This window comes from Luteolibacter arcticus, from assembly GCF_025950235.1.
Classification (GTDB): domain Bacteria; phylum Verrucomicrobiota; class Verrucomicrobiia; order Verrucomicrobiales; family Akkermansiaceae; genus Haloferula; species Haloferula arctica.
On the sequence record NZ_JAPDDT010000020.1, the window covers coordinates 1 to 57671 of the forward strand.

The window sequence follows — 57671 nt, forward strand, 5'->3', positions numbered from 1 at the left end:
GAGCTTCTCCAATACCTGACCTAACTAGTACAGATTAAAATCCGCGGGGAGATGATTTTTCAGACAGCCTCTTAGGACGCCGGCCGTTTTCTTGCGCCGGGCCTGGGGCTGCCTCGCTGCGGCCATGGTTTCCCTGAGTTCGGTCCATGCCCAGTGCGGTGGCACCTGCGGCACTCCGGGGACCCAGACGCTGAAGTTTTCCGGCTCCGCTCAGGTGAAGAGCGGCTCCATCACGGTTAGCATGTACAACCCGGAGACGGGTAATAACGTCACCGTGACCGATTCGGAGTCCGGCGAGGCACTCGCCCAGACGCCCGAGGGATCGATCCCGATCAAACCCGGGGACCCTTACACCGGCACCGTGGAGGTCGTGTCGCAGCCCTTGTCGGGATCTGGATGCGGCACCGTGGCAACCGTGGTGCTAGACCCGGGCTCCACCTGTGGCTATCTCGTCGAATGCTGCACGGTCACCGGCGGGGTTGACGGAGCCTGGTCTGAGAACCTGACCCTCACGTTTCCCGTGATCGCGCTCGGTGGAGCAATCACCGGGACCTATAAAGTCCGCATCACCAAGGAGGCGGACGAGAACAAGGAAGAGGAAGATGACGAGGATGACAGCGAGACCGAGGAGGATAGCTCGTACACCCGAACCTCGCCGCCGTCGATTCCCGAGAATGAACAGGATGTTCCTCCTTTGGTGGATGGTGGACCTCCGACCGCCCAGCCCAGCATGGCGGCCTTTTCCCACACCGTGGACTTGGGGGCCACCCCGCAAACGGCGGGAAGGAATGCCGGATCGCTGATCCTCGCGGCTTCGATCACCGAGGGCGCGGCGAATCCGGATCTGCTGAAGGTGACGAATTCATTCGGCCTCGCTGCGCCGGAGTTCGAGGTGATACCGAATCCCGATACCCCCGAAATCATAGGACAGGTGAAGACTGATGCCTGTCTGGCGAAGGTTCTGTCGATCGAGGATGGCTTCCAGATACTCATTTACCAAGCCGGGGACTTCGTGGTGCCGCGCCAGCCAAACCAGTTGTATGCCACCATCGACGGACGCCTGCCCGTCCGCGAATACACCTACAGCAAGGTGTACCCGGCAAGCGGTCACCAAGGTGGCATCAGCATCACCACGCAGACCGCCGGAGGAAGCCCGCGGACAAGAGTGTATCTTTCCACTTCAGGGACGGGGGACGCGTGGAGAATCGTCGGCCCCGGCGGACTTCAGGTGACGGACTACGTGTCGAACTTCCATTACGACGAGGACTACGACGGCACCAAGGACCGTTGGATCCGCACCGACGAAGAAACCGTTTCTCGCAGTGGGATCGCCTACTCCGAGACCGAGCGCGACTACCAGTATCAGGTCCTGCGCCAAGGAACGGCTGTGGTGCAATCCCATCAGTTCCTTTTGGAAGAGCGGAGGTCTGTGTCACCGACCGAGCCGGACCTCATTACCACCTACGAACCGCATCCGGATTTCCTCGGCCAAGCGAAGTCGGTCACTCGGTCGGATGGCTCTTGGGAAGTTTATGACTATTACGATGCCTCGTCCGGTTGGCGGGGCAGGACGAAGACCGTCCTTCGCCCGTGGAACGGACTGCCGGTGTTGCCATCCGACGCTACCGCTTCGACTCCGACCCAGAACTGCGAAGTCACGACCTTCACCTACACCAGTGGCAGCAATGGCGGTCTGGTGGTGGACGAGGAAGTCACCACCTTGCCTGTTGTCGGCACGGTGAAGAAAGAAACGACCGCACCTGCGTGGGTTCCCGTCACCGGTACCGGTGGTAACCCCGGGGTCGCGGATTTGCTGCTGCTCGCCGGCATCCATTCGGAATGGGCTCCTGCGGCGGTCAATATCCAGGAAACTTCGCGCCATCGCTGGGCCTCGGCGAGCGAGTCGTTGCGGAGCACCCGCCTCAGCTACGTGCGGGGCACAGGCCCGGTCCGCCCGTGGCAGGGGCGTTCCGCAGGTTCAATCGATTCCGACCTCCGCGGCTCGCTGACCGGCTACGAACTCGGCACTTACGCCGCGGGAGTCTTCACCCCGAATACCACGGCCAATGGCGGCACCGGAACCCATGTGAGGGCAATCACCGTTGAGGTTCAGGGAGAAGTCGATGGCACGCCAAGTTTTGCCTTCCTGGAGCTCGGGGAGAGCACCAAGACCGAGGTGATCGAGGACGAGGATGGACGCGTCCTGAGCGAGCAATTGTTCGTCCGGACCGGCACAGGCAGTTGGAGCCCGGCGACAGATACCACCTACGAGTATGGCTTCTGGCCCAATGGATCCGTGAAGGAAGTGACCCGCAAGCACGACGGACGAATCGTGGAGAGGACCTTGGAAGTCTCGAGATATGAGACCCATTCGTGGGATGAGCAGGGAATCGAAACCCGCGAGGTCCGCGACGCGCTCGGCCGCACCCTCAGTGTTACCAAGGTGGGCATCGTCGGTTCGCAGCCCGATGTGGTGACCAGCTATACTTACTCCGGCCGGACCGTGACCCGAACGTCACTGGCGGCGCGCTTTCCCTGACCACTTCCACGACCGCCGACTGGGCCGGGCGGAGAATCTCGGCGACTGACCAGACCGGGGCGGTGACACAGACGACCTACCTCAACTCTGGCCGCAGCGTTCAAGACATCTTGCCTGGAGGTGCCAGCCGGTCGACGAACCAGAATCTGGACGGCCGGACCATTTCCGTCACTGGTGGGGCCGTGGTGTCCCGAAGATGGGGGTTTGAGGCCTTGAGCGGGGGCAATCTTCAGACCAGAGCCGGGATCGGCATCCTGGGGAATTCACCCCGTTACGTGAAAACCGTGACCGATTGGGCGGGACGCACCGTGTCCCAAATCACCCCCGATCCAGCGGGCGGGGCTGAGATCGTCACCACCACCACCTATGCGCCGGGAACCAACCGCGTGGTCTCGATCTCTTCCAGCGCGCCGAATGTGGCTACCCTCCACACCCAACGGTACTACTCGACCTCAGACGTGACTTACCAAGGCTACGACTTGAATTCCGATGGCTATCTCACTTACTACATCGACCGCCTGACCGAGACCAAGCGCACCTACGAGGCCGAGGCCGGCCTGTGGTGGGAAGTGTCATCGCAGAAGACCTACGACTATTCTGAATCGGCGATCACCACCGTTTCGAAGCGCCGCCTGCATGGAAGCGCCGGCGGGATGGCCTCCGTTGCGATTCAGGTCTCATCGGGCTGCGAGGTGCTCACTACCTCGGTGGTCTTCGACCGCACCGCCACGGCCAAGAGCCGCATCGAGACGATTTCCCGATCGACCTCCAACCTCAGCGCGGTGTCGACCGACCTCAACGGGCTGACAGTCTCCGAAACTTCGCATGTCTCGCTGCAGCCCACCTCCTACGGCTATGACAGCCTGGGGCGCCGGATCTCCGAGCGCACGCCGGCTGGCGCGGTCACCCGCACCGCCTACAAGACCAATGGTCAGGTCGACACCGTCACCGATCCCTTCGGCAAGGTTACCAGCTACGCTTACCATCCGCCGACTCAGCAGGCGGCCGGGCGCGTCGGCACGATCACGAAGCCGGACGGGAAAACCGTCACCTATGCCTATTCGACTCGCGGCGAGGTCACCCAGATTGGCGGCACGGCGGAGTACCGGCAGGATTTCGCCTACAACGTCTACGGCGAAAAAGTGACCCTGACCACTTGGCGTGATGGCACGAACTCCAGCGTCACGACTTGGGTCTATCACCCAGGGACCGGTCTTCTGCTGGAGAAGCGCTATGCGGATACCAACAAGACCACCTACACGTACCACTCATCGGGCAAGCTGGCCAGCCGGGTGTGGGCGCGTGGTGTCAGCGCGAGCTACAGCTACAACGCCTACGGCGATCTCACGGGCATCGATTATTCGGACGCCACGCCCGACGTCACAATGCCCTCGCTCGATCGTCTCGGCCGGCCGCTGGTGATCACCCAGGATGGAATCGGATCGGAAGACCTCAGCTACCATCCAGCTCAAGGCGGACTCAAATCGCGTTCCTTCCAGAGCGGCCATTCCCTGCTTCCCGGCATTGGCATCAGCTACTCCAATCCGCGCCCGGACGGCAGCCCGGCGGGGTTCTCAGAAACCCAGGCCAGTGGCCCTCACACCAGCCAGATGGCCTATAGCAGCTACGTTTACGACGACCGCGGCCGCATGGACTACGTCTACGACGGCTTGAGCGAGGTTCACCGCTATGGCTACAATCCGCTGACCTCGCGGATCGAAACCGTCCAGTGGGGATACACGGAAGCTCTCTTCCGCCAGCGCCGGAATCACGATGTCGCCGGCCGATTGCTCGCCATCCACAGCGACGCGATCTCGGGCAGCACCGCCACGCCGCTGACCCGCTACGGCTACGAATTGGACAATGTCGGCCGCCGGACCAAGGCCACGTTGATCGACGGCTCGAACTGGAACTACGGCTACAATGACCGCAGCGAGGTCACTTCCGCCGTCCGCAAGAATGCCACGGGCACGACCATCCCGGCGCTGGGAGCGACCTATCAGTACGATGGCATCGGCAACCGCACCTTGAGCACCTCCGATGTGCTGGGCACGCGGACCTACACACCGAACGGGCTCAACCAGTATGCCAGCATCACCACCACCACCACTCGCACGGTGACCGGACGCGCTCCGGCAGCGGATCCCGTGTCGGTGAATGGCACGGCGCTCACGGCCGGAAACCGCACTGGCGACATCTTCCACTTCACCTTGCCGTCCGCAGCGAATTCGAGTTCGCCGGTGTGGCAGCCTGCCACGATTGTTTCGCAGGGAACCACCATCGACCGCGCCTTCTACCATCCCAAGGCCGACACCACGCCGATGTACGACCTCGATGGGAACCTTGTCAACGACGGGCGCTGGGTGTACTCGTGGGACGCGGAAAACCGCCTGATCCAGATGGAGTCCACCACCCAGGCCGTGACTGCGGGTGCCCCGTACCGGAAGCTCGCCTTCCGCTACGATGCGGGTGGCCGGCGCTTGTCCAAGACGGTGTATCAAGGCACCGCCTCGGTGCCGGTCTTCGCGTCCAGCACCCGCTGGATCTACGATGGCTGGAACCCGGTTTCGGAGTTCAGCGCCACCGCGGAAACGGGTGGCACGGTCACCCGGACCAAGTCGTACACTTGGGGCCTGGACCTTTCTGGATCGATCCAAGGAGCCGGCGGCGTCGGCGGCCTGTTGGCGGTCACCCTTCACAACGGCTACTCGAATGTCAGCTACTGCCCGTCCTACGACGGCAACGGCAATATCGTGGCTTGGACTTTGGAGGGGCAAACCGCACCGGTGTCGCGGCGGGAGTATGATGCGTTCGGAAATACCATGGTGGAGCAGGGAACGGCACCATCGGACCATGGATTTTCGACGAAGATGCAGGATGCTGAAACGGGACTCTATTACTACGGCTACCGTTATTATGACGCCGTGACGGGAAAATGGGTGAATAGGGATCCAATTGAAGAAGAGGGTGGAGTTAATTTATTCTGCTTCATAAATAATAATGGTATTGATGCGGTGGATGGGCTGGGCTTGATTAAGCATGGATGTTGTCTTGAGAGTATAACGGTAACGATTAAAAAACCGCTTCAAGCCCGTGGAAAAGGATCGCAACCATTTAGCGTTGAAGTTCGCTATAAAAAGAAGGGTGAAATAGTTACCCGAGAGTCTACTGGGGAGGAGATCTGTTGTAATCCGGAGGCATGCCAATTTACCCAGTGGGTTAAAGGTTCGTTAGGGCAGGTCCAAACTGCGGCTAACGGCACAGAAACGGTTGGGGGTATTCATCCGCAATTTACTAACTCTCAAGGCACGAAAGTGTATCCAGATGTTTGGGTTGACGATGGCTATCATAATAACACCGTGTGGGATGACGATAAATCCATAGAAGTAATATCATATACCGATAGCCCCGGCATGGTGCCGACTGATGGTAAGATTTGGAATCTCGTCTTACATTTCAAATGGGAGGTTGTTGATATCCCTACTAACGAAATAATCGATGACCAGAAAGCTGGATCGATCAACTTCCGAGGATCCAAAGATTCAATTGTTACTGTCGTCGCTCAATAGCAAGCCTGCGATGCCTACTCATAGAAATCGAATTATGTTGATCATTAGCGCTACAAGGACCCTGATTTTCGGGATCGTCTTCTCTATTTATTCTTTCATGGGGGAATCGAGAGCGGAAAGTTTGCAGGAAAAAATCAATTACGATAATTTTTCATTAGCTCGAAAGGATTTTAGTGATCGCCAAGGGGGCATGCCCTACATATCAGGTGGGAAGGAGATCGTTAATAAAGACTCTGACCGAGCGATGTCAGACGCCGATATTGGAGTTCTTGCTATTTATCTCTTTGAGCGCGGTAATGTGGGCGAGCGCGAGTTTTTTATGGGGTTGCTCTCCGATAATAAAATTGTTCGCTGTGCTTCGTGTTATGTGATGAAGCATAAATATGGCCACAGTGAAGACATTCCACCTTTTCGCTACGAGGATGATCCACTGAGTGACGCCAATTGGAAAAATATTGAATTTTGGAGAACTAGGATTCTGGAACAAAGGCCGAGAGAAGTGTCCAAGTGATATCGCGAGATCACTGTGTTTGCGATGCGTAAGCTCGCTTTTCATCGCTTTCTTTTCGAATCAAGATCGAAGCGTTTCCTCTTCCTGTCTGTGCTGCGTGAATGGGGTCGGTCCCCGCAACGCAACAAACGCCGATCCGCGCCGTACCCCTGCTGCTGCATCTTTGGAATCTTCCTGTCTCCATTTTTGAATTCGTGAAGCCGTTCGCTTTCCTCACCGCCGCTTACACGGCGCTCCTTCCCATCTCCCACGCCGCGACCTTCGAGGTGGCTGGGAACCAATTTCATCTCGACGGCCAAGCGTTCCAGATCCGGGCGGGGGAGATGCACTACCCGCGGATTCCGCGGGCGGAGTGGGCCAACCGGGTGAAGATGGCGAAGGCGATGGGGCTCAACACGGTGTCCCTCTATCTATTCTGGAACCTGCACGAGGAGCGGCCGGGGCAATTCGACTTCGAGGGGCAGAAGGATTTCGTCGCCTTCATCCGCGAGTGCGGGTCGCAGGGGATGAAGGTGATCGTGCGGCCGGGCCCTTATGTCTGCGCGGAGTGGGAGCTGGGTGGCATTCCGGCCTGGGTGATGGCCGAGCCGGGCGTGAAGCTGCGCTCGACCGACCGCCGCTACCTCGAGCCGGCGAAGGCGTGGATGCGGAACGTGGCGGGGATGCTGGAGCCGCTGTCGGTGGCGAAGGACGGCCCGGTGCTGATGCTGCAACTGGAGAACGAATTCGGCTCCTTTGCCAGCGATCCCGAGTACCTGCGCGAGCTGGAGGCCGCGTTGCGCGGCGGCGGCTACACCGGCCTGCTTTTCGCGGGCGATGGACCCGGCGAGGAGACGCAGCGCCGCGGTGGACTGCCGGGCCTGCTGAAGGCGGCGAATTTCGGCAAGGAGGCGAAGCCCGCGTTTGAGACCTTGGAGAAGGTCCAGCCGGGCAAGCCGCGCTTCACTGCGGAATTCTGGATCGGCTGGTTCGATCAATGGGGTCGTCCGCACCACCGGATCGATGCCCGTCAGAAGTCGGCGGATCTGGAGTGGATGATGGACGAGGGGGTTTCCTTCAACCTCTATATGTTCCACGGCGGGACCACCCGCGGCTTCTGGACCGGTGCGAATTGGGACGGCGCCTACCGGCCGACGACGAATTCCTACGACTACTCCGCGCCGCTGGATGAATCCGGCCGGCCGACGCCGAAGTATCACATTTTCCGCGAGATCATTTCCCGGCGGCTCGGCCAGGAAACGCTGCCGGAGGTCCCGGCGCTTCCCTCGCCCGGCACGATCGGGCCGATTTCACTCGGCGAACAGCTTTCCTTCCTGAAGTCGTTGCCGGCCGGGGAGACGAAGGAGGTTCCCGCTTCCATGGAGCAGTTCGGACAGGGCAGGGGATTTGTGCTCTATCGCGCCCAGATCAAGGGGCCGGTGGACGCCCCGCTGGACCTGGCGCAGGTGCAAGACCGGGTGATCGTGCTGCTGGATGGCAAGCGGATCGGCCTCGGCGGCCGCTCGGTCGGGACCACTCCGGTGCAGATCACGGCGGGCGAGGGATCGCACCGGCTGGACCTGCTGGTCGAGAACATGGGGCGGATCAATTTCGGCCCCGTGATGAACAGCGAGCGGAAGGGCCTGACCGGCATCGTGAGGCTCGGTGATCGCGAGCTGGCGGCCTTCGAGCATATCTCGCTGCCCTTGGACCAGCCTCTGGCCGGTGACTACGAGAAGGCCGCCGGAGCCACGGAGCCGGGCCAACTCGTGCTGCGCCGCTCCAAATTCAAGGTGGCGACACCGCAGGACACGTGGCTGGACCTGCGCGGCTTCGGCCGCGGGGTGGTGTGGCTGAATGGCATCAACCTGGGCCGCTACTGGAGCATCGGCCCCCAGCAGACGATCTACGTCCCCTCCGTGTGGCTGCGGAGCGGCGGCGAGGAGAACGAGCTGGTGGTGCTGGAACTGGAGAAGGACGACTGCCCGCAGGAGATCCCGACGCTCAAGGAGCCGGTGTGGTCGATCCTGCCGGGGAAGTGACCGGAGCCCGGGGCGCGGTCTTCAAGCCAAGGAATTCCGATCCGCGGTTGGCAGCAGGTGCCGGCCGTGGAAGGCGACTGTGCCTATGGCCGCGGTGGAGCGAGGTGCCATGTCTTTCGGCCCTGCCCGCGGCACCGCCGATGGAGCGGTGGCTGAGAAGCGGCCTGAAAAACAGCGTCGGAACGGTGCTTTTGAATAGGCCGCTGACGAGCCGGAGGCTGAGGGGCGGGACGCCCCTCCAACGGACTGGGGCAAGATACCCCAGCTACATTCTCCAGACAGGCTCCGAGAGTGGCTTGGACTCCAGAGAGGGTATCCAGCCGGGTCAGGTCGCCCCCGGCCAAAAAAAGGGAACGGCGGAGATCCGCCGTTCCCTGAGAGATGCGCAAGCTTGGTCTTAGACAGCAGGCTTCACCTTCGGAGCACCCGGATTCCACTCGTCACGGGTCAGGAAGCCGTCCTCGTTGGAGTCTTCCTTGGCGAACTTGGCGGAGATGGTCGCCTCCTTGGTTCCCTTCGGGAAGGAGAGGGCGAACTCCTCGATGGAGAGTTTGTCGTCTTCTCCGAGGTCGACTCCTGGGTGGCTGTCGGCGAGGTCGAACTTGTAGTACTTCGCGCCTTCCGGACCCTTGGCCTTGCCCTTCTTGTAGAGGGTCCACTCTTCGAGGGAGAGGCCAACGGGTGCAGCGGCGTCGGCCTTGAGGAAACGCTTGTAGATTTCGATCGGGGCGGTCTTGCCGGTGAAGGTGGCTTCGAACTCAGCGAGGGTGAGGATGTTGTCCACCACGGTGTCAGCGGCGATGAACGAGAGCTCTTCCTTGGTCGGAGCGGTGAGCTCGCCGATGGAGATGCGGAACTCGACAAGGCTGACGGAGGTGGACTTGTCGCGGTCGGCCTTCTTGAACGCTGCCTTGGCCTTCTGGGCGGAGGTGCCTTCTTCGAGGGTGGTGGTGAACTCGACGAGATTGAGGGAGCCGTCGGCAGGAGCGATGTCAGCCGCGGCGAAGGCCAGTTCGCCCTCGGTTGGGGCGCCGGCGAAAGCAGCGCCGGTGAAGGTGATAGCGAGTGCGGCCAGGCGAACGCTGGTACCGAGGGTGCTGTTACGGTTAGTCATGATGTTGTGTATCTAGCAAATGCGATGCGCGGGCTATCTCGGGGGTGGTATGTCAGGCAAGTGAAAATTCAAGATTAGGGGTGATTTCACGATAAATTCACCAATTTTCGATGCGCAATCTTAATAAATGAGGGGGAAGGCGTTCAGAAAGAGCGGTAATCGGGCTTTCTGCGATCTTCTGGCTCCGCGGAAGTTGAGTACGGCCCCTTGCTGTGGCGAGGTAGGGTAAGGGCGCGTGTCGTTGCTGCCGCGGAGGATGTCGGGTTGGTTTGCGTGGGTTGTTGGGGAGTCGCGGGACGCGACCGGGTGCTGAAAAGAGGAGGGCAACCGGGTCGGCCGTGGTGAAAGGTCTCCGTTCTCGCCGAGAGATCGGTGAAAATTGGCGGGTTCTGTGTGAATTGATCCACTTGCAAGTGGGGTGTCGCGGGTTTTTTGGAATTCTATCCGTTTTTCCGGTTGCCAGTGCCGGAGGGGGTTTGCAGACTCCGCGCCCGCGCCGCGAAATCTCCACTGGATGCGTCGCGAAAGAGCTTGTGAAAAATTTCACAAGCGCCCTAAATTTCCTCGCCGAGCACCACCGCCGCACCTTCGTCATGGCCAATTTCTTCCCGCGCTGGACCAACTTGCTGCCGCTGAAAATCGCCGTTTGTGCCGGTGCGGTCGCCGGTGGAGTGGTGCTTGCGGTTACTTACTACGCGACGCCGAAGACCCTCGTGGAGGGCTACCAGCCGTCGCAGCCGATTCCGTTCTCGCACAAGATCCACGTGGATCAACTCGGACTGGACTGCCGCTATTGCCACTCGTTCGTGGACGTTTCCGGGACTTCGAACGTCCCCGGTAATAATACCTGCTGGAATTGCCACCAGCACGTCGCCAAGGACAGCCCGAAGTTGCAGCCGCTGCGCGACCGGATGGATCCGACGCTGAAGCACGCCGATTTCGGCAAGCCGATCGAGTGGGTGCGCATCCACAAGACGCCCGACTACGTCTATTTCAACCACTCGGCGCACGTGAACCGCGGGATTTCCTGCCAGAGCTGCCACGGCCGGGTCGACCAGATGGAGGTGGTCTATCAGGAAAACAGCCTTTCGATGGGCTGGTGCCTCGATTGCCACCGCGCGCCGGAGAAGCACCTGCGCCCGCTCGAGGAGGTCTACAACCTGAAGTACAGCGACGCGGACGTGTCGAAATACACCAAGGACGCCGGGGTGAAGACCACGGAGGACCTCGGCCTCAAGCTCAAGGAGCACTGGCAAATCGTGCCGAAGGAAAGCTGCGCCACCTGCCACCACTGATTTCCCTCCATTTTTCCCTGATCTCTTGAATTTCCGCCGCCCATGAGCAAACGCATCTGGCAACATCCCGAAGTCCCCGCCGGTGAAACCACCGTTTCCTGGCGCAGCCTCGGTCAGCTCGAGGACACTCCGGAATTCCGTTCCTGGATGGAGCGCGAATTCCCGCAGGGAGTCGCGGAAATGAACAGTGAGGAGGACGCCGAGACGTCGCGCCGGTCCTTCCTCAAGCTGATGGGTGCTTCAACCGCGCTGGCCGGCTTCGGCATGGCCGCCTGCCGCCGCCCGGAAAGCTACATCGTTCCTTATAACAAGGCGCCCGAGTGGGTCATCCCCGGCAAGGCGACCTATTATGCTTCCAGCCGTCCCACCGCCTCCGGCGCGGTGCCGCTGGTGGTGACCACTTTCGAAGGCCGCCCGACCAAGGTCGCTCCGAACACGCTGCACCCGGACACCTCCGGAACCGATGCCTTCACGCAGGCCTCCGTGCTCGACCTGTATTCGCCCTCGCGCTCACGCAAGGTGCTGAAGCAGAGCAAGCCGGGAACCCGCGCCGAGTTCGAGACCGTGCTGGCCGCCCTCGCCGCTGACAAGTCGGCCAAGGTTGGTTTCGTTTTCGGTGACGATGTTTCCCCGACGCGCTCGCGCCTGGTGAAGGAACTCGGCACCAAGTTCACCGCCGCGAAATTCTACGCCTACGAAGCGCTGAGCGGCTCGAAGCTGTTCGGCGATGGTGTCCGCGCGGTGGCCGATTTCGCGAAGGCCGACCGGGTCGTCGCGATCGACTGCGACTTCGGCTCACTGGATTTCCAAGGCTCGACGGTCCCGTTCTTCGAACGCCGCAAGCCGGAAGGAAGAGACTACTCGCAGAAGGCCGATGCCGCCTCGATGAACCGCCTCTATGCGGTCGAGAGCGCCTACTCACTGACCGGCGGCATGGCCGATCACCGCTTGCGCGTGGCACCGAGCCAGTTGCTGGGCATCGCCGCCTACATCGCCAGCGCGCTCGGCGTTTCGCAGGCCGCGGGTGTGCCTGCGACGACGGATGAGAAGACGATTTCCTGGCTGAAGCCGCTGGTGGCCGATCTTCAAGGCTCCGCCGGCAAGTCCGTCGTGCTCGCCGGATCCCGTCTGCCGGATGCGATCCAGACGCTGGTCGCCGCAATCAACGAGAAGCTCGGCAACGTCGGCGAAGGCAAGCCGCTGCGCTACCTCCGCACGGAGAACGAAGGCTTCGGCGACATCGCCGCGCTCAAGGGTGACCTCGACGGCGGCGCGATCGACACGCTGATCCTGCTGACCCCGGCCAATCCGATCCTCGACGCTCCGACCGACCTGAAGATTGCCGACTCCTTCGCCAAGGCAAAGACGGTCATCCACCTTGGCGAACGCACCGACGCCACCGCGCTGGCCGCGACGTGGCACGTGCCATCGAGCCACTACCTCGAAAGCTGGTCGGACGCCCGCACGGTCAATGGTGTCTACACGGTCGTCCAGCCGATGATCCTGCCGCTCTATTCCGACTGCGCCAGCGAGCTGGAAATCCTTTCCGCCCTACTGACCGACGAGGGCAAGCTGGTCACCGGTGAAGGTGCCGAAGGCAAGCCCTCGCCGGCCTACGACGCGGTGAAGAAGACCTTCGAAGCGATCGGCGGCAAGAGCACCGATGCTTGGAAGAAGCTGCTGCGCGACGGCTTCCAACCCGGAACCTCGTTCGAGGCCGTTTCCGCGACCGTTCCTAGCGGTGCCATTTCCGCGCCGGCGGCGGCGACCGATGGTTATGAGGTCATCTTTGCGACCGACGCCTCGGTTTACGACGGCCGCTGGATCGACAATGGCTGGCTGCAGGAAGCGCCCGATCCGATTTCCAAGCTTTGCTGGGACAATGCCGCGCTGATCGCGCCGCAGACCGCGAAGGACATGGATCTCTACGAGGAGATCGTCGAGCTGGAGAAGGTCAGCGCGCTCGGCAAGCGCACCAACGTCGGCGAAGACGGCGAAGGTGAGCACCGCACCGGCCCGATGATCAAGATCACGGTCAACGGAGCCTCGCTCGAGATCCCGGTGATGATTTCCTTCGGCCAGGCCGAAAAGACCATCGTGCTGCCACTTGGCTACGGCCAGGGCTTCGATGATGAGGACAAGTTCGACCGCGGGCCGAAGAACACCGGTGCCACCGGCCAGGTCGGCCTGAACTCCGGCTTCAATGCCTACCCGCTGCGCACCGCCGCCGCATCCTACTTCGTCACCGGTGCCGCCGTTGAGAAGACCGGCAAGCGCTACCCGCTGGCCGTCATCCAAGAGCACCACGCGATGTATGGCCGTGCGCTCGCCCGCGAGGTTTCGACCCAGACGGACAAGGAGAAGGGCGACTTCGCGAAGCAGCTCCACGAGGTGAAGCTGCAGGGCAACGACAGCCACGCACCGCCGAACATTTCCCTCTACAAGCAGGAGGACAACAAGGGCGTCAAACACAACTGGGACGAGCTCCACCAGTGGGGCATGTCGATCGACCTGTCCTCCTGCATGGGCTGCAACGCCTGCCTCATCGCCTGCCAGGCGGAGAACAACATCCCGATCGTCGGCAAGGAGCAGGTCGCCCGCGGCCGTGAAATGCACTGGATCCGCATGGATCGCTACTACGCGATCGACGGGCACAACGACTTCGACCCCGGCAATCCGTCGTTCGTGCCGCAGCCGGTGGCCTGCGTGCAGTGCGAAAGCGCGCCGTGCGAGACCGTCTGCCCGGTCAACGCCACGGTCCACAGCGAGGACGGCCTCAACGTGATGGCCTACAACCGCTGCATCGGCACCCGCTACTGCGCGAACAACTGCCCGTATAAGGCACGCCGCTTCAACTTCTTCGACTACAACAAGCGCAACCCGCTCGTTCCGCACAACCTCTACAAGGGTCCCTTCGGCGAGAAGCAGGTCGGCACCGCGCCGCACCTCCAGCGCAACCCGAACGTGTCGGTCCGCATGCGCGGCGTCATGGAAAAGTGCACCTACTGCGTGCAGCGCCTCAAGGACGCGAAGATCCGCCAGAAGCGCGGCCAGAAGCAGGAAGCCCTGCTCGCCGGCAAGGCTTCGCCGGATTCGCAGGTCACCACGCACACGCTGCGCATCCCGGTGGACTCCGTGAAGGTCGCCTGCCAAGAGGCCTGCCCGGCCGGCGGCATCGAGTTCGGCAACATGAAGGACGGCGACAAGGCGGTCATGAACCGCGCCAAGGCGGTGGACCGGAATTACGACCTCCTCAACTACATCGGCACCAAGCCGCGCACCAGCTACCTGGCACGCGTCAAGAACCCGAATCCCGGAATGCCGGATGCCGCCTTTGTCGGCAAAGCCACCATTCACATGCACTGATCACTTCGTGATGAGTTGATTTCGTTAATTGAGAAATTGAGCGACTAAGGCCCGAATGACCCAATTAACCCAATTTTCCTAATTTCCCATTCATCCATGGCCTCCGCCACCGAACACGCGCCGAGCACGACACGCCAAGGACCGAAACTTCCGGTCCTGGAGCGTGAAAAGCTCATTCTGAACGGCCGCTCCTATCACTGGATCACCGAGCGCATCTGCAGCGTGCTGGAGAACCGCCAGCCCATGTTGTGGTGGCTGCTGTTCATCCCGTCCGCGCTGATTGCCATGGTCGGCGTCGGGCTCAGCCTGACCTACCTCGTGTCGACTGGTGTCGGCGTGTGGGGCATGTCCAACCGCACCTTCTGGGGCTGGGACATTACGAACTTCGTGTTCTGGATCGGTATCGGCCACGCCGGCACCCTGATCTCCGCCGTGCTCTTCCTGACGCGGCAAAACTGGCGAACGTCGATCAACCGCGCCGCCGAGGCGATGACGATTTTCGCGGTGATGTGCGCCGGCATTTTCCCGGCATTCCACGTCGGCCGCGTGTGGATGGCGTGGTTCCTCGCGCCGATCCCGAACGCCAATGCGATCTGGCAGAACTTCAAGTCGCCGCTGCTGTGGGACGTGTTCGCCGTTTCGACCTACTTCACGATCTCGCTGATCTTCTGGTATCTCGGCATGGTGCCGGACCTCGCGACCATCCGCGACCGGTGCAAGCCGGGCCTGCGCAAGATGCTCTACGGCATCTTCTCCCTAGGCTGGCGCGGCGGCAACCGCCAGTGGAGCCACTATGAAATGGCCTACCTCCTTCTGGCAGCCCTTTCTACGCCGCTGGTGCTCTCGGTGCACTCGGTCGTGTCCTTCGACTTCGCCACCTCCGTCGTCCCCGGCTGGCACACCACGATCTTCCCGCCATACTTCGTCGCAGGCGCCATCTTCGGTGGCTTCGCGATGGTGCTCACCATCATGGTCCCGGCCCGCCAGCTCTATGGGCTGCACGACCTGATCACGATGAAGCACATCGACAACATGGCGAAGATCATCCTGCTGACCGGCACGATCGTCGGCTACGCCTACCTGATGGAGCTGTTCGTGGCCTACTACTCGGGCGCGCTCTATGAAATGGAGGCCTTCCGCATCCGCATCACCGGCCCGTATTGGTGGGCCTACGTGGCGATGATGTCCTGCAACGTGCTCTCCCCGCAGCTCTTCTGGTGGAAGGCCTGCCGCGAGAACCTCTGGGTCGTGATGGCCGTGGCGATGTGCGTGAACGTCGGCATGTGGTTCGAGCGCTTCGTCATCATCGTCGGCACCCTGGGACGGATGTTCCTGCCGGGCGACTGGAAGACCTACTCGCCGAGCTGGGTGGAGATCTCGCTGTTCATCGGCACCATCGGCATGTTCCTGGCGCTGTTCCTCCTCTTCCTGCGCTTCCTGCCCTGCATCAACATCGCCGAGGTGAAGTGGACCCTGCTCGAGTCCGACCCGCACCACGACGACAAGCACGATCACCCCGACCACGGTGCCGAAGCCGTGGCGGCCTACCAGCACGAGCTTCACTCCAAAGGCGCGGCAGAAGCCAAAGCGTGATCCCTGGGCACCTGGAACTTCTTACCTGGCACTTCCAACAGTGAGTACTACCCGCAAACGAGTTTACGGTTACCTGGCCGAGTTCGGCAGCGCCTCCGCCCTTTACAAGGCCGCGGAAAAGGTGCGCGACGCCGGCTACCGCAAATGGGACTGCCACACGCCCTATCCGGTACACGGCCTTGATGGTGCGATGGGCATGAAGCGCTCGATCCTGCCTTGGTTCGTCTTCTTCGGCGGCATGCTCGGCACCTTCACCGGGTTCTTCCTCGCCTCCGCCACCCAGACCGAGATCTGGGGCTGGCTGCCGGGAATGAACAACGCGATCGAAAGCTACCCGACGGTGGTGCAGGCCAAGCCGGCGAACATCTTCACCGTGCCGGCCTTCTTCCCGATCATGTTCGAGCTCACGATCTTGTTCTCGGGCTTCACCACCTTGTTCGGCCTGCTGGCGCTGATGAAGCTGCCGCGCCTGAATCACCCGCTTTTCGCCAGCCGCCAGTTTCACCGCGCGACCGACGATGCATTCTTCATCGCCCTGGAAGCCCGCGATCCAAAATTCACCCCTGAAGGCACCCGCCAGTTCCTTGAGGAAATCGGCGGAAAGAGCATCGAACTCGTCGAAGAAGAGGACTGATCCCCGGACCTCAGATTACCGATTCCCAATTTCAGATTTCCCGTCGTGAAATACTTCTTCCTCGCCTACGCGATCATCGCAGCACTGTTCATCGGCCTGATGCCGATGCGTGGCGGCAAGTCCCCGGACGCGCCGATCCGGCTGTTCCCGGACATGGATGAGCAGGACAAGATCAAGCCCCAGAAGCCGAGTGAATTCTTCGCTGACGGCCAAGGCGCGCGCCAGCCGGTCCACGGCACCCAGGCACTGGGTCTCAACCCGGAAGGCCTGAAGGAAATCGGCGGCATCCCCGAGCAAGAGTTCGGCGGCGGCACCGGCCACCTCGCCACCGGCGGCATCGACGACTACTTCGCGAACGGCATGCCGGAAGCGCTCGGCCTGACCACCGAAAACGTCGGTGCCTTCCTCAAGCGCGGTGAAGAGGTCTTCAACGTCAACTGCGCGATCTGCCACGGCAAGTCGGGCGACGGCCAAGGCATGACCGGCCACTTCGGCGTGCCCGGCATCGCCAACCTGACACAGGATACTTACGCGCAAGCCACCTACCCGGATGGCCGCCTTTTCTACGTGATCTCCGAAGGCAAGGGCAACATGGGACCGTACAAGCACAACATCGCCCTGCGCGACCGTTGGGCGGTCGTCGCCTACATCCGCGCCCTGCAACTCGCCCGCAAGGCTCCTTACGATGCCGTGAAGGACGCCTTCGACAAGGGTATCGCCGCGCAAGCCCCGTAATCATTTTCCCCGATGGCACACCACCACGTCACTTCTGCCGACATCCCGGTTGACGGCGAGCGTCTCGTCAATTCCAAGGTCGAGACCGTCAAGCGCTTCGCGGGCGGCGCAGCCGTCCTGCTTGGCTTGATCAGCGTTTACCTGCTCTTCTTCACCGGCCCGAAGATCGCCGCCCCGTTCGCCTACTCGTGGCTGTTCGCGATGTTCTTCTTCTTCACGCTGGCTGCCGGGGGTTGCTTCTGGACGCTGCTGCACAATGTTTCCAACTCAGGGTGGGGGACTTCGGTCCGTCGCATCATGGAGAACCTTGGCTCAGTGTTTCCCTACATGTTCATCTTCGCGGTCCCGCTGCTGTTCCCGCAGGTCCAGCAGTGGCTCTATGAGTGGATGAATGCGCACCGCGAGGCCGGTGGGGCCGTCTTTGAAAGCGATGTCAAAAGCCTTTTTGGCTTCTACGGCACGAAGTCGATGAAGGACGCCCTCATGGCTAACCACGAAGGCCTTCTGGCGAACAAGAACTGGTACATGAACCAGTTCGCCTGGTATGCCCGCTTCTTCTTCTACTTCATCGGCCTCGGTCTGGTGATCCGCACGCTGCGGAAGTTCTCGGTCAATCAGGACACCGATCCGAATCCGACCACGAAGAACCTGTTCAAGGCCCGCTTCCACTCGACCTACACGCTGATCATCTTCGCGATCACCATCACCTTCGCCGCCATCGATTGGCTGCAGGGCATGAGCTACGCGTGGTTCTCCACCATGTGGGGCGTTTACATCTTCGCCGGTGCCGCGCTGAACTCGATGGCCGTGATCATCATCACTGCCGCCCTGATGCAGAAGGCCGGCTACCTGAAGCACGTGACGGGTCCCGAGCACTACCACATCATGGGCAAGCTGCTGCTGGCCTTCACGATCTTCTGGGCCTACATCGCCTTCTCGCAGTTCTTCCTGATCTGGTATGCGAACATCACCGAGGAAACCACGTGGTTCCTCGACCGCAATACCGGCGGCTGGAACACCGCCAGCATCGCGCTGGTCTTCTGCCACTTCGTCATTCCCTTCGTCATCCTGCTGCAGGCCTGGCTGAAGAAGAACCCGAAGATGCTCTCGATCATGGCCGGCTACACGCTGTTGATGCACGTGCTCGACCACTACATCATCACCATCCCGGAGCGCTCGGTTTCGCTCTACGGCATGGCCTTCGCCGGAGACAAGCGCCTCGCCGACTTCCTTCACGTCAGCACTTCGGTTCCCGGCGCATTCTGGGGCGACATCCTCGCCTTCCTTGCGGTGGGTTCGGGCTTCATCTTCTTCTACCTGCGCGCCCTCACCAAGACCGCGACCTACCCGCACCGCGACCCGCGCATCCTCGAGTCCGCCAACGTCTCGAATTGATTCCCTTGGCACTTCGCACTTCTTACTTGGAACTTTCCCTTCGATGTCCTCGTCCAGCGACAATCCTCTGACCCGCTTCTCCGCCTTCTTCTGGGCGCTGGGTGTCTTCTCGCTCTTCGGCGTGATCGTGCTCGCGCTGAAGCTGTTCTCCTCCGACACCTCGGAGAGCAACCCGCTGGAAGAAGAAGCCGCGGTGAAGCGCTACGAACTCCGCAAGGCCACCGACGAGGCGCAGGCTGCCGGCTTCGCCTACAAGGAAGTCGAGAAGGGCAAGGTCGTGCAGGTGCCGCCGCACGACGTCTTCGCTCACCTCGGTGAAACGCTGGTTTCGCAGAAGGCAGCCGCCATTGAGAAGCCGGAGCAGATCATTCCGAATTCGGATCGCCAGCTTGCTGCTGCGGGAGGACCTTCCGCCGACTTCGCGGCCGTGGACAAGATGACCCCCGCCGCTGACAGCCCGATCGATCCCGCCGTGATGGCCAAGGGTCAGGCGACTTACATGATGTGCATGGCCTGCCACGGTCCGGCTGGCGAAGGCGGTCCGGTCGGCCCGCCGCTTGCGGGATCCGAATGGGTGACAGGTCCGGTTTCGAACCTCATCCGCATCCAGCTCCGCGGTCTCCAAGGCCCGATGCATATCAAGGGTGCTCTCTACACGCCGCTTGCACCGATGACCCCGATCATCGCGACCCAGGACAACGAAACCATCGCCTCGGTGCTCACTTTCATCCGCAACAGCTTCGGCAACAAGGCCGCTCCGGTGCTTCCGGACCAAGTCGAGAAGCTCCGCTCGGAGCTCGGCAAGCCGATGCTCACCGAGGCCGAACTGATCAAGCCCTGATCTGATCTGATCCGATCCTTTCCCTTTCACTCCATGTCCGCCGCCTCATCCCAGACTTCCGACGCGATCCGCCGCGCGGAGATCGACCTTTCGCTGCGCCACCCGGTGATGTTCTTCTTCACCAGCGGGGCCGCATGGTTGGCCGTGGCCATCCTGCTCGGCATCATCTCGTCGGCCAAGGTCCACAGCCCCGAGTTCCTCGCGGGTTGGGGCTTCCTGAGCTACGGCCGCGTGCAACCGGCGCACATGAATGCGCTGATCTACGGCTGGGGCTGCCAGGCCGCCTTTGGTTTCCTGGTCTGGCTGATGGCCCGCCTGTCGCGGCAGGAGTGCCGCGCCGCCGGCCTGATCCTCACCGCCGGCCACGTCTGGAACTTCGCCGTTTCGCTCGGCATCATTGGCATCCTCGCTGGCAAGAGCACGGGCATCCCGTGGATGGAAATGCCGGTCTTCGCCTGGGTGCCGATGCTGCTCGCCTACGCCGCGATCGCAATCTGGTCGATGATCCAGTTCAAGGTCCGCCCGCTAGGTCACGTCTTCATCTCCCAGTGGTACATCCTGGCCTCGCTGATCTGGTTCCCGTGGGTGTTCGCCACCGCGCACATCTTCGTCCACGGTTTCTCCGGTTCCCCGCTGATGGCTGCGGCGATCAATGCCTGGTATCGCTCGGCGCTGCTGTTCCTGTTCTTCATGCCGGCCGGCATGGCAGCGGCCTACTACTTGATTCCGAAGGTCACCGGCCGCCCGGTGTATAGCTACACGCTCTCGCTGCTCGGCTTCTGGTCGCTCGCCATCATCGCGCCATGGGCCGGGATGCAAAAGCTGGCCGGTGCGCCGATCCCGAACTTCCTGCCCTACGTCGGTGCTGCCGCGACCATCCTGGTGGCGATCCCGGCGATTGCAGTCGCGGTGAACTTGCTCAAGACCGCCGCCGGTGCTCCGGAAACCGTGGTGAATAGCCCGTCGCTGCGCTTCACGGTGGCCGGCCTGGTCGGCCTGCTGGTGACCGGCTTCGCCGCGGTTCTCCTCAATGTCCCGACGACCTTGCCGCGGACGCAGTTCTCGCTCTCGCAGTATGGCTTCGACATCCTCGCGCTCTACGGCTTCTTCAGCTTGATCGCCTTTGGCATGATCTACTTCGTGGTCCCGCGTGTGACCCGTCGCGAGTGGCTCTCCAGCCGCCTGATCAAGATGCACTTCTTCCTCTCGATCTACGGGGTGGTGACCATCGTGGTCGGGGCTGTCTTCGGCGGCCTGATCCAAGGCGGTGCTCAGGAAGACTTCAAGCAGCCGTGGGAAAACGCGATGACCTACGCCAACCCGTATGCCGTCGCGACCACCCTGTCGTGGTGCTTCCTGCTCTTCTCGAACGTCTGGTTCTTCGTGCACCTCGCGCTGATGTGGCTGCGCCTCGGCCGCCGCTCGTCGCACCCGACCCTGCTCGGCCACGCCCATCACGATGACCTGCACGATGCGACCCACGGCCCTGAAGGCGACATCGACAATGCCGGCCCCGGTTCCGCACCCGCCCATTCCCACTAAGGAATTTCAAATTTCCATTCCATGACCTTCCGCTCCTTCGCAATCGGTCTCACGCTCGCCTTCGGCATCGCCTGGCTGAGCGTGGTGGTCGTGCCGTTTTTCCTGATGCGCGACGTCAAGCCGGTGGCCTTCGATGAGGTGGCCGATGGCAAGACCGGCATCTATTTCCCGAAGCGCACCGGCCGCGTGGCCAACGGCGCGGAAGTGTATGCCTCCAACGGCTGCTACCTCTGCCACACGCAGGTGGTCCGCACCACCGAAGCCGGCAATGACCTCGGCCGCGCCGACTGGGGTGGCACCAAGACCGACGAAACCCGCGGCGACACCCGCCGCGAGTCGAATGTCTTCGACTACCAGGGCGAGAAGTTCGCGCAGATCGGCGTGTCCCGCCTCGGTCCGGACCTCTCTAACATCGGCCTACGGGTCCAGAACTACGTGAAGGAATTCGGTGGCGATCCGGAAGCCTGGCTCTACCTGCACCTTTACAACCCGCGCCTCGATCCCGCCAAGTCGACCTCCAAGTGCCCGTCGCATCGCTTCCTCTTCGAGGACAAGGAGATCACCGGTCAGAAGCCCGCCGAGGCGCTTGCCGTATCGACCAAGGAAGGCCACATGATCCTTCCGACGACCGATGCCGAGTCGCTGGTCAGCTACCTGCTTTCGCTCAAGCGCGATGACGCGCTGCCCAAGGCCATCGACCCCGCTCCCGCCAAGGCGGCAACACCTACCCCTGCGGCTGCTGCACCTGCAGCTCCCGCCGCACCGGCTGCCGCCGCCCCTGCTCCTGCTCCGTAAGGCTGAACTGTTTTTTCCCTGTCCGAGATGATCGATCCATCCAAGCCCGACCTCGAGGAATCGGTGAATGTCACCGAAGCCCACGAGCGCGTGATCCGCGGAGCCGCCGCCGCTTCGCGCGAGTCCAAACTCAAGGAAAACGGGGCCGAGCCGGTCTCGCTCTGGGTGCTCATCCTGTGCGCCGTTCCGCTGCTCGCCGCCGGCTGGACGCTCGGCAAGGCGGGCACGCTGTTTTCCTACAAGGACATCACCCGCGAGGGCTATGTTCGCCAGATTCCGGATGACGGCGAAGGTGCCAAGCTACCGCCCATCCCGTGGCTAGAAGCCTCGATCAAGAAGGGCGCGAAGTCCTATTCCAAGTGCACTGGTTGCCACGGTGCCGACGGCAAGGGCGACGGAGCCAGCTACCCGTCGCTCGCCGGATCCGAGTGGGTGAACGGGGAAACCGAGCGTTTCGCCATGGTTATCCTGAATGGTCTTACGGGACCAACCTCCACTGGCAAAACCTACGGGGTGATGCCGTCCCAAGCTGCCGGCCTGAGCGGCGAGGATCTCGCCCACCTCATGAACTTCGTCCGTCACTCCTTCGGCAACAGCGCCAGCGACGTGGTCACCAAGGAGATGGGCATCGCCGCCATTGATCTCTCCAGCAAGCGCGCCAAGGCCGGGGCACCAGTCACCGGTGACGAGCTGAATGCCGATCACAAGAAGAACCTTCCGGGCGAACCCATCGATCCGAAGATGATGGTCGATCCGATTACTCTCGAACCGGCGGAAGCCAAATAACTTCAGCCAACTTTTTCAAAACGCATGAGCGCACACGCCCACGCCGCTGACCACCACGGTCACGACGACCATCACCACCACGAACCCGGCTTCTGGTCGAAGTACGTGTTCTCGACCGATCACAAGATGATCGGCATCCAATACGGTCTGACCGCCATGGCCTTCCTGGCCTTCGGCTTCTACCTGATGATGGTGATGCGCTGGAGCATCGCCTATCCGCACGAGCCGCTGCCGGAGTGGATGAGCTGGCTCTTCACCGAAAACTGGAAGGCCCGCTGGCTCCAGGACGGCAAGGTGACGGGTGAGACTTACAACATGTTCGGTGCCATGCACGGCACCATCATGGTGTTCCTTGGCATCGTGCCGCTCGGCTTCGGTGCCTTCGGCAACTACGTGACACCGCTGCAGATCGGCGCGGTGGACATGGCGTTCCCGAAGCTGAACATGACCAGCTACTGGCTCTACCTGCTCGGTGGCCTGATCATGTGCGCCTCCTTCTTCATGGAGTCGGGTGCCGCCAAGTCCGGCTGGACGAATTACTCGCCGCTCGCCGGTTTCGCTGACGGCCAGATCGTCAACCAGTGGCTCGCCGGCCAGACGCAGTGGCTGATCGGCCTGGTGCTACTGATCTCTTCCTCGCTGCTAGGCTCGGTGAACTTCATCACCACCATCATCAACCTGCGTGCCCGTGGCATGACCTGGATGCGCATGCCCTTCTTCGTGTGGGCGATGCTGGTGACGGGCTTCTTGCTCCTGCTCGCCTTCCCGCCGCTGGAAGCCGCTGGCATCATGCAGCTCATGGACCGGGTCACGAACTCGTCCTTCTTCATGCCCTCCGGCCTGTATTCGGCCAAGGAAGGCATGGCCGACCTTTCCGGTGGCGGTTCGCCGCTGCTGTTCCAGCACTTGTTCTGGTTCCTCGGTCACCCGGAGGTGTACGTGCTGCTGCTGCCGTCGATCGCGTGCGTTGCGGAAATCATTCCGGTCAATACCCGCCGCCCGCTGTGGGGCTATAAGGCGATGGTCTATGGCGTGCTCGTCCTCGGCTTCCTGTCCTTCGTCGTGTGGGCGCACCACATGTATCTCACCGGCATGGGTCCGGTCGTCTCGACCTTCTTCCAGACCACCACGGTCCTGATCTCGATCCCGTCGGTGATCCTGCTCACCTCGATGATCATTTCGCTGTGGGGCGGCTCGATCCGCTTCAATGGCGGCATGATCTGGGCCTGCGCCTTCCTGCCGATGTTCGGTATCGGCGGTCTGACCGGCCTGCCGCTCGCCTTCAACCTGGTGGACCTCCACCTGCACGATACCTACTACGTGATCGGCCACTTCCACTACGTGGTGGCCCCGGGCATTCTCTTCGGCCTCTTCGCCGGGGTGTATCACTGGTATCCAAAGATCACCGGTCGCCACATGAGCGGCTTCCTGAATCACGTGCACTTCTGGCCCACCTTGGTGTGCATGAACCTGATCTTCTTCCCGATGCTTACCCAGGGCATGGCCGGCTTCCACCGCCGCTGGTACAATGGTGGGGATGCCTACCTCGCCAAGGCCAAGGACAGCGTCAACGTCTTCGGCCTGACCGTGGCCGAGCACATCGACCTGAACATCGTGATGTCGGTCGCCGCGTGGGCGATGGCACTGGCCCAGATCCCCTTCGTGATCAACCTCTTCACCGCGTGGAAGATCGGCCGCAAGGTCGAGAGCGACAATCCGTACCACGCCACCACCCTCGAGTGGGCGACGCCGACGCCTCCGGGCCACGGCAACTTCCTCACCGAGCCGGTTGTCTATCGCGGCCCGTATGAATACAGCCGCCCGGATTGCGACGACGATTACCTGCCGCAGTGGGAAGAGCCGAAGCGGGATAGCGATGCTCCCGCCGAGAAACCCGTGACCCCGTCCGCTCACTGACGATCCATTCGGTCCCGAGCCTGAAAACTTGGCACTGAAAACCAGCTCCTTTTCCAATGGAAATCCCCTACATCGTCACCCCACGCAAGGACACGGGCCTCTTCAATTCGAAGATCGCCATCTGGTTGTTCCTCGCGTCGGAAGTCATGCTTTTCGGCGGCTTCTTCTCGGCCTACATTTTCCTGCGCCTCGGTGCGGACTTCCCGTGGCCGGAGCGGACGCTTCCCGTGCTGCCGGGCCTCATCAATACCTTCGTGCTGATCGCCTCGTCGGTCACCGTGGTGTTCGCCTGGGCGTCGCTGAAGATGCGCCAGTGGGGCAAGTTCCAGATGTACATGGCCATCACGGTCATCTGCTCCTTCATCTTCATGGGCCTGAAGGGCATCGAGTACAACGTGAAGTTCCACCACCAGGCGCTTCGCACCAAGGACTACTCGGTCGTGGAAGGCCACCTCGGCTACCAGCCGAAGGATGGCGTGCATGTGCACCACGGTGAGGAGCTGAAGGACGAGCAGATCGCCCTCGATCACAAGGGCAAGAAGATCGAGCAGAACGTCATCAACTTCGAGACCTCGCAGATCTCCTTCAACACCGTCCGCTACCATAAGGCCTGGGTGGAGGCGATCATGGCTCATGCCGCGGAAGCCAACGCCAGCGTGGAACTCGCTTCCAAGCTCGAACTCCAGACCTCCCGTGGCACGCCGGTGGTCTTCGAGAAGGGCACCAAGCTCGACCTGAAGCTGCTGGCCGACATTACGAAGGCGCACCTTGCCGCGCGGGCGAACAATTCCGAGCTGCGGATCGATAGCCTGCGCCACGAGTGGGACAAGGCCCACGAAGCCAACCCCGGCAAGAAGGGTTGGGAACTTTCCCAGAATGTGAAGGTGGATGAAGCCGCCATTGCCAAGGACCTGATGCCCGAGGCTGCCGCGATCGCCTTCGAAGTGAAGCCTCCCACGGCCTTCCACTTCCGCCCGCGTGACATTCAGGAAGGAGCCGAAGCCGGCACCCTCCGCGACGGCACCGCTTTGGTGGGAAAGCTGCTCGAGAGCCCGATGGGTTTCCACTATGTCGATGCCCTCGACTTCCGCCACCTCGCGATGAAGGTGACCGAGAAGGTCGGTCGCCACGACGAGGCCGCGATTGAAAAGGCGATCGAGGAATCCTGGTTGCTCAAGGAGAACAAGGAGCTGGCCGAGGTCTGGGAGAAGCAACAGAAGGCTTTGGGACAGCTAACGGAATTCCTTGCCAGCAAGGGCAAGGTGCCGACCGAGAAGGACAAGTATCGCATCGGCTGGCAGGAGATGGACTACTACATGAACACGTCGCTTGCCGACGTGCAGATCGACCCCTCGAAGTACGCCATGCCGAAGTCGAAGGAGGCGCTCAAGGAGGAGTTCTTCGGTCCCGACTACAAGACGCGCAAGTTTCCGCACCTGGAAGTGCCGCGTGACCAGGTGCTCTTCGCCTCGAAGTTCGAGCCGGCGTGGAACACCTACTACGCGATCTATTTCACGATGACCGGCCTCCACGGCCTGCACGTCATCGGCGGCGCGCTCGTGCTCGCCTACTACCTCTTCTGCGGCAAGAGCATGTATCTCACCAATCCTGAGTGGCTGGCCAACCGCGTCGAAGTCGGCGGCCTGTTCTGGCACTTCGTGGACTTGGTCTGGATCTTCCTGTTCCCGATCCTGTATTTGATGTAATCTTCCCCGTTTCCGTTTTTCCGATTCCAGCCTCTTCCATCCATGGCCGATTCTCCTGAAGCAATCCAGAAGTCGCTCCGCCTCTACAAGTTCATTGGCCTCGTGCTGTTTGCCGGCACCGGCCTGACCGTGGCGGTGGCCACCATCCCGGCGCTCGACGTCGGCAAGCACGGCTTCGACATCGCCGACATGGTGCTCGGCCTGCTGATCGCGTCCGTGAAGGCTTCGCTCGTCGCAGCGATCTTCATGCACCTTAATCACGAGAAGCGCCTGATCTACTGGCTCTTCGGCTTCGGCATCGTCGCCGCCATCTGTCTTCTCGGCCTGACTGCCCTCGCGGAAACCGACCCGATCCACTACGATGGATTCCAGATCGGCGTTCCCGGTTCGGATGTCATCAAGCACTTTCCTCATAACTAACGCCCCGCCGCCATGTCGCTCCGCGCCTTTCACATTGTCTTCGTCACGGTGAGCACGCTGCTCTTCGTGTTCCTTGCCGTGTGGGCCTTCGCGTTTGCGACCGACCGCACCGGCACCATCACCACGCTCGGCGCGGTCAGCGCCGTGTTCGCGGTGGTCATGCCGGTGTACGGCATGTGCTTCTACAAGAAGGTCCGCAACATCGTCCTCTGACACCTATCACACGGCCATGATCGATACCCTGCTTGCCTGCGCCACCTGCGCCGTGAATTTCCAGGACGACGGCCCGAATGCTGCCGGCTGGTCCATTTTCTTCATGCTCGGCATCATCCTGCCGGTGCTCGGGACCGTGTTGTTTTTCATGATCCGCCTGATCCGCCGCAGCGATGCCGGACTCGACCCCGAGCTGCGCGACTGACATGCCCACCGCCTTTCCTTTTCCATGAGCCCTTCGAAATTCCTCAGCATCCCCGAAAACTTCTCCGCCCATGGCGGCCGGGTGGACCACCTCATCGATGTGGTCCACTGGTTCATGATCGCGCTTTTCGTGGGGTGGAGCCTGTTCTTCCTCTACTGCCTCTTCCGCTTCCGCGCCTCCGTACACCCGAAGGCGTCCTACCACGGCGTGCGCAACCACATCTCCAGCCACCTGGAAATCGCGGTGGTCATCATCGAGGCCGTGCTGCTGCTCGGCTTCGCCTTTCCGCTGTGGAAGGAGCGCACCGACACGTGGGAGACGGTGCAGAAGCAGGATCCCATCCGCGTCCGCGTCATCGGCTGGCAGTTCGGCTGGACCTATCACTACCCCGGCAAGGACGGGAAGTTCGGCCGCATCAATCCGCTGGTCCGCACCGCCAACGGCGATCCGGCAATCGACTTCGATGATCCGAACGCGCAGGACGACTTCATCGCGACCAACCTCAAGATCGCGAAGAACCGCCCGGCCATCCTCAACATCACGTCCAACGACGTGATCCACAACTACGCGATCGTCCCGATGCGCATCCAGCAGGACGCCATCCCCGGCCGCGAGATCCCGATGTGGTTCACGCCGACCAAGACCTTGGAAACCTCCGTCGTCTGCGCCCAGCTTTGCGGCGAGAAGCACGGCGACATGGTGGGCCTGATGGAAGTGGTCGAGGACAAGGCCTACCGCACGTGGGCCGACGCCGAATCCGACAACGCGCTCAAGAGCCGCGCACCGAAGGCCGCCACGGTGAGCCGCTGAGAGGTTCCACTGCAGTTTTCCCAAAAGCGGGAGGCCCTCCAAGGCTTCCCGCTTTTTTGTTTCAACCGCGGATGACGCGGACTTCACGGATGGGAGGAGGGGATGATGTGTTTATCCGTGCCATCCGCGTGATCCGCGGTTCAATTCCCCATGCTCCACGAGGAGATCACTAAAGACATCATCGGTGCTGCTATGATGGTGCTGAATGAACTCAGGCCGGGACTGGATGAGAGGCTCTATGAAAATGCTCTCGTCATCGAACTCCGCGCTCGTGGGCACGAGGTCGACCAGCAGCGCGAGTATCCGGTTCACTACCGCGGCCAGTTCATCGGGAGACTCATCCCTGATCTGTTGGTGGACGGAAAAGTAGTAGTGGACCCGAAGGTGGTGACTGCGTTCAACGACACTCACGTCGCGCAAATGCTAGGCTACCTCAACATCACTGGCTTGGAGGTGGCGCTGTTGCTCAATTTCAAGCATGCCAAACTGGACTGGCGCCGGGTGGTTAACCAGCGAGGCACCTTCGGAACTCAAGATGATTCTCCTACCGCGCCTCTGTGAAGTTGACCGCGGATGACGCGGATATCGCGGATGGTTTTGGATCCCTTTTATCCGTGGTATCCGTGTAATCCGCGGTTGATCCTTCTGGCACGAAAGCGGGAGCCGAGGTAGGAGGAATCGTGACCGATATGGAACGCGAGGACTTCCGTAACTTGCTCGGCGAGATCGGCAAGATGCGGATGCCCTTCGGCAAATATGGCCCGGCCGGGGTGCCGCCGCGCGGGATGCCGATTTACGACCTGCCGCCGGAATACCTCTCGTGGTTCAAGGAGCGCGGTTTTCCCAAGGGACGGCTTGGCGAGCTGCTGGCGATCATCTGCGAGATCAAGGATGTCGGGATGGATCAGGTCTTCGACCCGCTGCGAGAGGCGAACGGCGGGCGCGTGACTTTCCGGGCAAAGCGGCCGCGTGACCGGCAGTTTCCTGCGGAGGAGTGAATCGGTGGCGGCAGGCTGCTTTCCAGCTTTGTAGCGGGGCGACTTCGTCGTTCCGGCTGGGGGCGGACCGAACCGGGAATCAGAGTGGCGATCCTGCTTGTGGGCTCGCCCAGCCGGAACGGCGCAGCCGTTCCGCTACTACTCCGGGGGGCGGCTGATTTCCAGCTTAGAGGATCGAGCCCGGCGCATAGGCCGCGGCTTTGGGGTGTGCGGCTTCGAGTTCGCCGACCGCTTTCGCGAACGCGGCGACCTGTGCCTTCGCGGCACCGGCATTGCTCTCACCCGCCGCGACGATGGCGGCGAGTTGTGCTCGGTCGAGCGGGATGCGCTCGTCGTTGGCGAGGCGGTCCACCAGATCGTTCACGGTGGTCTTGCCAGCGCGCAGGTCGTTCACGGTGCCGACGGCGTGTTCCTTGATCGCCTTGTGCGCGGTCTCGCGACCGACGCCCGACTTCACCGCTTCCATCATGATCGTGGTGGTCATCAGGAAGGGCAGGTAGTGAGCGTTTTCCTTCCCGATCACCGCGGGGTAGGCGTCCATCTGGTCAAGGACGGTCAGGTAGGTCTCGAACAAGCCGTCGATGGTGAAGAAGGCATCCGGCAGCATCACGCGGCGGACGACCGAGCAGGAGACATCGCCTTCATTCCACTGGTCACCGGCGAGACCGGAGGCCATGGCGAGGTAGCCCTTCAGGATCACGTGGAAGCCGTTCACTCGTTCGCAGGAGCGCGAATTCATCTTGTGCGGCATGGCGCTGGAGCCGGTCTGGCCGGGCGCGAAGCCTTCGCTGGCGGTCTCGTGGCCGGCCATCAGGCGGAGCGTGCGGCAGAAGGAAGACGGGCCGCTGGCGAGATCGGTGAGCGCGGCGACCACGCGGAAATCGAGCGAGCGCGGATAGACCTGGCCGACATTCGTCCATACCGCCGGCATGCCGAGGTGGACGACGACTTTCTGCTCTAGCGCCGCGACTTGCGAGGCGTCGCCATTGAAGAGGGAAAGCTGGTCCATCTGCGTTCCGACCGCGCCTTTCAATCCGCGGACCGGGTAACGGGCGATCACATCCTGCAGCGCGTAATGGGCGGAGAGCATTTCCTCGCCGAACATCGCGATGCGCTTGCCGAGCGTGGTTGGCTGCGCAGCGACGTTGTGGGTGCGGGCGGTGATGACGAGGTCGTTCCACTGCTCGGCGCGCTTCTTCAGGCGGGCGAGCACGGCGACCGACTTGTCGCGAATCGCCAGCAGGGAACGCCAGACCTGGAGCTGCTCGACGTTCTCCGTGAGGTCGCGCGAGGTCATGCCCTTGTGGATGTGCTCGTGGCCGGCGAGGTCATTGAACTCCTCGATCCGCGCCTTCACGTCGTGGCGGGTGACGCGCTCGCGGGCCATGATCGAGCCGGGATCGACCGAGTCCTTGGCCTTCTCATACGCGGCGATCGCCTCGGCGGGGATGTCGAGGCCGAGGTCGCGCTGGGACTTCATCACGGCGATCCAAAACTCCCGCTCCAGCACGATGCGGCCTTCGGCTGACCAGATGGCTTGCAGGGCAGGGGAGGCGTAGCGTTCGGCGAGGACGTTCGGAATCACGGCGGGGAGTAGCGGCCACCGGCCCGCGCGGGGCAAGGGAAAATCGGGTCGTGATACGGGGGAACCGCGATTCCACGGTGCGGTCCCTATGCCCCTTTGATCGCCTTGAGGAGATCATGGAGCCTCCGGTGATTTCCCCGTTCGTTCACGGCGATCGATCCGCTGAATCTTGCGGCCATTTTCCGGAGCGTTTCGTCGGGATCCTCCAAAAGCTGGAGCAGCTTTTCAAAAGCGGCGTCGTTTTTGCCTGCCTTGTTCGCGAGCGCACTGCAGGCCCATTCCCGGTACTTCACCAGGGCTGCAGACCTGATGATTTCCTCGTAGCGGACGAGCGTCGCCGCGTCGTCGAGTCCCACGGTGACCGCCTTGATGAATTCCCATGAGTTGCTGGATTCGACCCAGCGATCATTGAGGATGTCGCGGATGAGTTCCTTTGCCTCAGGATCCTGGTCGAAGGGCGGGTGGTGCAGGCGGAGCATCATGGCGGCGTATTGTTTGGCGTCGAAGCCCAGGCAGCCGCGGCACGTGCAACGGGGAATATCGACCAATGCCGCGGCGACTTTCTGGGATTCCCGCACCTGCTCCAGGATGAGCGCTCGGGCGGAAGCGGTGTTGCCGAAGAATGCGGTGATCTGCAGGGGAATGTCCTCCTTTGGAAAGCGGCGGGCGGCTTCCACCAAATCCTGTGCGACCGCCTCATCTTCCGGGGACCATTTCGCCAGCAGGGTGGCGGCCATCCCGGCGAGCTCCGAATGCTGAAGGCAAGCGAAGGCAAACCCGGGATCTCGCCACGTTCCAGGCATATGGTAGTTCTTGGCGAGTCCCGACATCGCCTCCTTCCTGATCGAGGCATCGGGGTCATGGAGAGTGAAGTGCACCAGCTCGGGGATCCAGCGCGCGGCGTTCTGGCGGAGCGACGAGACATGGCTCCGGCGACCTTCGACGGGCATCGCTTCGACCTCCGCGCGGAGACTGCCCGGAACCTTGTTCGGGAACGCATCCATCAAGATCCGGGTCGAGGCAGTGGCGAGCAGCGGGTGCGAAGGAGACATGGCGAATTCCTGCAACGCCTGCACCACGCGTTCACCCGAACCGAAAAAATGAACGAGAATCTTCGGGCCGTAACAGGCGATGCCCCCGGATTTTCGGCCGGAGCTATTTCGCAGGGTATCCACTGCCCACGAGAAGTCGTCGTCCCCTCGCTTTCCCAGCCGGAGGACTTCGGCAAAAGCGGTTTCGGCCCCGTAGCTCACCATCGCGGATTCCGTTTCGGTGAACTCCTTGAAAAAGGAGACCGTTTCCGGCCGGTCGCCATAGATCATTCCGAGAAGCAGTAGCGCGGGGTCCAAGTCGAACTTGTCGGCGGCGGCACGTATCCCGTCGCGCAAGGCCTCCGAAACATCGACGGAGCCGGCGAGCTGGAGAATCAACTCGCGGGGATACTTCAACAACTCGCCGGAGCGAATGCCTTCCATGATCTGAACGGTGAAGGACTCATAGGGGAACCACATCGGGAAAGTGTTCGACCGTTCCCCCAGATGAATGCCCAGCAGTTCCCAGCGGGGCCCGATTTCACGGGCAATGGCTTCGCGTTCGGATCGAACGGCGAGGATCGCTTCGCAATCACCCGGGTAACTGGCGGAAGGATCGCCGAGTGATTTCAGGAATCGCTCCCTCACATGAGAACGCAGGACGCCCTGGAGGCACATCACCCGGATCACATCCCAGTGTCCGGGCGTTCGTGTCGCCTCGCGCAGGATCTCCAGTGCCTCCGGGTCTTCCGGATAGCGCCGGGCGATCCATTGCAGCGCCCGGCCATCGCCTGCGCGGGCTTTTTCAAGCAGGCGATCCCGCACGCGCGGATCCTGGTGGAGACGATGGCCGGCGGCATTCGTGGCACTCGATGCCTCGCTTGAAAGGCTGCTGTCGAAGGCGTCCAGGATGGCGCGAATGCATTCTTCGTCGCCGATCCTCGCGATCACATCGGAGAGGTAGGCATCTCCATCGTGCTGCTTTCGGAAGGCCAGTGCGGTTTCGCGCACCCATGCCTGTTCCCGGTTCGCATCAAGAAAATGGGAAAGGATGCGCGCCATCTCGAACCCCTCGGAGCCGTCGCAGGCCCATGATTTGATCCGGGCTATCACGTCAGGATCATCCCCCGCTTGCGCCAGCAGGACGGGCACAACCTTGTTCCGGTGGTAAGGATTGCTCTCAGCGATCGACAGTAACAGCCGGCTTGCGGTGGCTGGAGGAATGGCCGCCCCGAATTCCTCCAACTTGGTGAGGACGATGGCTGCGTCCGGGCGATTCAGTGCCACCGAGCGATCGACGAGGTCCACGAATTCCGCGGGATCGGTGCAGCAGGTCAGCAGGATTTCAGAAGCGAGCGGGTTGGCGCCTTCCACCAGCGACCTGCGGGCGGCTGAGAGTACGGCCGGGGTGTTCCGGTCGAGCGCTTCATCCTTGATTTCCCGGGTGAGGTAGATCCTGGACTTCCGGTCGAAAAGGAAATCGAACTCACCCCGGTCACAGAGCTCCTTGGCGGCGATGAACTGCTTCCCGACATGCAGGCTGGAGTCCGCGATCCAGGCCGCGAGAGTGGAGGAATCCGCAGCTTTCGCTTGTCCGGCCAGGTCGGTGTCATCAACCGGGCTCTCGAAGCGGCCCCTGAGATGGGACGCGAAGTCCTTGCCCAGGTAAATGCCGCTGGTGAGATCGCGGAACCCATAGGCTGCTTGTGCCATGAAAGGGTCGAGCCATGGATGGTCCGGCTCATGTTTCTCGATGAACTTGTAGGCGTCCTCACTTAGCATCCCATCCTCTCCGAGCCCGGGACGGAACGCGCGGTTTTTCCAGCGCACGAACCGGGGATCCTCCGGCCGATGTCTTCGCAGGAACTCGATCACATCACCCGAGGGGAATTCATCGGCGTGGAGCAGATGGAACAGCCAATCGACGGCCTCCTCGTCTGCAGAGAGGGAATCGGGGATGATACGCCGGCCCTCCTGCCTGAAGATGAGGTCTAACAAGAGTTCCCTGGCGGAGATTTCCATGAGCGAGGAGTAAGGGCTGCACTGGAATGACGCAATGAGATCCCCGTTGCGGCGGACCCTTTCGACTGGCCTCCTGAAACACGGTGAATGACACTGGGGCGATTCATGAAAGCACTGCCACTTCTTCTCCTGATGCTCGCAAGCGTCGCCCAAGGCGATGCGCTCCGGATTTCCGAGGTCCGGGAGGTAGCGGGGGAGGATACCGAGCGGATGACCTTGAGCTACCGGATCGACGGCGAAAACAAGGAGGAGCAGCTTTTCATCCTCAAGGAGGTGATGATCGGCGATGGGGACGTCGCCCAAGCCTCGGTAGGGCCGGGTGGAACGATCACCGTCAAACTGAAGCCGGAGGGAGCAAGGGTGATGGCCGAGGCCACGGGGAACATGATTCCCGGCCGGAGCCGGCTGGCGCTTATCGTGGATGGCAAATTGGTCAGCGCGCCCGGAATCCGGGAACCGCTGGGAGGCGAATTCGAGATTTCAGGAGTGGATGATCTGGATGGCCGGGGATTGGAGAATCTGGCCCGGCGGATGTCCGGGCGCCCGGTACTGGATCCCAAGGAAGAGGTTCCCCAAGCCCCGCCCCCACCTCGTCGTCCCGAGACGGTGCCTTTCACCGAGGAGGAGTATCAGCAAAACAAGGCCGCCCGGGAGAAGGCGGGCATTTACCACCTCGAAAGCATCCCTTCTCAAGAGGAGCTCGATGCCAAGTTGCAGAAGGGGATGGATCGGGAGGCTGTGATCGCGGCGCTCGGCAAGCCTTGCTACACGTCGGGCAAACCGGAGGATGGGAAGATCGAGATGATCTACGAGATCGCACCGGAAAAGAGAGACGAGGTTCCCGATGGTGGGGCCGTGAGGGACGGGTTTTCAGTCCGGTTTTCGGAAAGCAAGGTGGTCGGATGGGACTTTTCTTCCAGCAATATCCCGAGGGACCGGAAGGTGGTCGGCCGGGTGCCCGGACTCCTTGTTGCGAGCTATCCCAAAGTGGATTTCAGTTCCGACGACATTGATGTGATCGCGCTGTTGGAAGGCGTGAAGATTCCCGACATCCGGCAGAAGGTGAATGCCACCGATCTCGCCCAACTGCTTTCCCTGGCCATGATGACGTCCCACTGGGAAAACGCGGTGGGGAAGGAGCAGAAACTAAGCACCCGATGTGACTTCATGAAGATCCTGGCTCTCCATTTCCCGGAGGTGCAGGCACTTGCCGACCGGGCTGTTGATGGCAAGCTGCCGGCCAAATCGCTGGGGGCGGCATTGTCGCCCTACTTCGAAGAGGGAAAGCCGTTGCCGGGCGCGCAAGTCGCTCCTTCCGAGAAGGGGCGATGAGCGGGGAGTCCATCCAGGCAAGGCCGGGCTGGGTGCTGCTTGGCGGTTGCATCCTCGCGTTTCTCGCCGCGGCGGTGAATGCGGACTTCATGCTGAGGGTGGGTGTTTCCGTCAGCCACCTGACCGGGGATCTGTCGCGGATCACGGTGGAGGCCTTGAAAGCCGGCGGCCGTTGGTCGCATGAGGCGGCCATCCTGTGTCTGTCCCTCGGTGGATTCGTCGGCGGGGCGGCGACGGCCGGCTTTTTCATCCACCATCCAAATCTCCAACTCAGCCGGCCTTACGGGCGCTCCGTCATGTTCGTGGGGGTGCTGCTGATGGCTTGCCACCCGCTGCTGAAGGTCTCCGTGCTGTGGCCGTGCTTTCTCGCCGCGTGGGCCTGCGGGATGCAGAACGCGCTTGCTACCCGCTACCGAGGAATAGTGCTGAGGACCACTCACATCACCGGACTGCTCACCGACTTCGGCCAGCTGATCGGCATGCGCCTGCGCGGGCATCCGATCGAGAGCTGGAAGATCACCACGCCGCTTCTGCTTTCGTCCGCGTTTGCCCTCGGTGCGGCTGCCGGGGCGGCCCTTCACTTGTCCACCTCGATTCCGGTGACCTTTGCCTGCGGTAGCACCTACCTGATCGGAGGCCTGCTCTGGTCCTTCCTCAAGCGGCGGCTGGTCCCGGATAATTCAAATATAGAACGTGTTTGAATTCGGTGTGAGATGGGTCAGGCTGGTGGCGTAACCCAAGCCCTGTCCATGAGAAATGCCGTCTTCTTCGCCGCTGTCGCGCCCTTGGCCGTGCTCGGCCTCGCCGCCTTGGCCGACTCCGAGACCCAGCCCGCGCCGAACCGCGCGCCGCTGGATCCTGGCAGCTTTACCGCGTTGCCGCTGGGCAGCGTGAAGCCGCACGGCTGGCTGAAGCACCAGCTCGAACTCCAGCGCGATGGACTGACTGGCCATGCTCCAGAGCTGCTGGAGGCGGTCAGCCCTAACAGCGCGTGGCGAGGCGGGACCGGGGAGAACTGGGAGAAGGGCCCTTATTATCTCAAGGGCCTCATTCCGCTCGCGTGGGGATTGGATGACAAGAAGCTGAAGGCCGAGGCGACGAAGTGGTGCGATGCCATCCTCAAGAGCCAGCGCGAGGACGGCTTCTACGGTCCGCCTAACAACGACGACTGGTGGCCGCGTATGGTGGTGAATCACTTGCTCCGCGATTTCCACGAAGCCACCGGCGACGAGCGCGTGATTCCCTTCCTCACGAAGTACTACGAGTTCATGAATTCGGGCCTCGATGCCCGGCCGCTGCGCGACTGGGGCAAGTCCCGCGCAGGGGATGACATCGAGACGGTCTTCTGGCTCTACAACCGCACTGGCGATGAGTTCTTGCTCGGCCTCTCCGACAAGCTCGCCAAGCAGGCCTACCAATGGACCGACATCCTCACGAACAACAAGTTCGTCGAGGTCGATCGCAGCTTCCAACCGCGGCATAACGTCAATGTCCCGCAGGCGGTCAAGATGCCGGCTGTGTATTCGTTGCGCTCGGGCAAGGCTGAGGATCGCTATGCTTATCGTCTCGGTGTGGCGAATCTCGACCGCGATCACGGCACTGCAGTGGGGATCAATGCGGGCTCCGAGTTCCTCGCCGGCAACTCGACCACCCAGGGCATCGAGCTCTGCTCCATCGTCGAGCGCATGCTCAGCGATGCGAGCGTCGCGCGCGTGACCGGCGAGGTGGCGGCGGCCGACAGCCTTGAGCGGATGGCCTTCAATGCCCTGCCGGGCTCGGTGACGGAAAACATTCACCAGCACGTTTACTACTGCATCCCGAACCAGGTCATCGCGAAGCGGGGCGGCAAGGGCTTCGACCAGGACTATGCCAATGGCAGCACGCCCTCGCCGATCTCCGGGTTCCAGTGCTGCTGCTACAACTTCCACATGGGCTGGCCGAAGTTCGTGCAGAACTCATGGGCCGCCACGCCCGACAAGGGACTCGCGGTGATTGCCCATGCGCCGACCGAAGTGAGCGCTGCCGTCGGCGATGGCACGAAGGTGAAGCTGAGTTCGGCGACCACCTATCCGTTCGGCGAGACCGTGCGCATTCGCGTTGCCACGCCGAAAGACGTGGCGTTCCCGCTGTCACTGCGTGTTCCCGGCTGGTGCGATGACGCGACGCTCGAAGTGAACGGCAAGACCGAGCCCGCACCGAAAGCTGGCACCTTCGCGAAGATCCAGCGCACGTGGAAGCAAGGCGACGAAGTCGTGCTGAAGCTTCCCATGAAGGTGAAGCTGCAACGCGGCCTGAACGACAGCGTTACCGTGCATCGCGGACCGCTGGTCTATTCGCTCGCGATCAAGGAGCGCATCGAGGCTTTTGAGAAAGGCAAGGTCGCGGGCTTCGATTCGCTGGAGTTCTTTCCCGAGTCCCCATGGAACTACGGGCTCGTGATCGATGAGAAGGATTCGGCCTCTTCCTTCGAGGTGAATACGAGAGAGTTGCCTGATCAGCCGTTCTCGCGCACCAAGTCACCGATCACCATCACCGCCCGCGCGAAGAAGGTGCCGTCGTGGAAGATGGCGCACAGCGGCCTGGTGGCGCTCGATCCGCCGGTCAGCCCGGTGGCCTCGGATGAGCCGGAGGAAAAGATCGAGCTCGTTCCTTTCGGCGCGGGCATGCTGCGCGTGACCAGCTTCCCGGTGATCGGCAAGCCGGCGGCTCCGCTCGAGTCCTATGCCGACGCTTTCGCAAAGGGGACGTTTGATCGCTGGATCACTTACGGAGGTAGCTGGTTCATTCGCGGTGGTGCGCTTCACACTGCCGCGGAAGCCCACTCGGGAACCGGTGGCGTGGTGGGTGCGAAGGCGGTGATGCCCTACACGGATTTCGCGGATTTCGTCTATGATGCCAAGGTCACCGTGAGCGAAGCGGGCGACGCGGGTTTGCTCTTTCGCACCAGCGAAGCATTTCCCGGCATGGACAGTTACCGGGGCTACTACGCAGGCATCAGCGCGGAGAAGAACGAGCTCGTCCTCGGCAAGGCTGACCACCGCTGGATCCCGCTCAAGTCCGTGCCGCTCATTGTGAAGGCGGGTGAAGCGATGCCACTGCGCATCGAGGCCGAAGGCCCGCTCATCCGCGTCTATGCCGGTGATCTCGATGAGCCGAAGATCGAGGTCACCGACGAGAGTTTCCGCTCCGGCATGATCGGCGTGCGGCGCTACTGCACGAAGGGTGACAAGCACGCGGCCTCCTTCTCCGATATCAAGGCCAGCGGGCTCTAGCGAAACGTCGCCTGCGCTGCTTTCAGAACGACAGCTTCCGCGGCTTCGACGCCGGGCGGTTCAGCTTGTCGCAGGCGATCTTGCAGAGTTCAAAGACCATCGGCTCGCAGATCTCGTAAATCACGCTGGTGCCCTGTTTGGTGCGGGTCACCAGGCCGGAGTCGTAGAGCATCTTGAGCTGCTTCGAGACGTTCGCCTGAGTCGTCGGCAGGGCGTCCACCAGCTCGCCGACCGACTTCGGCCTGTCCTTTAGTTCCTGCAACAAGGCCAGCCGCGTGGCTTCGGCGAAGACGCGGAACAGGTTCGCAACGCGTTCGAGGTCGTTGAAATCGAGCTTCATGGGCGACGATGGAAGCATGCCCGGAAATTTCGCTTGCGCAAGTATAACCATATGGGAATATAAGCATATAAAGCGGTGAGAATCCCGCCACTTCTTGTCCCATGAATACTACCCTCGATCCCAAGACCGTCCACGAAGCCCATGCTGCCGGGAGGGTCCATCTCATCGATGTGCGAACGCCGGCCGAGCATGGAGAAGTCCACATCGAAGGCTCCACCTTGATGCCGCTCGACCGGCTCGATCCTGGACAGGTGAGCGGCCCGGCGGTGCTGGTATGTCGAAGCGGCAAGCGCGCCGGGCAGGCCCTCCAGAAACTCGCAGCAGCCGGTTGCAAGGATCTCGCGGTCCTTGAAGGCGGGGTGACCGCATGGGAGCAGGCGGGCCTGCCGGTGAAGCGCGGCAGGGCGGTGATTTCCCTGGAACGCCAGGTGCGCATCGCCGCCGGCTTGATCGTCCTGACCGGGGTCATGCTCGGCACCTGGGTCCACCCGGCATTCTACGGTCTCAGCGCCTTTGTGGGTGCCGGGCTGATCTTCGCCGGACTCACCGATTGGTGCGGGATGGCTATGCTTCTGGCGAAAATGCCTTGGAACCAGCGCAGCGGAGATTCCTGTTTGGCCTAAATCATCTCCAACGATTCAAAACCATGTATCTCCGTCAAATCACCGACACTTCGCTCGCGCAGAATGCCTACCTCATTGGGTGCCAGCGCAGTGGCGAGGCCATCATCGTGGACCCCGAGCGCGATCTCGACCGCTACTTCGAGGTCGCCGCCGAAAACGGGCTCACGATCACGGCGGTCGCCGAGACCCATATCCACGCCGATTTCCTGAGCGGCGCTCGCGAGCTTGTAGAGCGCCACGGCGTCACCCCGTATCTTTCCGAGGAAGGCGGTCCCGACTGGCAATTCGAGTGGGCGAAGGGCAGTCCCAAGGCCCGCTTCCTGCGCGACGGCGACACCTTCAACATCGGCAACATTTCCTTCCGGGCGGTCCACAGTCCCGGCCATACGCCCGAGCACCTCAGCTTCCTGGTCACCGATCAAGGCGGCGGCGCTGACGAGCCGGTCGCGCTGCTGAGCGGCGATTTCATCTTCGTCGGCGACGTCGGACGGCCCGACCTGTTAGAAAGCGCCGCTGGGCAGGTGGGCGTCATGGAGCCGTCCGCGCGGAGCTTGTACGAGAGCCTCCGCAGTACCGAAGCGCTGCCCGATTACCTGCAGGTCCTGCCGGCGCACGGTGCAGGCAGTGCCTGCGGTAAGTCCCTTGGCGCGGTGCCGTTCAGCGTGATGGGCTACGAGCGCCGTTTCAACGGGGCCTTGCACAAGGCGCTGCACGGGTCCGCGGACGAATTCGTGAAGGAGATCCTTTCCGGACAGCCGGAGCCACCGCCCTACTTCGCACGCATGAAACGCGACAACCGGCTCGGCCCCGCGCTGCTGCCAGATGGCAAGTTGCCTGAACCCCGCCGGATCGGCGCGACCGAACTCGACCAATGGATCGAAGCCCCGGGACGCACCATTCTCGATCTGCGTGCGGACCGGAAGGACTTCATGAACCGCCACCTCCGCGGGTCGATCTACGCCCCGATCGCCGGTGGCAAGCTTCCAGTCTCGGCAGGGTCCTATGTCGAGGAGCGCAGCAAGCTCCTGTTGGTCCTGGAAAACGAGGCCCTGCTCGACGAGGCGGTGCGCCAACTGGTGCGCATCGGCTTGGACGATGTGGCTGCCTGGATCCCGGCGGACGAGGCGAGGAGGGCGCACGGCTTCACCAGCATCATTCCGCGGGTGCAGGCTTCAGGGCTTGCTGCTGCGTTGGCCGAGGACGCGGGCGCCCTGCTGCTGGACGTTCGTGGTGCCGATGAATTCGCCGCGGGTCATGTCCAGGGAGCCGTCAACATCGCCTACACCCGTCTCGCCGCGAATCTGGAAAACTTGCCCGACCGTCGGCCGGTCTACGTGCACTGCGGCAGCGGCCTGCGGGCCTCGCTGGCCGTCTCGTTCCTCTCCAGCAAGGGCATCGATGTCGTCCATGTGGACGGGAACTACGGCGACATCCGTGGCACCTGCCAACTCCCCGGGTCATGAATCCCCTGGCGTGGCTCGGCGCGGCGTTGATCGGATTGTCGCTTGGCCTGACCGGCGCGGGCGGCAGCGTGATCACGCTGCCGGTGCTGGTCTATCTGGCCGGGGTGCCACCGCGGGAAGCGGTGGGCTTGAGCTTGCTCGTCGTCGGAGCTGCGGCGGCGGCAGGGGCCGTCCAGTGCTGGCGGGCAGGAGACCTGCATGCGAGGGCAGCGTCGATGTTCGCGCTGTCGGGCATGGCCGGGGCGTGGTTCGGCGCGAAGTTCACCCGTTTGGTCGCGCCAGAGTTCCTGATGGTCGTCTTCGCCGTGCTGATGCTCGCGGTGGCGGCGCGAATGCTTTTCTCGCGCGACGAGGATGCGACCCTGCCGCCGGAGTGCCGGCCGTGGCGCTGTCTCGGTATTGGCGGAGGCACCGGCATCATGACCGGCTTCCTGGGCGTGGGGGGCGGTTTTTTGCTGGTGCCCGCCTTGATCAAGTTCGCCCGCTTGCCCTTGCGGATGGCGACCGGCACTTCGCTGGCGGTGATCGCCTTCAACTCGGCCGCCGGCTTCGCCGCGCATCTCGACGGGCCGGTGGACTGGAAGCTCGCCGGGCTTTTCTCCGGTCTCGCTGTAGCCGGGTCGGTGGCGGGGAATGCAGCTTCGGGGATGTTGCCGGTAAAGCGGCTGCGGCAAGGATTTGCCGTGACGGTATTGCTCGCCGGAGCGGTGGTGCTGTGGCGCAACCTCGCGTGAACGGGAGATTCCCCCGCCCTCGGGATGATCTGCCAAACTTCGCTGATCTGGTTGCGCTCGGGAAACTTCGAACCGAAGCGGTTGGTCTGGCCAGTCGTATGCCGATGCGTTTGCGAAGGGCACCTTTGATCGCTGGATTCCTTACGGTGGCAGTTGGTATGTCCGCGATGGCGCGCTCCATACCGCCGAGGAAGCTCACTCGGGCACCGGTGGCGTGGTGGGGGCGAAGGCGGTGATGACGGCGAGAGGTCTCCCAAGTAGGAAAGCAATGCTCTTCCGGAGGGGAAGAGTTTTGGAATCTTCGTTGGCGCGTCGAATCGTGTCGGGCGATTCTTCCGGCGAATCAGGCATCAGATGCGCCTATGTGATGCGGCGAGCTTTTCCCATATTCCGTGATGCACTCCACAGAACCATTGCCTTTATGAACACTCGCAGAGATTTCCTGACCACCTTCGCAACCGCTGGCGGAGCACTTGTTGCGGCCTCGGCACAGAAACTGGCTGCGCAGGATACAGCGCCTGCGGCTCCGGCCACGACGGGCGTGGCGCTCCCGCAGTCCGACAAGACACCCAAGGGCCGCTACCGGCCGCCCTTCCGGATCGGCCTCGGCAGCGCTCCGATCGGTGGCTCTTCGGGGCTTCCCATCACGAATGCCCAGTCCTTCGCCATCACCGAGAATGCCTGGGCCGCCGGCATCCGCTACTATGACACCTCGCCCTTCTACGGCTACGGTCTCGCCGAGCACCGCTTCAATTACTTGCTCGCCGAAAAGCCGCGCGAGGAATTCGTCCTTTCCACCAAGGTCGGCCGCGTCTTCGAGCCCGCGGCCAACGCACCGAAGTCCGCGCTCGGCGGATGGGCCAATCCGCTGCCCTTCAAATACACCTACGACTATACCGCCGCGGGCGTCCGCCGCTCGGTGGAAGACAGCTTGCAACGCCTCGGTCTGGCCTCCATCGACATCGTCTTCATCCACGATCTCGCTCCGGACAATGGCGACCTCAAGGACACCTACTCGACCTACTTCGACCAAGCCGTCAAAGGGGCGATGCCCGAGCTCATCAAGATGAAGGAAGAGGGCATCATCAAGGCCTGGGGCCTCGGCGTGAATCACCTCGATCCCATCCTCCGCGCCTTCAAGGAAAGCGATCCGGACATCTTCATCTGCGCCTGCAACTACACCCTCATCGATCACGCGGCTACGATCGAAAAGGTCTTCCCTCTCTGCGAGGAGCGAGGTGCCACGCTCGTCATCGGGTCCCCGCTCAACAATGGCTTCCTCACCGGTCGCGACCGCTTCAACTACGGCGGCAAGCCGACTGCCGCGCAGCTTGAGAAGCGCTCCAAACTTGAGGCCGTGGCCAAGCGCCACAGCGTCGACTTGCGGACCGCTGCCCTTCAATTTACGGCTGCTCCGGGCGTGGTGTCAGCCACCATTCCGGGGGCACGCAGCGTCCCGCAACCCCAGGAAAACGTGACCTCGATGAGCGTGAAGATCCCTGCGGATTTCTGGGCGGAACTCAAGGACGGGAAACTCCTCGACGCTGCGGCTCCCGTGCCTGCGTGATCTAGCCCGTGGTTGGGCGTGGAGCACTTGACCGGACTGGTCACTGGCCCGGAAGCGGGGGCAGTGGACGGAGCGGCGGTGCGCCGCTGTTGCCATTGTCGCCGTCGCTCTTCGGCACGATCTGCCAGACCTCGCTGATCTGGTTGCGCTCGGGGAACTTCGAGCCGAAGCGGTCGGTCTGCCCGAGATAGACGGCCTGCACGCGTTGGCCGGGCTTTTTCACTTGGTCCAAAACACGGGCGACGGCGGTGGCGCGATCCGAGGAGAGGGAGCGATTGCTGTCCACATTGCCCGTCTCCGAAGCGTAGCCGACGACGAGCAGCAGGGCGTTGTCCGGGGCTTGGGAGGGAAAGCCGGCAATTCGCTGGCCGACTTCCGGCGGCACGTCGGAGGCCCCGGTGGGGAAGTCGATTTTATCGAGCACGTTCGCGCCCAATTGGGCACCGAATTGGCTGTAGGCGGTGGCGATTTCGGAGTCCGGCTTGTTTTCAAGTTCGCGGAGCCTGCGGAAGAGTTGAACTGCATCCTTGAGTAGCTCACCTTCCGAACCCGCGAAAAGCGAGGCCTGGGAAAGACGTGACTCCAGCTCGGCGACGCGGGCGCGGAGTTCGTCGCGCTCGGCGGTGATTTGCGCAAGCGCTCCGGAGCCTTGGCTCAGACGGCGGATTTCATCGCCGAGGGAAATGATGCGCTTGTTGGCGGCTTCGAGCTGCAAGCGCAGGCCGTTGGCATCGGAGCCATCGATGAGGGCCTTGTTGAGTTCCGCCTGAAGCCGGTTCGCCTGTTCGCGGAGCACGCCTTGGAGCTTCACCGCGTCGGTCCATTCCTTGGTCCGCACGTCGAGTTCGGCGTCCTTTTGCGCGATCAGATCCTTCACGCCCTTGGCCATGTCCACGAGGGTCGCGGCGTCCTCACTGATGCGAACGGCCACGGCTTCCGCCGACTCGGTCGTCTGGCCGTAGAGCGGGGAGAGGCCGAGCTTGGCGCGCTCCTGGTTCAGGCTGGTTTGCAGCAACTGGACCTTGGCCTTGGCCTCGCGCATCGCGGGATCGTTCTCATCCGTTGCCCCCGCGGCCGCTTCGGCCGCCGGTCGCGACTTGATTGCCATGGCGATGAGCACGCCGACCAGCGCGATGGCGATGAAGCCGAGTGCCATGACCGAGGTGGGCAGCGTGACCGACGATTTCCCGGTGTCGGGCGACGTTTCCACGTCGTGCTGCTCGGGCTCAGGGGTGGCGGGGTGCTCGTTCATGGCCGCAGATTGGCAATCGGCGGCGGATTGTCGAATGCGGAAATCAAGCAGCCGGGAGGCGGATCAACAGCCCCCGGACGATGATTCCAATGGCGGCCATGGCATTGATGCCGCAGACCCACAGCTTGATCTCCTGCAGCGGGTCGGCGGCGAAGCAAATGGTCACTCCGGGATGGGCCCGCCGGACGGTAGCCATCCGATCTTCGCTGTCGTCCGAGACGACCCAGTAGCCGAAGGCGGAGCAGACTAACAGGGCTGCACCAAAACCGATCCAGGCCCGCCGGTGGTTCGCGGCCCTGGTGCGGTTGAGGTGCCCCGGGGTTGTCATAAACTTGGCACGAGCCCCAGCAGCTCGGCCGGGGTCGAAATGATGTGTTCGGGAGCCTCCGCCCGGAGCGACTCGGCGGAGTTGAAGCCCCAGGTCACCGCGGCCATCGCGATGCCGGCTTTCTTGGACGCCTTGATGTCGCGGATCTCGTCGCCCACGTAGAGCATCTCCTCGGCGTGGAGCGAGAAGGTCTTGCGGATCGCCCGCAGGTGGCCGGATTTCCCGGTCAGCCGCGAGGTCGAGGAGATGAAATCGAAGTGTTCGCGGAGACCGTGGGCCTTCAGGAAGAGATCGACGTTTTCCTCGGCGTTCGACGTGAGCACGCCGAAGGACTTCGCCCGCGAGCGCAGCTCGGGGATGATGGCACCGATGCCGGGGATCAGCGGCAGGCGGGCGATATTGGAGCGCATCATCGAGGTGCCGCGCGACAGCAGCGTGGGCACGCGGCGTTTCGGGATGCCGAGGTGATCGAGCAGTGCGAGCAGCGAGAAACTGCGCAGCTCTGGCAGCTCTTCCTCCGAGATCTGGCGCAGCGAGTAATCGGGGGCCATCAAGTTATAGATCCGGCGGGTTTCCTCCAGCGTGTCGGCCAAGGTGCCGTCGAAGTCGAAGATGATCGTGCGGTAGGCCATGCGAAGGTTCTGGCTAACTTGAGCCGGATTTCCCGATGCCTCAAGCATCTTGGCTCAACTCGCGTTTCCCGCGGCGACCAAGGGCAGATTCGGGTCGATGTCGGCGTCGAGCGGCGAGGCGTGGCCCTCGAAGGCCCGCAGCAGGGCGGCGAAGGCGATCATGGCGGCATTGTCCGTGCACAGCCCGGGCGTGGCGGTGGCGAGGGCGATGCCTTCCTTCCGGCAGGCGACCTCGAAGGCGGCGCGCAGGGTCTTGTTCAGGCTGACCCCGCCGGACAGGGCGATGAGGTCGCGGCCGGCGTGCTTTGCGGCGCGCAGGGTCTTGGTGACGAGCACTTCGATCACCGCTTCCTGGAAGGATGCGCATAGGTCGGCGAGGTCCTCCGGGCGCGCGCTGCCGGTGTCGGGATTTCGCTCGGAGAGGGTGTAGAGGACCGCCGTTTTCAGACCGGAGAAGGAGAAATCAAAGCCCGGCTCCTTCATCATCGAGCGCGGGAAGGCGAAGGCCTGCTTGTTGCCGCCGGCCGCGGTCCTTTCGATTTCCGGCCCGCCGGGATAAGGAAGGCCGAGCATCTTGGCGACCTTGTCGAAGGCCTCGCCTGCGGCGTCGTCGCGCGTGCCGCCGAGCTTCGAGTAGCGGCCGGGTCCGGCCACGTCTAACAGCAGGGTGTGGCCGCCCGAAACGATCAAGGCCAAGTGCGGGAGAACGATGCCGGTCTCAACAAACGGCGAGAGCAGGTGGCCTTCGAGGTGATTGATCGCGAGGAAGGGCTTTCCTGCCGCGGCGGCCATGGCTTTCGCCGCAGTGGCGCCGATCAAGAGCGACGAGGCGAGGCCCGGTCCCGAGGTGGCGGCGAAGGCGTCGATGTCACGGATCGAAACGCCGGCGTGTTGCAGGGCCTGCTCGACCAGCGGGCGCAGGTGCAGCGAGTGATTGCGCGAGGCGACTTCCGGGACCACGCCGCCGTACTGGCGGTGCAGCTCGATCTGCGAGGCGATCTCCGACGCGAGGATTTCTGCCGGCTTGCCGGGCTCGCCGGACAAGATGGCGACCGCGGTTTCGTCGCAGGAGGATTCGAGGGCTAACAGAAGCATGGCAGGTCCTCACTTCGTGTCTTGGACCGCTCGCAAGCCGGGGTCCGTCCACCCTTCGAGCTTCTTTGCTTCCTCCCCCGTCAGCGCGGCACGGCGGTAGGAGAGGACGAGCTTTTCCCGGTCGGCATCGGTGAAGTTCACCTTCAAGTCTGGAGTGATGCCGACGCGGTGCGGGGTTTTTCCCGACGGCGTGTGATAGGTGGCGATGGTCAGGCGCAGCGCGGTGCCGCCGCCCATGGGGATGATGTTCTGAACGGAGCCCTTGCCGTAGCTCGTCTCGCCGACGATCACGGCGCGCTTGAGGTCCTGGAGGGCACCGGCGGTCAGCTCCGAGGCGGAGGCCGACATGTGATCGATGAGCACGTTGATGGGATACTCGCGCTTCCGTCGCTGGCGCTCGGGCGTCTTGAGCGGCTCACCCTGCACTTCGCCGCCGCGGCCTTGGGTCGTGACGACTGCGGTGTTCGGCGGAAGGAAGAGGCCGAGAATCTGCACCGTCTGTTGAAGGTCGCCGCCGGGATTGCCGCGCAGGTCGAGGATCAGGCGCTTCATGCCCTTGTCCTCCAACTCATCGAGCGCGGCCTCCATTTCCCGTGCACAGCTTCCCATGAATGAGGCGAGGCGGATGTAGCCGGTGCCGGCGTCGTCTAACAACCGGGCCTCGGTCACTGCCTTTTCCTCGACGGCGATGTGGACCAGTTCGACCTCCAGCGGCTTCGGCTCGGCGGGCGATTTCACCTTCAGCTTGGTCTTCTCGCCCGGGGCCTTGCGCAGCGAGGTGAGCAGCACGGCGAGCGGAGGAGGGGGATTCCCGTTCACTTCGAGGATCGAGGAGCCCGGCAGCAAGCCGGCGCGTGATGCCGGGGTGGCGGGTGCGATATTGGAGACGAATGGGCCATCGTCACGCACGCCGAGGGTCAGGCCGAGCGACGGCAGGAACGGGTCGAGCGTGGGGTCGGCTTCAAGGGCTCGCGCCATCTCCGGATGAATGAAGCTCGAGAAGGGATCGAGGCTGGAAAGCATCCCTTCCAGCGCGTGGTTCACCAGCCGATCATACTCCACCTTGTCGGCGTCGGGATGGCGTCGGCGGACCTGTTCGAGCACCTTCACGAAGCGCTCGATCGCCGGGTAGGCGGCTTCCTCCGGATCGGGAGGCTTCACCTGCTCCGCTGCAGAAAGGACGGGGATCAGCAGCAAGGGCAGCCAGCGCATGGAAAGAGGATGCGAAAGGTGTCCGCGCCGTGGGAAGAGGAATCCGTGGCCGGAGTGGGGGTCTCGGGTGCGTTGTCACCTTGCCGAATCGTCTTTTCCGGAGCGCAATTTTCCCTGGGCCCTTGAAAGGAAGCGAGGAGGGTGTCCTTAGTCCGACGGTCGTTTTTCCGCGGCAACTCTGATCCGAGATGTTTTCCCGACGAGAATTCCTACGTCGTGCCGGCCTGCTTTCCGGCGGGCTGGGTGCTGCGTCCGTGGTGCCGCCGTCGATCCTCAAGGCCATGGCCATCGAGCCGGCGGCAGGCAGCACCTTCCTGGATGCGGAGCACGTGGTCATCTTGATGCAGGAGAACCGCTCGTTTGATCATGCGCTCGGCGCGCTGCGCGGGGTGCGGGGCTTCGATGACCCGCGGGCGATCACGATCCCAGGGGGCAAGCCGGTCTGGCTGCAGACGGATGTGAACGGCGACACCTATGCGCCCTTCGGATTGAAAATCCACGAATCGAACTCCACCTGGATGAGCTGCCTGCCCCATGACCGGCGCTCGGAGGTCGCCGCTGGCAATCACGGCAAGCACGACCGTTGGCTGCCGGTTATGCAATCCGGGATCGAGGAGTACGAGCACATGCCGCTCACGCTTGGGTACTACGACCGCGGGGACATTCCCTTTTACTATGCCTTCGCGGACGCATTCACGGTGTGCGACCAGCATTTCTGCTCGGTGCAGACCTCCACGACGCCGAACCGGCTGTATCTGTGGACGGGGACCAGTCGCGATCCCCGCGATCCGGCGGCAGAGGCCCTGCTGAGCAATGGGCAGGCCGATCACGATACGCATCCGGATTGGCCGACTTTCCCGGAGCGGCTGGAGGAGCACGGGATCGCGTGGAAGATCTATCAGAATGAGGTCGATTTTCCGACCGGGCTGTCGCCGGTCGCTGCGTCATGGCTGGGGAACTTCGGGGACAATCCCATGGAGTATTTCGCCCAGTATCATGTGGAGTTTTCGCCCGCGCGGGTGGCCGGCCTCAAGTCCCGGCTGGAGTTTATGCAAGGGCAGCTTGAGGCACCCGTGGAGGGGCCGCTTGCTCCGGAAGAGTCGGTAACCCGGCGAGAGGAAATCGAGCGCAAGATCGCCGCGGTTTCTGCGGAGCTGGAGCGCTGCTCCCCGGAGAATTTCGCCAAGCTCCCACGGCGGGAGCAGAGCCTCCACCGCAAGGCTTTCACCACGAACACCGGCGATCCGGCCTATCGCGAGCTGGCGACGCTGAGCTATCTGGAAGGAGAGCTGCAGCGTGAGGTGCAGATCCCCGCCCGCGACGTGCTCCATCAGTTCCGCAGGGATGTGGATGAAGGAACGCTGCCATGCGTGTCGTGGCTCGTGGCCCCGGAGAATTTCTCCGATCACCCGTCCGCGCCGTGGTATGGGGCGTGGTACGTTTCCGAGGTGCTGGAAATCCTCACGAAGAATCCGGAGGTGTGGAAGAAGACGATCTTCATCCTGACCTACGACGAGAACGACGGCTACTACGACCACGTCCCGCCCTTCGTTCCTCCTCATCCCGACTTCGCGGGCAGCGGCGTGGCATCCCCGGAGATCGATACGCGGCTGGAATTCGATGCCCACGGGAACCCGCTCGGACTCGGCTATCGCGTGCCGATGGTGATTGCCTCGCCATGGAGCCGCGGTGGGAACGTCTGTTCGCAGGTGTTCGACCACACCTCGGTGCTGCAATTCCTGGAGATCTTCCTCAGCCACAAGACCAAGAAGGAGATCCGTGAGACGAACATCGGGCCTTGGCGGCGTGCAATCTGTGGCGACCTGACGTCCGCCTTCCGCCCCCATGGCGGCGAGTGCGATGTGAATCCACTGCCGTTGCAGCGCGATGCCTTCGTGGAGGGGATTCACCGCGCCGGGTTCATGGAGCCGCCGGTGGGATTCAAGGCCTTGGACAAGGAGGCCATTCGCGATGTGCTGGAGCGACCGCTGTCCTCGGCCCATCTCCCGCGGCAGGAACCGGGGATGAGGCTTTCCTGTGCCTTGCCCTACGAACTCCGCGCCGAAGGCCGGCTGAACCGGCAGGCGGGTGTCTTTTCCGTCACCTTCGAGTCCGTGGAGAACCGGGGGAAGGGAGTGGGTGCTCCTTTCCATGTCTATGCTCCCGGGCAAACGCTGCCCGATGATGTGGAGACCTACACGGATGCCCCTGCGCCGATGGAAGAAGTGCGGCGCTGGTCCTTCGCGGTGAGCGCCGGTGGCAAGGTGGAATACACGTGGCCGTTGGCGATGTTTGAGGGTGGCTACTACTTCCTTCGTACTTACGGACCCAATGGCTTCTTCCGCGAGTATCAGGGCGATGCCACGGATCCCGATCTCGCCATCTCGTCCGAATACTCCGGAGGTCGTCTCGTTTTCCGTTTCTCGAATGCGAGCGGTGAGGCTCGGGAAGTGGTGATCACGGACCGAGCTTACGGCGCCGCTGACCTGCGCCGCGTCGTGGGGCTGGGCGCGACCGAGACCCTGCCGCTGGATCTAACAGCCAGTCATCGCTGGTATGACCTGGAAGTCACGATCGCAGGGGCTGCCCGCTTTTTCCGTCGATACGCAGGACGCGTCGAAACCGGTGAGCCGGGAATGAGCGATCCGCTGATCGGCCGGAACGGCATCGTCACCGCTGGGATCGAACGAGTGCCGCCCGCCGATCCGCCGCAGAGGAGGGACTGAGGCGCGATGAGTGCTCTGATGCCGCCGGTTATCTACCTTGAAACAAAAACGGAGTGATCGTTTCCGATCACCCCGCTGTGCAAATCAATCACGCCGCGTCCTTGTCCGCGCGCTTGCGCCGCATCAGCGGCGGGCGTTCGCCGAGGACGACCGGGCGGTTGATGGTGATGGCCTCGATGTCGCCCTTGGACGGCACCTCGTACATCACATCCAGCATCAGCCGTTCGAAGATGGAGCGCAGGGCGCGGGCACCGGTGCCGCGGCGGACCGCTTCCTCGGCGAGGGCGCGCAGGGCATCGCGGGTCACGCGGAGCTTCACGCTGTTGAGGGCGAGCTGCTTGCCATACTGCTTCACCAGCGCGTTCTTCGGCTCGGTGAGGATCGAGATGAGCTCGTCCTCGGTGAGCTTGCGGAGGGCGGAAATGACGGGCAGGCGGCCGATGAATTCGGGGATCAGGCCGAAGTGCAGCAGGTCTTCCGGCTCGGTCAGGTCGAGCACGTTACCGGTGGAGGACTTCACTTCCTCCACGGTGCCGTGGAAGCCGAGCGTGCTGCGGCCGAGGCGGCGCTCGATGATGTCTTCCAAGCCGACGAAAGCGCCGCCGCAGACGAAGAGGATCTTCTCGGTATTGACCTGGATGTACTCCTGCTGCGGGTGCTTGCGGCCCCCTTGCGGCGGGACGTTGCAGATGGTTCCTTCGAGGATCTTCAGCAGCGCCTGTTGGACTCCTTCACCGGACACATCGCGGGTGATCGAGACGTTTTCGGTCTTGCGGCCGATCTTGTCGATTTCGTCCACGTAGATGATGCCGCGCTCGGCGCGTTCGACATCGAAGTCGGAGGCTTGAAGCAAGCGCAGGATGATGTTTTCCACGTCCTCGCCGACGTAGCCGGCTTCGGTGAGTGTGGTCGCATCGACGATGCAGAAAGGGACATCGAGCAAGCGCGCGAGCGTGCGGGCAAGCAGGGTCTTGCCGGAGCCGGTGGGGCCCAGCAGCAGGACGTTCGACTTCTCGATTTCCACGCCGGCGAATTCCTCAGGGAGGGCCGCCTGGTCCTGGCGGAGGCGCTGGTAGTGGTTGTAGACCGCGACCGACAGCACCTTCTTGGCGTGGTCCTGGCCGATGACGAATTCATCGAGGCGGGCGCGCAACTCGGCGGGCGAGGGCAGGCGCTTGTTGCTCTGCTGGCCGCGGCGGCTCTTGGAGGACTTGGTGGCTCCTTCGGCGAGTTCCTTGTCGAGGATGTTCGAGCAAACCTCGACACACTCGTTGCAGATGTACACGCCCGGGCCGGCGATTAGCTTTTTGACCTCCGAGTGGCTCTTGCCACAGAAGGAACACATCGTCAGATTGGAAGCTCGTGCCATAGGGGTGCCGGGTTGTAAAAGCAGCAGGCGCCGGGCCGAAAAGCCCGACGCCTGAACTTAGCGGAAAAGACCTCAGACGTCGTCCTTTTTTCCGTCATTCGTCTCGGCGAGGGCGGCAATGACGTCGGGAAGCTGCTTTCGGCTTTCCAACACCTTGTCCACCAAGCCATAGGCGACGGATTCCTCGGCCGACATGTAATTGTCACGATCCGAATCGTGTTCGATCTGCTCGATGCTCTTGCCAGTGTGCTTGGCAAGGATGCCGTTGAGGCGCTTTTTCAGGTTGAACATGAACCCGATCGTGCGCTCCACGTCGGAGGCGGTGCCTTGCGCGCCGCCGGAGACCTGGTGGATCATCACGTGGGAATTCGGCAGGCAGAATCGCTTGCCCTTGGTCCCCGCGGTGAGCAGCACCGAGCCCATCGAGGCGGCGATGCCGATGCAGTAGGTATTCACGTCGCAGGTCATGAACTGCATCGTGTCATACATCGCCAGACCGGCGGTCACGGAGCCGCCGGGGCTGTTGATGTAGATGTGAATGTCCTTCTTCGGGTCCTGCATTTGCAGGAAAAGAAGCTGGGCGATCACCGAGTTGGCGACGAAGTCGTCGATCGGTGTGCCGATGAAGATGATGCGGTCCTTGAGGAGCCGCGAATAAATGTCAAAGGAACGCTCGCCGCGGCCATCCTGCTCGATGACCACGGGGACGTAGTAGCTGTTCTGCGGTGCTCCGCCGGCGCGGATCACGTTCGGAAAATCACTCATTGGAAGTCTGTTCATCTGGAACTTCCTCGACGGTGGCGTGCTCCAGCACGAAGTCAATGGCCTTGCCCACCAGCATCGAGTTGCGGATTCCGGGGAGGCGGCCGCCACGCTGGAGGTCCTTGATGAACTTCTTCGGGTTCTCCTTCCGCTGTTGGGCGATCATCGCGAGGTGGTTCACCAGTTCGTTGTCGCTGACCGCGATGCCCTCGTTGCGGGCGATTTCCTGGAGGATGAAGTTGGTCTTCAGGTTCGTGCGGGCCTGATCGCCGGCGGTGGCGATGATCTCGCCCTGTTGGGCTTCGATCTCCTCCTGGGTCATGCCGGACTTCATGCCGCGCTCGACGAGTGCGTCGGCCTGGCCCTGGGTCTCGTGGCGGAGCAGGTCATCCGGCAGGTCGAAGTCGACCAGCGAATTGAAGTGCTCGACGATCTGGTTGACCTTGTAGTCGTCGATGCGGCGGCGCTTCTCGATTTCGATCTGCTGCTTGGCGAGGCCGCGCAGTTCCTCGACGGTCTTGCCGCCGGTGATCTTGGCGGCGAACTCGTCATTCAGCTCGGGCAGCACGGCCTGCTTGAGGCCCTTGAGGGCGACGTGGAAGACGACTTCCTTGCCGCGCAGGTCGGAAAGCGGGAAGTCTTCCGGGATGGTGAGGGCGATGTCCTTGGTGTCGCCGGTGCTGAGGCCGGTGACTTGGGCGGAAAAGCCGGGCAGGAAGCTGTTTTCATCCAGCTTGAGCCAGAAGCCCTCGCGGCCGCCGAGGTAGCCGGCTGGCTTGCCGAGTGCTTCTTCGAGCGGCTGGCCGTCGAGGCTGGAGGTAAAGTCGATCACCGCGAGGTCGCCCGTTTCGGCGGCGCGGCCTTCGATGTCGGAGTAGTCGGCGAAGCGCTCGCGCAGGCCTTCCAGCTGGGCATCGATCTCCGCGTCGGTGACTTCGGTGGAAGGAGCCTTCACCGGGATGCCCTTGTAGTTGGGCAGCGCCACTTCCGGGGCGAGGGTGAGGGTGGCGTTGAAGGTGATGGTGCCGTCCGCGTTGTGGGCCAGATTCTGCGGGATGCCGAAATTCAGCACCTTGAGAGCCTCCTGGCGCAGCGCCTCGTCATAGGCCTGGCGGACCAAGCGGTCATCGAGTTCCTCGACGATGGCGGTCTGGAATTTCTTCTCGATGACGTTCTTGGGCGCCTTGCCCGGGCGGAAGCCGGGGATGCGGGCCTGGGCGGTATAGCCGGAAACGATCTTCGCGCGTTCGCTCTGCACGGTTTCCGAGGGGACTTGGACGCGCAGCGTGGCGAGGCAGTTCGGCTGCTTTTCAACGGTGATGTTCATGGCGGAAAGGGCTGGTCCGGACTCGCCGGGGGCGGGAAGCTAAGGGGGGCGTCCGTTCCTTGTCAAAGCGAAGGTGCGGGCGTTAGGGACGGCGCTTTCAGACATGGTCCTTGACGGCCCCTGCCCATAAAAGGTTCCATGCGTTCCGTTAGCCGATGCACATGGATATTCAACCCCTCCTTACTAATCGGGGCCTCGCCTCGCTTGCCCGCCGGATTTTCCTGGCGGCGCTGTTCTTTCTGGGCTTTGCCGCCAGCCCGGCGGAGGCGCAGGATATCGAAGGCAAAAAAGTCTCGGAGGTGGCTATCAGCTACAACGGTGCGGCGGGGATCGATGAGGCGCGTTTGCGCAACTTCATCTCGACCCGTGCCGGCGAGACCTATCGCAGCGAGAAGATCGATGGCGATATCAAGTCGCTCTACGAATCCGGTCTGGTCAACGACGTCCGCGTGCTGGCCGAGCCGGCCGGCGAGTCGGTGAAGGTGATTTTCGAGGTCGCCACCCGCGGCCAGATCGTGGCGGTCGGCTTCACCGGCAACACGGTATTCAGCGACACCAAGCTCGCGAAGGAGACCAAGCTCAAGGTTGGCGGCGCGCTCAGCGACGACGCGATCCTGAGCGCCCGCCGGAATCTGGAAGCCTACTACCGCGGCTACGGCTACCCAGACGTGAGCATCTCCCACCGCACCCAGGCGAGCGAGTCCGGTACCGGCGAGGACCTGATCTTCATCATCGACGAAGGCGGCAAGAACGAGATCCGCGACATCCGCTTCGAGGGCAACACCGTTTACGACAGTCGCACCCTGCGCAAGCAGATGAAGGTGAAGGAAAAGGGCTTCTTCTCGTGGATCAGCAAGTCCGGCCGCTTCGAGGTCGACCAGCTCGATACCGACCTCGAGGCCGTCCTCGACTACTACCGCAGCCACGGCTACCTGCGCGCCAGCAGCCCCGGCGTTCGCCGCGATCCGGTCGGTGATGGCCGCGTCGATCTGGTCATCCCGATCAATGAAGGTGCGAAGTACACCGTGGCCGGCGTCGGCTTCGGCCGCATGACCGTCTTCAAGCCCGAGGAACTCTACCCGGCGCTCTCGCTCAACGGCGGCGACGGCTACTCCTCCAAGAAGATGCGGGACGACATCAAGATGATCCGCAGCTACTACGGCTCCCGCGGCTACGCCGATGCGACCGTGACCCCGGACATCCGCGATGCCGGTCCGAACCAGGTCAACATCGTCTACCGCATCACCGAAGGCTCCCGCTACCGCGTCGGCCGCGTGAACATCGGCGGCAACACCAAGACCCAGGACAAGGTCATCCGCCGTGAAATGCCGCTCAAGCCCGGCGACTGGTTCAACTCGGTGGAACTCGACACGGCCAAGGCCCGCCTTGAGAACCTGCAGTATTTCAACAGCGTCCAAGTGGACTCCAGCGACGGCCGTGGCGGCTACCGCGACATCGACGTGCTGGTGGACGAGCGCCGCACCGGCTCGATCAGCGCGGGTATCGGCTTCAGCTCGATCGACAGCATCGTGGGCTTCATCAATCTGGAGCAGACGAACTTCGACATCATGAACCCATGGGCGTTCACGGGTGCTGGCCAGCGCTTCGGCATGAACCTCCGCCTCGGCTCCGAGCGCACCGACTTCAGCGTCTCGCTGGTCGAGCCTTGGTTCATGGACAAGCAGCTCGCGCTTGGCGGCGAACTCTTCTACAAGGACTCGCAATACTACTCCGACTTCTACGAGCAGACGAATGCCGGTGCCGCGATGTTCGTCCGCAAGCCGCTGGGTGAAAAATCCTACGTGAAGCTGGAATACCGCCTCGAGAACGTCGAGATCGAGACCGAGTCGTCCGTCCAGACGCTCACCAATGCCTACCTCACGAACAATCCGACCTTCCCGGTCAGCCCGGCCAATCCTTACCCGCGCCCCTCGCTGCTCGATGAAAACGGCGACTTCGTTCGCAGCGCGCTCGGCCTGAATTACGTTTACGACAGCCGCGACGCGGTCATCGAGACCCGCAGCGGCGAGAAGCTCGACATCGGCCTGCAGTTTGCCGGTTCGGTCCTCGGTGGCGACGTGGATATCTTCGCGCTCTCCCTTCAGGGCCAGAAGTATTGGAACCTGGCTTGGGACTCGATCCTCTCCCTCAACGGCGAACTTGCCTTCGTCGATTCCACTAGCGACGAGGTGCCGATCTTCGACCGCCTCTTCCTCGGTGGTGGCCGCACCCTTCGCGGCTTTGAGTTCCGCGACGTGGGTCCCCGCGATGTGGTGACCGGCGAAGTGGTGGGTGGCCAGTCGCTCGGCTTCCTCTCCGCGGAATACACCATCCCGGTGATCGACAACGTCCGCGCGGCGGTCTTCTACGACCTCGGCTTCGTCAACGACGGCGCCTGGGATCCAAGCCCGAGCGACCTCTACCACGACTTCGGTGTCGGCGTCCGCCTCAAGCTCCCGATCAGCCCGGTGCCGATTGCGCTCGACTACGCGGTGCCAATCGACAGCCCGGATCCCGTCGCGGACAAGGGTGGTCAGTTCAACTTCTATCTGAACTACCAGTATTGAGCTGGGCTTAACTCGCTAAGACGAACTTCAGAAAAGGCCGGGGGAGACCCCGGCCTCTTTTTTATAGCCTGGGTCCGGTCGGTTGGAGCGGCTCGCCTACAGGGTATGTAGTCCCGGCTTCAGCCCAATGCCTTTAAGGATTGGACGCTCGGAGCGAGAACCGAGGATCAGGTTGGGATTGATTTCCCGCGGATTGCGCGGATAGCACGGATGGAGAAAGTAGCACCGGGAGCAATAGCCGGGAGCTTGAAGGCATCTGGTTCGATATTTTCAATATCTCTTATTATCAGCGATATCCGCGTAATCCGCGGTGATGCTTTTTTCCAGTCCTTAAAGGCATTGGGCTTCAGCCGGGCTGAACGAGGATGAGAGCCTGCATTTCCAGCGTGTCCGGCTGAAGCCGGGACTACATACAACTTGGATCGTGGCTGCTGAGGCGGATCACACCATGCCGAGCACGCGGGCCGTGGTGCCGAGCCCGGTGATGTAAAGTTCGCTGGCTTCGAAGGCGGACTTCTCCAGGTAGCCGAGCGCGGCGTGGAGGCCGCTTTCGTTCGGCCATGGGGCGACGCTGGTCAGCGTCCCGGCCGCTTTGCCGTCTCGTTCCAAGGTGGAGCCCGGCGGTGTGTCGGGATCGACCAGGAATGCGGCGAGGCGGCGGTTCACTTTGCCGGCGGTCTTAAGGCGGGAAAGCACCTCTTGGCCGATGTAGCAGCCCTTGTGGTAGCAGATCGAGGTCCGGTCGAGGGCGGCCTCGGGTGGGAGCATGCCGGGGGTGAGTTCGGCGCCCCATTTCGGGAGGCGGGCTTGGATGCGGCGGGTTTCGGCTTCGGCTTCGGTGAGGATTTCCAGTTCCGGCAGCGTCGTGCCTGCGGGCAGCCAGAGGTCGAAGCCGTCCTCGGCGATGCGCCTGGCGTGGCGGACGAAGCCGCCATCGATGGCGGGCGGCTCGATGGCATCGACGACGTGGACGAGCTGCCAGTCCGCCGAGATGTCGTGGATTTCGGCGTCGTCGGCGATCAGGTAGCGGCCGAGACGGGCCTCGAGTTCCTCGCGTTGTTCGGCGGGGCCTTCAACCCATGGGGAATCGTCAGCGCCGCGGAAAACGTGGACGAACGCCTGCAGGCGACCCTTCGCGTCAGTCACGCAGGAAGGCAGCGCCGTCTCACCGAGGTCGCGGGCGTCCTGGGTGAGTTGGCCGTTGAGATAGCGCACGGCATCCGGCCCGCGGAAGGCGAGCAGGCAGCGCGATTCCGGGGCAAGGCTGCGGAGCTTCACGGCTGGACGTAAGGAGCGGCGAGGGCCGAGTAATCGCGGTCGGCAAGGCCCTGGTCACAGAGTTCCTGCATGCGCTGCGAGACGGTGCGGATCGCCGGGGTTTCAAGTCCGGCCTCGGCGGCGAGGTCGAGGACGTAGCGGCTGTCCTT

General features: G+C 62.6%; 45 protein-coding genes (1 of these 45 running past the window's edge). 31 read left to right on the top strand and 14 right to left on the bottom strand.

Features of this window, described 5'->3' with window-relative positions; all coding sequences use genetic code 11:
• Window positions 1-124: 124 nt before the first annotated feature.
• The 4 genes from OKA05_RS25880 to OKA05_RS25895 all read left to right on the top strand — a co-directional run bounded on the left by OKA05_RS25880 (window position 125) and on the right by OKA05_RS25895 (window position 8640).
• The gene (locus OKA05_RS25880; RefSeq protein WP_264490118.1) at window positions 125-2539 is read left to right on the top strand and encodes a hypothetical protein; all 2415 of its coding nucleotides are present in this window, start codon (window positions 125-127) and stop codon (window positions 2537-2539) included.
• A gap of 275 nt (window positions 2540-2814) precedes the next feature.
• Window positions 2815-6108, top strand: a complete 3294-nt coding sequence (locus OKA05_RS25885) for an RHS repeat-associated core domain-containing protein (RefSeq protein WP_264490119.1) — start codon at window positions 2815-2817, stop codon at window positions 6106-6108.
• 34 nt (window positions 6109-6142) lie between these two features.
• Window positions 6143-6619 carry a hypothetical protein gene (locus OKA05_RS25890; RefSeq protein WP_264490120.1) on the top strand — a complete coding sequence of 159 codons (477 nt, stop codon included), beginning with the start codon at window positions 6143-6145 and terminating at the stop codon, window positions 6617-6619.
• A 194-nt stretch (window positions 6620-6813) separates the two neighbouring features.
• The gene (locus OKA05_RS25895) at window positions 6814-8640 is read left to right on the top strand and encodes a glycoside hydrolase family 35 protein (RefSeq protein ID WP_264490121.1); all 1827 of its coding nucleotides are present in this window, start codon (window positions 6814-6816) and stop codon (window positions 8638-8640) included.
• Window positions 8641-9037: 397 nt separating this feature from the next.
• Here the strand turns inward: OKA05_RS25895 and OKA05_RS25900 are convergent, their stop codons facing one another.
• Complete coding sequence (locus OKA05_RS25900; RefSeq protein WP_264490122.1) at window positions 9038-9754, bottom strand: EF-hand domain-containing protein; 717 nt, start codon at window positions 9752-9754, stop codon at window positions 9038-9040.
• A gap of 533 nt (window positions 9755-10287) precedes the next feature.
• Here OKA05_RS25900 and OKA05_RS25905 point away from each other — a divergent pair.
• The 18 genes from OKA05_RS25905 (at window position 10288) to OKA05_RS25990 (ending at window position 29005) form a co-directional block, all read left to right on the top strand.
• The gene (locus OKA05_RS25905; protein ID WP_264490123.1) at window positions 10288-11049 is read left to right on the top strand and encodes a cytochrome c3 family protein; all 762 of its coding nucleotides are present in this window, start codon (window positions 10288-10290) and stop codon (window positions 11047-11049) included.
• 42 nt (window positions 11050-11091) lie between these two features.
• Window positions 11092-14415: a TAT-variant-translocated molybdopterin oxidoreductase gene (locus OKA05_RS25910; RefSeq protein WP_264490124.1), complete on the top strand. Its 3324-nt coding sequence runs from the start codon at window positions 11092-11094 to the stop codon at window positions 14413-14415.
• A 96-nt stretch (window positions 14416-14511) separates the two neighbouring features.
• A complete protein-coding gene (nrfD, locus tag OKA05_RS25915) occupies window positions 14512-16008 on the top strand; it encodes an NrfD/PsrC family molybdoenzyme membrane anchor subunit (RefSeq protein ID WP_264490125.1) in 1497 nt (498 codons plus the stop codon).
• Window positions 16009-16048: 40 nt separating this feature from the next.
• On the top strand, window positions 16049-16642 hold the full coding sequence (locus tag OKA05_RS25920; protein WP_264490126.1) for a DUF3341 domain-containing protein: 594 nt from the start codon (window positions 16049-16051) through the stop codon (window positions 16640-16642).
• Window positions 16643-16687: 45 nt separating this feature from the next.
• Window positions 16688-17377, top strand: coding sequence for a c-type cytochrome (locus tag OKA05_RS25925; RefSeq protein ID WP_264490127.1), 690 nt, complete (start codon window positions 16688-16690; stop codon window positions 17375-17377).
• 12 nt (window positions 17378-17389) lie between these two features.
• Window positions 17390-18772, top strand: coding sequence for a hypothetical protein (locus OKA05_RS25930; protein WP_264490128.1), 1383 nt, complete (start codon window positions 17390-17392; stop codon window positions 18770-18772).
• A gap of 43 nt (window positions 18773-18815) precedes the next feature.
• Window positions 18816-19613, top strand: a complete 798-nt coding sequence (locus OKA05_RS25935; RefSeq protein WP_264490129.1) for a c-type cytochrome — start codon at window positions 18816-18818, stop codon at window positions 19611-19613.
• Window positions 19614-19646: 33 nt separating this feature from the next.
• Window positions 19647-21155 (top strand): cbb3-type cytochrome c oxidase subunit I, encoded by a 1509-nt coding sequence (locus tag OKA05_RS25940; protein ID WP_264490130.1) that lies wholly within the window; start codon window positions 19647-19649, stop codon window positions 21153-21155.
• 21 nt (window positions 21156-21176) lie between these two features.
• Window positions 21177-21950, top strand: coding sequence for a cbb3-type cytochrome c oxidase subunit II (locus OKA05_RS25945; RefSeq protein WP_264490131.1), 774 nt, complete (start codon window positions 21177-21179; stop codon window positions 21948-21950).
• A 27-nt stretch (window positions 21951-21977) separates the two neighbouring features.
• Window positions 21978-22736, top strand: a complete 759-nt coding sequence (locus OKA05_RS25950; protein ID WP_264490132.1) for a c-type cytochrome — start codon at window positions 21978-21980, stop codon at window positions 22734-22736.
• Window positions 22737-22760: 24 nt separating this feature from the next.
• Window positions 22761-24653: a cytochrome c oxidase subunit I gene (locus OKA05_RS25955; RefSeq protein WP_264490133.1), complete on the top strand. Its 1893-nt coding sequence runs from the start codon at window positions 22761-22763 to the stop codon at window positions 24651-24653.
• Between the two features lie 56 nt (window positions 24654-24709).
• Window positions 24710-26359 (top strand): cytochrome c oxidase subunit 3, encoded by a 1650-nt coding sequence (locus tag OKA05_RS25960; RefSeq protein ID WP_264490134.1) that lies wholly within the window; start codon window positions 24710-24712, stop codon window positions 26357-26359.
• A gap of 42 nt (window positions 26360-26401) precedes the next feature.
• Window positions 26402-26779 carry a cytochrome C oxidase subunit IV family protein gene (locus OKA05_RS25965; protein ID WP_264490135.1) on the top strand — a complete coding sequence of 126 codons (378 nt, stop codon included), beginning with the start codon at window positions 26402-26404 and terminating at the stop codon, window positions 26777-26779.
• 12 nt (window positions 26780-26791) lie between these two features.
• On the top strand, window positions 26792-26992 hold the full coding sequence (locus OKA05_RS25970; RefSeq protein ID WP_264490136.1) for a hypothetical protein: 201 nt from the start codon (window positions 26792-26794) through the stop codon (window positions 26990-26992).
• Window positions 26993-27008: 16 nt separating this feature from the next.
• Window positions 27009-27197: a hypothetical protein gene (locus tag OKA05_RS25975; protein ID WP_264490137.1), complete on the top strand. Its 189-nt coding sequence runs from the start codon at window positions 27009-27011 to the stop codon at window positions 27195-27197.
• Window positions 27198-27221: 24 nt separating this feature from the next.
• Entirely contained in the window at window positions 27222-28007 is a 786-nt protein-coding gene (locus OKA05_RS25980; protein ID WP_264490138.1) for a cytochrome c oxidase subunit II, read from the top strand.
• 150 nt (window positions 28008-28157) lie between these two features.
• Complete coding sequence (locus OKA05_RS25985) at window positions 28158-28568, top strand: GxxExxY protein (protein WP_264490139.1); 411 nt, start codon at window positions 28158-28160, stop codon at window positions 28566-28568.
• A 128-nt stretch (window positions 28569-28696) separates the two neighbouring features.
• The gene (locus tag OKA05_RS25990) at window positions 28697-29005 is read left to right on the top strand and encodes a putative quorum-sensing-regulated virulence factor (RefSeq protein ID WP_264490195.1); all 309 of its coding nucleotides are present in this window, start codon (window positions 28697-28699) and stop codon (window positions 29003-29005) included.
• A gap of 166 nt (window positions 29006-29171) precedes the next feature.
• Here OKA05_RS25990 and purB read toward each other — a convergent pair whose 3' ends face one another.
• Both purB and OKA05_RS26000 read right to left on the bottom strand, forming a co-directional pair.
• Entirely contained in the window at window positions 29172-30590 is a 1419-nt protein-coding gene (gene purB / locus OKA05_RS25995) for an adenylosuccinate lyase (protein ID WP_264490140.1), read from the bottom strand.
• A gap of 86 nt (window positions 30591-30676) precedes the next feature.
• On the bottom strand, window positions 30677-33643 hold the full coding sequence (locus OKA05_RS26000; RefSeq protein WP_264490141.1) for a hypothetical protein: 2967 nt from the start codon (window positions 33641-33643) through the stop codon (window positions 30677-30679).
• A gap of 105 nt (window positions 33644-33748) precedes the next feature.
• Here OKA05_RS26000 and OKA05_RS26005 point away from each other — a divergent pair, with 105 nt between their 5' ends.
• From OKA05_RS26005 to OKA05_RS26015, 3 genes are read left to right on the top strand one after another with little or no spacing between them, the layout of a single operon-like run.
• On the top strand, window positions 33749-34975 hold the full coding sequence (locus OKA05_RS26005; protein WP_264490142.1) for a SecDF P1 head subdomain-containing protein: 1227 nt from the start codon (window positions 33749-33751) through the stop codon (window positions 34973-34975).
• Window positions 34972-35676 (top strand): YoaK family protein, encoded by a 705-nt coding sequence (locus OKA05_RS26010; RefSeq protein WP_264490143.1) that lies wholly within the window; start codon window positions 34972-34974, stop codon window positions 35674-35676. The genes OKA05_RS26005 and OKA05_RS26010 overlap by 4 nt, the downstream gene beginning before the upstream one ends.
• Before the next feature lie 48 nt (window positions 35677-35724).
• On the top strand, window positions 35725-38247 hold the full coding sequence (locus OKA05_RS26015; protein WP_264490144.1) for a beta-L-arabinofuranosidase domain-containing protein: 2523 nt from the start codon (window positions 35725-35727) through the stop codon (window positions 38245-38247).
• Between the two features lie 22 nt (window positions 38248-38269).
• On the opposite strand, the gene OKA05_RS26020 is transcribed toward OKA05_RS26015, so the two are convergent.
• Window positions 38270-38587: an ArsR/SmtB family transcription factor gene (locus OKA05_RS26020; RefSeq protein ID WP_264490145.1), complete on the bottom strand. Its 318-nt coding sequence runs from the start codon at window positions 38585-38587 to the stop codon at window positions 38270-38272.
• A 101-nt stretch (window positions 38588-38688) separates the two neighbouring features.
• On the opposite strand from OKA05_RS26020, the gene OKA05_RS26025 reads away from it, so the two are divergent.
• The 4 genes from OKA05_RS26025 to OKA05_RS26040 all read left to right on the top strand — a co-directional run bounded on the left by OKA05_RS26025 (window position 38689) and on the right by OKA05_RS26040 (window position 42974).
• Window positions 38689-39210, top strand: a complete 522-nt coding sequence (locus OKA05_RS26025) for a rhodanese-like domain-containing protein (protein ID WP_264490146.1) — start codon at window positions 38689-38691, stop codon at window positions 39208-39210.
• A gap of 23 nt (window positions 39211-39233) precedes the next feature.
• On the top strand, window positions 39234-40673 hold the full coding sequence (locus OKA05_RS26030; protein WP_264490147.1) for an MBL fold metallo-hydrolase: 1440 nt from the start codon (window positions 39234-39236) through the stop codon (window positions 40671-40673).
• Window positions 40670-41407, top strand: a complete 738-nt coding sequence (locus OKA05_RS26035) for a sulfite exporter TauE/SafE family protein (RefSeq protein WP_264490148.1) — start codon at window positions 40670-40672, stop codon at window positions 41405-41407. The genes OKA05_RS26030 and OKA05_RS26035 overlap by 4 nt, the downstream gene beginning before the upstream one ends.
• A 421-nt stretch (window positions 41408-41828) precedes the next feature.
• A complete protein-coding gene (locus OKA05_RS26040) occupies window positions 41829-42974 on the top strand; it encodes an aldo/keto reductase (protein WP_264490149.1) in 1146 nt (381 codons plus the stop codon).
• Window positions 42975-43014: 40 nt separating this feature from the next.
• On the opposite strand, the gene OKA05_RS26045 is transcribed toward OKA05_RS26040, so the two are convergent.
• The 5 genes from OKA05_RS26045 to OKA05_RS26065 are packed head-to-tail and all read right to left on the bottom strand — an operon-like array spanning window position 43015 to window position 47493.
• Window positions 43015-44226 (bottom strand): OmpA family protein, encoded by a 1212-nt coding sequence (locus tag OKA05_RS26045; RefSeq protein ID WP_264490150.1) that lies wholly within the window; start codon window positions 44224-44226, stop codon window positions 43015-43017.
• A gap of 43 nt (window positions 44227-44269) precedes the next feature.
• Window positions 44270-44554 (bottom strand): hypothetical protein, encoded by a 285-nt coding sequence (locus tag OKA05_RS26050; protein ID WP_264490151.1) that lies wholly within the window; start codon window positions 44552-44554, stop codon window positions 44270-44272.
• A complete protein-coding gene (locus OKA05_RS26055) occupies window positions 44551-45186 on the bottom strand; it encodes an HAD hydrolase-like protein (protein ID WP_264490152.1) in 636 nt (211 codons plus the stop codon). Before OKA05_RS26055 ends, OKA05_RS26050 begins: the two co-directional genes overlap by 4 nt.
• 54 nt (window positions 45187-45240) lie before the next feature.
• Window positions 45241-46281 (bottom strand): tRNA (adenosine(37)-N6)-threonylcarbamoyltransferase complex transferase subunit TsaD, encoded by a 1041-nt coding sequence (gene tsaD, locus OKA05_RS26060; protein ID WP_264490153.1) that lies wholly within the window; start codon window positions 46279-46281, stop codon window positions 45241-45243.
• Between the two features lie 9 nt (window positions 46282-46290).
• Complete coding sequence (locus tag OKA05_RS26065; protein WP_264490154.1) at window positions 46291-47493, bottom strand: S41 family peptidase; 1203 nt, start codon at window positions 47491-47493, stop codon at window positions 46291-46293.
• A 188-nt stretch (window positions 47494-47681) separates the two neighbouring features.
• On the opposite strand from OKA05_RS26065, the gene OKA05_RS26070 reads away from it, so the two are divergent.
• On the top strand, window positions 47682-50219 hold the full coding sequence (locus OKA05_RS26070) for a phosphocholine-specific phospholipase C (protein WP_264490155.1): 2538 nt from the start codon (window positions 47682-47684) through the stop codon (window positions 50217-50219).
• Between the two features lie 88 nt (window positions 50220-50307).
• On the opposite strand, the gene clpX is transcribed toward OKA05_RS26070, so the two are convergent.
• The 3 genes from clpX to tig all read right to left on the bottom strand — a co-directional run bounded on the left by clpX (window position 50308) and on the right by tig (window position 53677).
• Window positions 50308-51588 (bottom strand): ATP-dependent Clp protease ATP-binding subunit ClpX, encoded by a 1281-nt coding sequence (clpX, locus tag OKA05_RS26075; protein ID WP_264490156.1) that lies wholly within the window; start codon window positions 51586-51588, stop codon window positions 50308-50310.
• A 72-nt stretch (window positions 51589-51660) separates the two neighbouring features.
• Window positions 51661-52353: an ATP-dependent Clp protease proteolytic subunit gene (locus OKA05_RS26080; protein WP_264490157.1), complete on the bottom strand. Its 693-nt coding sequence runs from the start codon at window positions 52351-52353 to the stop codon at window positions 51661-51663.
• Entirely contained in the window at window positions 52346-53677 is a 1332-nt protein-coding gene (tig, locus tag OKA05_RS26085; protein WP_264490158.1) for a trigger factor, read from the bottom strand. The genes OKA05_RS26080 and tig overlap by 8 nt, the downstream gene beginning before the upstream one ends.
• Window positions 53678-53838: 161 nt before the next feature.
• On the opposite strand from tig, the gene bamA reads away from it, so the two are divergent.
• A complete protein-coding gene (gene bamA / locus OKA05_RS26090) occupies window positions 53839-56244 on the top strand; it encodes an outer membrane protein assembly factor BamA (protein ID WP_264490159.1) in 2406 nt (801 codons plus the stop codon).
• A 441-nt stretch (window positions 56245-56685) separates the two neighbouring features.
• Here bamA and ygfZ read toward each other — a convergent pair whose 3' ends face one another.
• Together ygfZ and OKA05_RS26100 are read right to left on the bottom strand one after the other, a co-directional pair.
• Window positions 56686-57522, bottom strand: coding sequence for a CAF17-like 4Fe-4S cluster assembly/insertion protein YgfZ (ygfZ, locus tag OKA05_RS26095; RefSeq protein ID WP_264490160.1), 837 nt, complete (start codon window positions 57520-57522; stop codon window positions 56686-56688).
• A protein-coding gene (locus OKA05_RS26100; RefSeq protein WP_264490161.1) for an NAD(P)-dependent oxidoreductase crosses the window boundary here: on the bottom strand, window positions 57519-57671 show its 3' end. 687 nt of this gene lie beyond the right edge of the window; 153 of the gene's 840 nt are visible here — the last part of the coding sequence; its start codon lies beyond the right edge, outside the window — the gene reads right to left on this strand; the stop codon is at window positions 57519-57521. Before OKA05_RS26100 ends, ygfZ begins: the two co-directional genes overlap by 4 nt.

Bases quoted from the DNA above. Each gene is read 5' to 3' on its own strand.
- OKA05_RS25880 (WP_264490118.1), top strand. From the start codon at position 125: ATGGTTTCCCTGAGTTCGGTCCATGCCCAGTGCGGTGGCACCTGCGGC.
- OKA05_RS25890 (WP_264490120.1), top strand. From the start codon at position 6,143: ATGTTGATCATTAGCGCTACAAGGACCCTGATTTTCGGGATCGTCTTC.
- OKA05_RS25900 (WP_264490122.1), bottom strand. From the start codon at position 9,754: ATGACTAACCGTAACAGCACCCTCGGTACCAGCGTTCGCCTGGCCGCA.
- OKA05_RS25910 (WP_264490124.1), top strand. From the start codon at position 11,092: ATGAGCAAACGCATCTGGCAACATCCCGAAGTCCCCGCCGGTGAAACC.
- nrfD (WP_264490125.1), top strand. From the start codon at position 14,512: ATGGCCTCCGCCACCGAACACGCGCCGAGCACGACACGCCAAGGACCG.
- OKA05_RS25930 (WP_264490128.1), top strand. From the start codon at position 17,390: ATGGCACACCACCACGTCACTTCTGCCGACATCCCGGTTGACGGCGAG.
- OKA05_RS25935 (WP_264490129.1), top strand. From the start codon at position 18,816: ATGTCCTCGTCCAGCGACAATCCTCTGACCCGCTTCTCCGCCTTCTTC.
- OKA05_RS25940 (WP_264490130.1), top strand. From the start codon at position 19,647: ATGTCCGCCGCCTCATCCCAGACTTCCGACGCGATCCGCCGCGCGGAG.
- OKA05_RS25945 (WP_264490131.1), top strand. From the start codon at position 21,177: ATGACCTTCCGCTCCTTCGCAATCGGTCTCACGCTCGCCTTCGGCATC.
- OKA05_RS25950 (WP_264490132.1), top strand. From the start codon at position 21,978: ATGATCGATCCATCCAAGCCCGACCTCGAGGAATCGGTGAATGTCACC.
- OKA05_RS25955 (WP_264490133.1), top strand. From the start codon at position 22,761: ATGAGCGCACACGCCCACGCCGCTGACCACCACGGTCACGACGACCAT.
- OKA05_RS25960 (WP_264490134.1), top strand. From the start codon at position 24,710: ATGGAAATCCCCTACATCGTCACCCCACGCAAGGACACGGGCCTCTTC.
- OKA05_RS25965 (WP_264490135.1), top strand. From the start codon at position 26,402: ATGGCCGATTCTCCTGAAGCAATCCAGAAGTCGCTCCGCCTCTACAAG.
- OKA05_RS25970 (WP_264490136.1), top strand. From the start codon at position 26,792: ATGTCGCTCCGCGCCTTTCACATTGTCTTCGTCACGGTGAGCACGCTG.
- OKA05_RS25975 (WP_264490137.1), top strand. From the start codon at position 27,009: ATGATCGATACCCTGCTTGCCTGCGCCACCTGCGCCGTGAATTTCCAG.
- OKA05_RS25980 (WP_264490138.1), top strand. From the start codon at position 27,222: ATGAGCCCTTCGAAATTCCTCAGCATCCCCGAAAACTTCTCCGCCCAT.
- OKA05_RS25985 (WP_264490139.1), top strand. From the start codon at position 28,158: ATGCTCCACGAGGAGATCACTAAAGACATCATCGGTGCTGCTATGATG.
- OKA05_RS25990 (WP_264490195.1), top strand. From the start codon at position 28,697: ATGGAACGCGAGGACTTCCGTAACTTGCTCGGCGAGATCGGCAAGATG.
- OKA05_RS26000 (WP_264490141.1), bottom strand. From the start codon at position 33,643: ATGGAAATCTCCGCCAGGGAACTCTTGTTAGACCTCATCTTCAGGCAG.
- OKA05_RS26005 (WP_264490142.1), top strand. From the start codon at position 33,749: ATGAAAGCACTGCCACTTCTTCTCCTGATGCTCGCAAGCGTCGCCCAA.
- OKA05_RS26010 (WP_264490143.1), top strand. From the start codon at position 34,972: ATGAGCGGGGAGTCCATCCAGGCAAGGCCGGGCTGGGTGCTGCTTGGC.
- OKA05_RS26015 (WP_264490144.1), top strand. From the start codon at position 35,725: ATGAGAAATGCCGTCTTCTTCGCCGCTGTCGCGCCCTTGGCCGTGCTC.
- OKA05_RS26020 (WP_264490145.1), bottom strand. From the start codon at position 38,587: ATGAAGCTCGATTTCAACGACCTCGAACGCGTTGCGAACCTGTTCCGC.
- OKA05_RS26025 (WP_264490146.1), top strand. From the start codon at position 38,689: ATGAATACTACCCTCGATCCCAAGACCGTCCACGAAGCCCATGCTGCC.
- OKA05_RS26030 (WP_264490147.1), top strand. From the start codon at position 39,234: ATGTATCTCCGTCAAATCACCGACACTTCGCTCGCGCAGAATGCCTAC.
- OKA05_RS26035 (WP_264490148.1), top strand. From the start codon at position 40,670: ATGAATCCCCTGGCGTGGCTCGGCGCGGCGTTGATCGGATTGTCGCTT.
- OKA05_RS26040 (WP_264490149.1), top strand. From the start codon at position 41,829: ATGAACACTCGCAGAGATTTCCTGACCACCTTCGCAACCGCTGGCGGA.
- OKA05_RS26045 (WP_264490150.1), bottom strand. From the start codon at position 44,226: ATGAACGAGCACCCCGCCACCCCTGAGCCCGAGCAGCACGACGTGGAA.
- OKA05_RS26050 (WP_264490151.1), bottom strand. From the start codon at position 44,554: ATGACAACCCCGGGGCACCTCAACCGCACCAGGGCCGCGAACCACCGG.
- OKA05_RS26055 (WP_264490152.1), bottom strand. From the start codon at position 45,186: ATGGCCTACCGCACGATCATCTTCGACTTCGACGGCACCTTGGCCGAC.
- tsaD (WP_264490153.1), bottom strand. From the start codon at position 46,281: ATGCTTCTGTTAGCCCTCGAATCCTCCTGCGACGAAACCGCGGTCGCC.
- OKA05_RS26065 (WP_264490154.1), bottom strand. From the start codon at position 47,493: ATGCGCTGGCTGCCCTTGCTGCTGATCCCCGTCCTTTCTGCAGCGGAG.
- OKA05_RS26070 (WP_264490155.1), top strand. From the start codon at position 47,682: ATGTTTTCCCGACGAGAATTCCTACGTCGTGCCGGCCTGCTTTCCGGC.
- clpX (WP_264490156.1), bottom strand. From the start codon at position 51,588: ATGGCACGAGCTTCCAATCTGACGATGTGTTCCTTCTGTGGCAAGAGC.
- OKA05_RS26080 (WP_264490157.1), bottom strand. From the start codon at position 52,353: ATGAGTGATTTTCCGAACGTGATCCGCGCCGGCGGAGCACCGCAGAAC.
- tig (WP_264490158.1), bottom strand. From the start codon at position 53,677: ATGAACATCACCGTTGAAAAGCAGCCGAACTGCCTCGCCACGCTGCGC.
- bamA (WP_264490159.1), top strand. From the start codon at position 53,839: ATGGATATTCAACCCCTCCTTACTAATCGGGGCCTCGCCTCGCTTGCC.